General features: G+C 61.3%; 46 protein-coding genes and 4 tRNA genes. 21 read left to right on the forward strand and 29 right to left on the reverse strand.

Translation table 11 applies throughout. From position 1 onward, the window contains the following. Positions 1 to 4: 4 nt before the first annotated feature. The 4 genes from O8W32_04410 (at position 5) to O8W32_04425 (ending at position 3,877) form a co-directional block, all read left to right on the forward strand. Positions 5 to 820, forward strand: a complete 816-nt coding sequence (locus tag O8W32_04410; GenBank protein ID WII08422.1) for an inositol monophosphatase family protein — start codon at positions 5 to 7, stop codon at positions 818 to 820. A 468-nt stretch (positions 821 to 1,288) separates the two neighbouring features. Then, on the forward strand, positions 1,289 to 1,807 hold the full coding sequence (locus O8W32_04415; GenBank protein WII08423.1) for a PH domain-containing protein: 519 nt from the start codon (positions 1,289 to 1,291) through the stop codon (positions 1,805 to 1,807). Beyond that, positions 1,808 to 3,301 carry a PH domain-containing protein gene (locus O8W32_04420; GenBank protein ID WII08424.1) on the forward strand — a complete coding sequence of 498 codons (1,494 nt, stop codon included), beginning with the start codon at positions 1,808 to 1,810 and terminating at the stop codon, positions 3,299 to 3,301. It begins immediately after the preceding gene. A gap of 45 nt (positions 3,302 to 3,346) precedes the next feature. Next, entirely contained in the window at positions 3,347 to 3,877 is a 531-nt protein-coding gene (locus tag O8W32_04425; GenBank protein WII08425.1) for an adenine phosphoribosyltransferase, read from the forward strand. Between the two features lie 51 nt (positions 3,878 to 3,928). Here O8W32_04425 and O8W32_04430 read toward each other — a convergent pair. The 3 genes from O8W32_04430 to O8W32_04440 all read right to left on the reverse strand — a co-directional run bounded on the left by O8W32_04430 (position 3,929) and on the right by O8W32_04440 (position 5,661). Next, positions 3,929 to 4,003: transfer RNA gene (locus O8W32_04430), tRNA-Arg, on the reverse strand. A 39-nt stretch (positions 4,004 to 4,042) separates the two neighbouring features. Next, positions 4,043 to 4,699 (reverse strand): flavoprotein, encoded by a 657-nt coding sequence (locus O8W32_04435; protein WII08426.1) that lies wholly within the window; start codon positions 4,697 to 4,699, stop codon positions 4,043 to 4,045. A 5-nt stretch (positions 4,700 to 4,704) separates the two neighbouring features. Then, the gene (locus tag O8W32_04440; protein WII08427.1) at positions 4,705 to 5,661 is read right to left on the reverse strand and encodes a tetratricopeptide repeat protein; all 957 of its coding nucleotides are present in this window, start codon (positions 5,659 to 5,661) and stop codon (positions 4,705 to 4,707) included. A gap of 116 nt (positions 5,662 to 5,777) precedes the next feature. On the opposite strand from O8W32_04440, the gene hypE reads away from it, so the two are divergent. Further along, positions 5,778 to 6,824, forward strand: coding sequence for a hydrogenase expression/formation protein HypE (hypE, locus tag O8W32_04445; GenBank protein WII08428.1), 1,047 nt, complete (start codon positions 5,778 to 5,780; stop codon positions 6,822 to 6,824). 16 nt (positions 6,825 to 6,840) lie between these two features. Next, positions 6,841 to 8,031 (forward strand): DUF1015 domain-containing protein, encoded by a 1,191-nt coding sequence (locus tag O8W32_04450; protein WII08429.1) that lies wholly within the window; start codon positions 6,841 to 6,843, stop codon positions 8,029 to 8,031. Positions 8,032 to 8,107: 76 nt separating this feature from the next. On the opposite strand, the gene O8W32_04455 is transcribed toward O8W32_04450, so the two are convergent. Together O8W32_04455 and O8W32_04460 are read right to left on the reverse strand one after the other, a co-directional pair. Then, positions 8,108 to 8,488 carry a hypothetical protein gene (locus O8W32_04455; GenBank protein WII08430.1) on the reverse strand — a complete coding sequence of 127 codons (381 nt, stop codon included), beginning with the start codon at positions 8,486 to 8,488 and terminating at the stop codon, positions 8,108 to 8,110. A gap of 226 nt (positions 8,489 to 8,714) precedes the next feature. After that, positions 8,715 to 8,789: transfer RNA gene (locus O8W32_04460), tRNA-Thr, on the reverse strand. An 87-nt stretch (positions 8,790 to 8,876) separates the two neighbouring features. Here O8W32_04460 and rqcH point away from each other — a divergent pair. Both rqcH and O8W32_04470 read left to right on the forward strand, forming a co-directional pair. Further along, positions 8,877 to 10,850 carry a ribosome rescue protein RqcH gene (gene rqcH / locus O8W32_04465; GenBank protein ID WII08431.1) on the forward strand — a complete coding sequence of 658 codons (1,974 nt, stop codon included), beginning with the start codon at positions 8,877 to 8,879 and terminating at the stop codon, positions 10,848 to 10,850. A 168-nt stretch (positions 10,851 to 11,018) separates the two neighbouring features. Next, positions 11,019 to 12,524, forward strand: coding sequence for an AAA family ATPase (locus O8W32_04470; protein WII08432.1), 1,506 nt, complete (start codon positions 11,019 to 11,021; stop codon positions 12,522 to 12,524). Positions 12,525 to 12,588: 64 nt separating this feature from the next. On the opposite strand, the gene O8W32_04475 is transcribed toward O8W32_04470, so the two are convergent. The 6 genes from O8W32_04475 to O8W32_04500 form a co-directional block, all read right to left on the reverse strand. Continuing rightward, positions 12,589 to 12,665, reverse strand: a tRNA-Arg gene (locus O8W32_04475). A gap of 51 nt (positions 12,666 to 12,716) precedes the next feature. Then, positions 12,717 to 12,908 (reverse strand): 30S ribosomal protein S17e, encoded by a 192-nt coding sequence (locus tag O8W32_04480; GenBank protein WII08433.1) that lies wholly within the window; start codon positions 12,906 to 12,908, stop codon positions 12,717 to 12,719. Positions 12,909 to 12,992: 84 nt separating this feature from the next. After that, positions 12,993 to 13,664, reverse strand: a complete 672-nt coding sequence (gene thyX, locus O8W32_04485) for an FAD-dependent thymidylate synthase (GenBank protein ID WII08434.1) — start codon at positions 13,662 to 13,664, stop codon at positions 12,993 to 12,995. Next, positions 13,661 to 14,413, reverse strand: coding sequence for a TraB/GumN family protein (locus O8W32_04490; GenBank protein WII08435.1), 753 nt, complete (start codon positions 14,411 to 14,413; stop codon positions 13,661 to 13,663). The genes thyX and O8W32_04490 overlap by 4 nt, the downstream gene beginning before the upstream one ends. Next, positions 14,410 to 15,201: a hypothetical protein gene (locus O8W32_04495; protein ID WII08436.1), complete on the reverse strand. Its 792-nt coding sequence runs from the start codon at positions 15,199 to 15,201 to the stop codon at positions 14,410 to 14,412. The genes O8W32_04490 and O8W32_04495 overlap by 4 nt, the downstream gene beginning before the upstream one ends. Positions 15,202 to 15,300: 99 nt before the next feature. Beyond that, the gene (locus tag O8W32_04500; protein ID WII08437.1) at positions 15,301 to 15,741 is read right to left on the reverse strand and encodes a hypothetical protein; all 441 of its coding nucleotides are present in this window, start codon (positions 15,739 to 15,741) and stop codon (positions 15,301 to 15,303) included. A gap of 466 nt (positions 15,742 to 16,207) precedes the next feature. Between O8W32_04500 and O8W32_04505 the strand changes: the two genes are divergently transcribed. Genes O8W32_04505 through O8W32_04520 form a run of 4 tightly spaced genes read left to right on the forward strand, consistent with a single transcriptional unit; the run spans position 16,208 to position 22,056 of the window. Continuing rightward, the gene (locus tag O8W32_04505) at positions 16,208 to 17,887 is read left to right on the forward strand and encodes a hypothetical protein (protein WII08438.1); all 1,680 of its coding nucleotides are present in this window, start codon (positions 16,208 to 16,210) and stop codon (positions 17,885 to 17,887) included. A 27-nt stretch (positions 17,888 to 17,914) separates the two neighbouring features. Then, positions 17,915 to 18,331 carry a hypothetical protein gene (locus tag O8W32_04510; GenBank protein WII08439.1) on the forward strand — a complete coding sequence of 139 codons (417 nt, stop codon included), beginning with the start codon at positions 17,915 to 17,917 and terminating at the stop codon, positions 18,329 to 18,331. Beyond that, entirely contained in the window at positions 18,282 to 19,508 is a 1,227-nt protein-coding gene (locus O8W32_04515; protein WII08440.1) for a hypothetical protein, read from the forward strand. The genes O8W32_04510 and O8W32_04515 overlap by 50 nt, the downstream gene beginning before the upstream one ends. Beyond that, complete coding sequence (locus O8W32_04520) at positions 19,498 to 22,056, forward strand: SNF2-related protein (protein ID WII08441.1); 2,559 nt, start codon at positions 19,498 to 19,500, stop codon at positions 22,054 to 22,056. Before O8W32_04515 ends, O8W32_04520 begins: the two co-directional genes overlap by 11 nt. A gap of 2 nt (positions 22,057 to 22,058) precedes the next feature. Here O8W32_04520 and O8W32_04525 read toward each other — a convergent pair whose 3' ends face one another. After that, positions 22,059 to 23,417 (reverse strand): Sau3AI family type II restriction endonuclease, encoded by a 1,359-nt coding sequence (locus O8W32_04525; protein ID WII08442.1) that lies wholly within the window; start codon positions 23,415 to 23,417, stop codon positions 22,059 to 22,061. 54 nt (positions 23,418 to 23,471) lie between these two features. On the opposite strand from O8W32_04525, the gene O8W32_04530 reads away from it, so the two are divergent. After that, on the forward strand, positions 23,472 to 23,939 hold the full coding sequence (locus O8W32_04530) for a very short patch repair endonuclease (protein ID WII08443.1): 468 nt from the start codon (positions 23,472 to 23,474) through the stop codon (positions 23,937 to 23,939). On the opposite strand, the gene dcm is transcribed toward O8W32_04530, so the two are convergent. Beyond that, positions 23,872 to 25,116, reverse strand: a complete 1,245-nt coding sequence (gene dcm / locus O8W32_04535) for a DNA (cytosine-5-)-methyltransferase (GenBank protein WII08444.1) — start codon at positions 25,114 to 25,116, stop codon at positions 23,872 to 23,874. The genes O8W32_04530 and dcm overlap by 68 nt on opposite strands. Before the next feature lie 108 nt (positions 25,117 to 25,224). Here dcm and O8W32_04540 point away from each other — a divergent pair, with 108 nt between their 5' ends. Beyond that, on the forward strand, positions 25,225 to 25,971 hold the full coding sequence (locus tag O8W32_04540; protein ID WII08445.1) for an HAD-IB family phosphatase: 747 nt from the start codon (positions 25,225 to 25,227) through the stop codon (positions 25,969 to 25,971). Between the two features lie 58 nt (positions 25,972 to 26,029). Here O8W32_04540 and O8W32_04545 read toward each other — a convergent pair whose 3' ends face one another. Together O8W32_04545 and O8W32_04550 are read right to left on the reverse strand one after the other, a co-directional pair. Next, positions 26,030 to 26,695 carry an HVO_0476 family zinc finger protein gene (locus O8W32_04545; protein ID WII08446.1) on the reverse strand — a complete coding sequence of 222 codons (666 nt, stop codon included), beginning with the start codon at positions 26,693 to 26,695 and terminating at the stop codon, positions 26,030 to 26,032. A gap of 50 nt (positions 26,696 to 26,745) precedes the next feature. Continuing rightward, on the reverse strand, positions 26,746 to 27,363 hold the full coding sequence (locus tag O8W32_04550) for an MBL fold metallo-hydrolase (GenBank protein WII08447.1): 618 nt from the start codon (positions 27,361 to 27,363) through the stop codon (positions 26,746 to 26,748). A gap of 45 nt (positions 27,364 to 27,408) precedes the next feature. Between O8W32_04550 and O8W32_04555 the strand changes: the two genes are divergently transcribed. Both O8W32_04555 and O8W32_04560 read left to right on the forward strand, forming a co-directional pair. Continuing rightward, entirely contained in the window at positions 27,409 to 27,975 is a 567-nt protein-coding gene (locus O8W32_04555) for a methyltransferase (GenBank protein ID WII08448.1), read from the forward strand. Between the two features lie 67 nt (positions 27,976 to 28,042). After that, on the forward strand, positions 28,043 to 28,909 hold the full coding sequence (locus O8W32_04560) for an EamA family transporter (GenBank protein ID WII08449.1): 867 nt from the start codon (positions 28,043 to 28,045) through the stop codon (positions 28,907 to 28,909). Positions 28,910 to 29,119: 210 nt separating this feature from the next. On the opposite strand, the gene gatE is transcribed toward O8W32_04560, so the two are convergent. From gatE to O8W32_04580, 4 genes are all read right to left on the reverse strand, one after another. Beyond that, on the reverse strand, positions 29,120 to 31,018 hold the full coding sequence (gene gatE, locus O8W32_04565) for a Glu-tRNA(Gln) amidotransferase subunit GatE (protein WII08450.1): 1,899 nt from the start codon (positions 31,016 to 31,018) through the stop codon (positions 29,120 to 29,122). Continuing rightward, positions 31,015 to 32,307, reverse strand: coding sequence for a Glu-tRNA(Gln) amidotransferase subunit GatD (gatD, locus tag O8W32_04570; protein WII08451.1), 1,293 nt, complete (start codon positions 32,305 to 32,307; stop codon positions 31,015 to 31,017). The genes gatE and gatD overlap by 4 nt, the downstream gene beginning before the upstream one ends. 76 nt (positions 32,308 to 32,383) lie before the next feature. Continuing rightward, positions 32,384 to 34,057: an AAA family ATPase gene (locus tag O8W32_04575; protein WII08452.1), complete on the reverse strand. Its 1,674-nt coding sequence runs from the start codon at positions 34,055 to 34,057 to the stop codon at positions 32,384 to 32,386. Positions 34,058 to 34,214: 157 nt separating this feature from the next. Beyond that, a complete protein-coding gene (locus O8W32_04580) occupies positions 34,215 to 35,963 on the reverse strand; it encodes an AAA family ATPase (protein ID WII08453.1) in 1,749 nt (582 codons plus the stop codon). Positions 35,964 to 36,121: 158 nt separating this feature from the next. Between O8W32_04580 and hypB the strand changes: the two genes are divergently transcribed. The 4 genes from hypB to O8W32_04600 are packed head-to-tail and all read left to right on the forward strand — an operon-like array spanning position 36,122 to position 39,511. After that, positions 36,122 to 36,781 carry a hydrogenase nickel incorporation protein HypB gene (gene hypB / locus O8W32_04585; protein ID WII08454.1) on the forward strand — a complete coding sequence of 220 codons (660 nt, stop codon included), beginning with the start codon at positions 36,122 to 36,124 and terminating at the stop codon, positions 36,779 to 36,781. 2 nt (positions 36,782 to 36,783) lie between these two features. After that, a complete protein-coding gene (gene purD, locus O8W32_04590) occupies positions 36,784 to 38,112 on the forward strand; it encodes a phosphoribosylamine--glycine ligase (protein WII08455.1) in 1,329 nt (442 codons plus the stop codon). Then, complete coding sequence (locus O8W32_04595) at positions 38,109 to 38,924, forward strand: tRNA pseudouridine synthase A (GenBank protein ID WII08456.1); 816 nt, start codon at positions 38,109 to 38,111, stop codon at positions 38,922 to 38,924. Before purD ends, O8W32_04595 begins: the two co-directional genes overlap by 4 nt. Further along, positions 38,921 to 39,511 carry an RNA-binding protein gene (locus O8W32_04600; GenBank protein ID WII08457.1) on the forward strand — a complete coding sequence of 197 codons (591 nt, stop codon included), beginning with the start codon at positions 38,921 to 38,923 and terminating at the stop codon, positions 39,509 to 39,511. Before O8W32_04595 ends, O8W32_04600 begins: the two co-directional genes overlap by 4 nt. Positions 39,512 to 39,608: 97 nt before the next feature. Here O8W32_04600 and O8W32_04605 read toward each other — a convergent pair whose 3' ends face one another. The 3 genes from O8W32_04605 to pyrF all read right to left on the reverse strand — a co-directional run bounded on the left by O8W32_04605 (position 39,609) and on the right by pyrF (position 47,221). Continuing rightward, the gene (locus O8W32_04605; protein WII08458.1) at positions 39,609 to 40,385 is read right to left on the reverse strand and encodes a hypothetical protein; all 777 of its coding nucleotides are present in this window, start codon (positions 40,383 to 40,385) and stop codon (positions 39,609 to 39,611) included. After that, the gene (locus O8W32_04610) at positions 40,382 to 46,423 is read right to left on the reverse strand and encodes a hypothetical protein (protein WII08459.1); all 6,042 of its coding nucleotides are present in this window, start codon (positions 46,421 to 46,423) and stop codon (positions 40,382 to 40,384) included. Before O8W32_04610 ends, O8W32_04605 begins: the two co-directional genes overlap by 4 nt. A 147-nt stretch (positions 46,424 to 46,570) precedes the next feature. Beyond that, positions 46,571 to 47,221, reverse strand: a complete 651-nt coding sequence (pyrF, locus tag O8W32_04615) for an orotidine-5'-phosphate decarboxylase (GenBank protein WII08460.1) — start codon at positions 47,219 to 47,221, stop codon at positions 46,571 to 46,573. Between the two features lie 53 nt (positions 47,222 to 47,274). On the opposite strand from pyrF, the gene O8W32_04620 reads away from it, so the two are divergent. Continuing rightward, positions 47,275 to 48,339 (forward strand): radical SAM protein, encoded by a 1,065-nt coding sequence (locus O8W32_04620; GenBank protein ID WII08461.1) that lies wholly within the window; start codon positions 47,275 to 47,277, stop codon positions 48,337 to 48,339. A gap of 126 nt (positions 48,340 to 48,465) precedes the next feature. On the opposite strand, the gene O8W32_04625 is transcribed toward O8W32_04620, so the two are convergent. The 7 genes from O8W32_04625 to O8W32_04655 form a co-directional block, all read right to left on the reverse strand. After that, positions 48,466 to 48,909 carry a NusA-like transcription termination signal-binding factor gene (locus tag O8W32_04625; GenBank protein WII08462.1) on the reverse strand — a complete coding sequence of 148 codons (444 nt, stop codon included), beginning with the start codon at positions 48,907 to 48,909 and terminating at the stop codon, positions 48,466 to 48,468. A 4-nt stretch (positions 48,910 to 48,913) separates the two neighbouring features. Then, positions 48,914 to 49,195: a 50S ribosomal protein L30e gene (locus tag O8W32_04630; protein ID WII08463.1), complete on the reverse strand. Its 282-nt coding sequence runs from the start codon at positions 49,193 to 49,195 to the stop codon at positions 48,914 to 48,916. Next, the gene (rpoA2, locus tag O8W32_04635) at positions 49,192 to 50,652 is read right to left on the reverse strand and encodes a DNA-directed RNA polymerase subunit A'' (GenBank protein ID WII08464.1); all 1,461 of its coding nucleotides are present in this window, start codon (positions 50,650 to 50,652) and stop codon (positions 49,192 to 49,194) included. The genes O8W32_04630 and rpoA2 overlap by 4 nt, the downstream gene beginning before the upstream one ends. Positions 50,653 to 50,654: 2 nt before the next feature. Further along, positions 50,655 to 53,489 carry a DNA-directed RNA polymerase subunit A' gene (locus O8W32_04640; GenBank protein ID WII08465.1) on the reverse strand — a complete coding sequence of 945 codons (2,835 nt, stop codon included), beginning with the start codon at positions 53,487 to 53,489 and terminating at the stop codon, positions 50,655 to 50,657. After that, positions 53,486 to 57,145: a DNA-directed RNA polymerase subunit B gene (locus O8W32_04645; protein WII08466.1), complete on the reverse strand. Its 3,660-nt coding sequence runs from the start codon at positions 57,143 to 57,145 to the stop codon at positions 53,486 to 53,488. The genes O8W32_04640 and O8W32_04645 overlap by 4 nt, the downstream gene beginning before the upstream one ends. Positions 57,146 to 57,152: 7 nt before the next feature. Continuing rightward, on the reverse strand, positions 57,153 to 57,419 hold the full coding sequence (locus tag O8W32_04650) for a DNA-directed RNA polymerase subunit H (protein WII08467.1): 267 nt from the start codon (positions 57,417 to 57,419) through the stop codon (positions 57,153 to 57,155). 127 nt (positions 57,420 to 57,546) lie between these two features. Continuing rightward, positions 57,547 to 57,620, reverse strand: a tRNA-Lys gene (locus tag O8W32_04655). Positions 57,621 to 57,671: the final 51 nt, after the last annotated feature.

A 57,671-nucleotide genomic window follows, 5' to 3' on the forward strand; every position in this document is an offset into this window, starting at 1 on the left:
CCCCATGGAGAAGATGCTCCTGGATACGATCGACCTCGCGGTGAAGGCGGGGGAGATCGTCCTCTGCGACGAAGATTTCAAGGTCGGCAACAAGGGGACCAAGGAGAACTACGTCACCTCGACCGACATCAAGGTGCAGGATTATCTGAAAAAGGAGCTCACCGCGCTCATCCCGGGATCGTACTTCATGGGAGAGGAAGGGGACCTTCCCGAGAAGGACTCCGGGCTCATCGGGAGCGACAGGTGGGTGTGGATCGTCGATCCCATCGACGGCACCGCCAACTACGCCCGCGGCATGGACAACAGCGTCGTTTCCATCGCGCTGATGAGGCGCGGGGAGGTCGTCCTGGGAGTGGTCAGGCACCCTTACCTGGACCTGACCTTCTGGGCGTACAAGGGGCAGGGGGCGTTCCTCAACGGGAAGCCCATACACGTGTCGGACCGGAGCATTGAGCACGCCATGCTCGCCACCGCCTGGTCCGCATACGACAAGTCGAAGGCCCCGGCCTGCTTCCGCATCGCCGAGAAGCTGTACAGCGTCTGCGAGGACATCAGGAGGACCGGCACGGCCGCCTACGAGCTCTGCCTCCTGGCCAAGGGCGCGGTCGACATCTACTTCGAGATCAACCTCTCGCCGTGGGACTACGCTGCGGCCTCCAGGATCGTCGAGGAGGCCGGAGGGCATATCCGCTCCCTCGACGGAGGGGTCCATCTCTACGGTCCCGGCCCCGTCATCGCCGGGAACACCGCTGAGAACACCGATTACGTGCTGAAGGCCGTGGAGCAGGAGATCGGAGCGCCCGGGGGCAGGGGGTTCTGACCCCCGGACCCGCGATGATGTCCAGAGTTCAAATTTAATTGTTTTCGTAGTATTGTTGCTGAAATCGTAACAAAATCAAGGAATTGCGATAAAATGCATCCAATAACTGCGAAAAAAGAATGTTATATATACCTGATATGCAGATATATGCTACAGGAGGCGCGTACCAATAGGGAAACAAAATACGCTGGACATCCGCGATGCGATCGGGTTCTTTTCGGAGCAGACCGCCAAATGCGGCGCAGGGCCAGTCGGCGCGCCGGTTTGGAGCGCAATCTGAACGGGATCGCGCAGAAAGCGGCCAAACTCATTAGTAAACCGGAGCAAGGTTCCGAGATCCGAACGACGGACGGGCGTTATGACCGTCGCCTGCTGCTCGGAACCCCGAGTCCATTCCCGTTTCTTCGCAAATCATCATCTTGTAAGGGCATTTAATCCGATACAATTTTACGGATACCGCCCGATGAGATGCTGATGAAAGCATCCGAGCAGTTCCGCCTGAACGCGGACGGCCTGACGGCCGACGGATACCACGCCCTTGAGCCGGCGGCCAAGAAGGCCATGTACATATCCGACGCCATAATGGCGGCCGTCCTTCTGGCTATTTTCGCGTTCACCTATCCGCACATAGGAGATGATCTCGGTTGGCTGAGGATCGCATACACGGCCGCCACGATAGCGCTGCTGGTCCTGCTCGCGGTCTACCCGGGCATATACTACGTCCGCTACCGCTACCGCATCGACAGCGACAAGGTCGAGGTGCGCAGAGGGGTTATCGTCATCACCCACACCCTCATCCCCATCGAGAGGATCCACGAGGTCACCGTCACCGTCGGGCCGATCAACGGCCTCTTCGGCCTCGCCGATGTGGAGATCGTCACCGCCGGAGGCACCGAGTCCATTGAACACCTGGACAGCAGGACCGCCGAGAGCATCGCCGCCCGCCTGAACGAGGTCGTGGTCGGGATCCTGAAGGAAAGGGACTGAATGGAACAGAGGCAGTACAAGAACAGCGGCGTCGTCATCGCGAAGAAGTTCATCGTTTTCGAGATAGCGATAATAGCCGTCATCTGGGGCGCGGAGGGCCTGCTGTCCGATGAAGCGGACCTGGGCCCAGCCTGGCAGGCCCTGATGTGCATCCTGACCGCGCTGAACGCGTACAGCTGCTGGTACATCGTGGAGCACACGGTGTTCACCTTCGACGGGAACAAGCTGACCGTCAGCGGTAAGTTCGTCTCGAGGAACAAATCGGAGATCCAGTATTCCAGGATGGCCTCGGTGGGGATCACTCGCGGCATCCTGGACAGGCTGCTGGGCGTGTCCACCCTGACCTTCAACGTGAACTCAGGCGTGAACTCGTCCGCACCCGACGCCACCCTCTGCATCGAAAAGGAGGAGGCCGAAAGGCTGCGCACCTACCTGAACGGCGTGATCTTCGGAATGAGGCAGGAGGATGCGCCTCCTCAGGAGACTGCAGACGATGCCCGGATGCCTGATGCCGGGGTGCGCAGGGAATCGCTCGTGAAGGTCACCAACCGGGAGATCATCGTCCACAGCTTCCTGTCCCAGTCGTCCCCGCAGCTCCTGCTGGCACTTGCTCTGATCGTATGGGGCGCATGGTCCGCGCTGTCGGAGAGCGTCGGCGGAGGATACATTGCGCTCTACCTCTTCATGCTGGAGGAGGTCATCCCGATGATCTCCGTCTGCTGCCGCTACTACAACTACCGCATAGAGCGCGCCGGCGACACCGTGGTCGTGGAGTACGGCATGTTCACCCAGAAGACCGTCTCCTTCCGCGAGAACAAGGTGAACTCCGTCCGCATGAGGTCGCCCGCCCTCGCCCGCGCGCTGGGTCTCTGCACCCTGGAGGCTGAGGTCGTCGGCACCGCCAACGGGAACGGCGACGATACCGTTCCCCTGCTGTGCCCGATGAAGAGGAAGGAAGATGTCCGGGCGCTGCTGGAAAGGGCCCTGCCGGAATTCGCATCGCAGGCCGGCACCGTGCCCCAGCCGAAGGCCGGGAAGCACATCTGCATCCTCTACTGGTCGACCGCCGCCGCCCTGTTCGCGGCCGCGGCCGGCATCTCCTGGTACCTCCTCGATGACAGCGAATACAGCATGCTGGCACTTCCGGCAGCCGCTGTCCTGCTGCTCTCTGCGGCGGGCTCGGCAGCCTACGGCCTGTGCGCCGCCGGCCTCCGCGCCTTCGCTTCGGACGGGAGCATCTTCATCTTCGTCACCGGGGGCTTCGACCGGTCCGAGACCCGCTTCAATTACGACAAGGTCCAGTCCGTGGACATCCTGGCGGGGCCGATGGAGCGCCGCAACGGGGTGTGCAGGTGCTCCGTGAGCATGCTGTCCGCCCGCGGGTTCTCCACGGTCACCTCCGGGAGGTTCTCGGAGGATGATCTGAGGGCCGTGCCGGGCACTGTCATGGCCAGGATACGCGACGGAAGGTACGACTGGCGCCGGTACTCCTGAATTCCGCGGTCATTTTTATTACAGAGAAGCGGTTCTGGGACCCATATGGCAGATGACTTAGGCAAGTACATCACCTCGATCCCCGATTTCCCCAAGAAGGGGATCATCTTCAGAGATATCACCACCCTCATCTCGGACCCCGAGGGGTTCAGGAAGTCCGTCGACGGGCTCGCGCACATGGTCGACGGCATGAAGATCGACGTCGTGGTCGGCTCCGAGTCCAGAGGGTTCGTCTTCGGGGCCCCCGTTGCCTACAAGCTCGGCCTGGGCTTCGTCCTCGCCAGGAAGAAGGGCAAGCTCCCCCGCGAGACCATCTCGGAAGAGTACGGCCTCGAGTACGGCACCGCCACCCTCGAGATGCACAAGGACAGCATCAAGAAGGGCGACAGGGTGTTCATCGTAGACGACCTCGTAGCGACCGGCGGGACCACCAAGGCCATCATCAACATGGTCGAGAGGCTCGGCGGAAAGGTCGTCAAGATTGGGTTCGTCATGGAGCTTGCAGGCCTCGGCGCCAGGGAAGGGGCCCTCAAGGGCTACGATATGGACAGCCTGATCATCTACCCGGGCAACTGAAAAGACCGATGTGCCAGCGCCCCGGCCATAGCCGGAGCGCCCATCGGCGGAAGGGCCTGCCGGGATTCGAACCCGGGTTGTCAGCTCCGAAAGCTGATAGGATCATCCTGGCTACCACACAGGCCCGGATTTTGATATCCTGACGGCGTATTAATACCGTTGTTTTCAGTTCGAACAGTCCAGGCAGACGCCGTGCCCGGCGGCCACGAACAGCGGGGAGACCGACTTCAGCGAGGCCTTCAGTGCGTTCCTCCTCGGTTCCGGTATCCTCGCCTCCCCGAAATCGTTTATGGCATCGTCCCAGGAGACCTTCCTGACCTTCCCGGCAGTGTTCCCGGTGGAGAAGAACAGGTCGGAGCTGTAGAAGATGCGGGTGTGCTCCTCGAAGAACAGCAGCCCGTCGTTCATATGCACCTCCGAGGGGTAGGCGACGAACTGGATGCTGACGCCCTCGGCTTCCAGCGGCAGGCCGGGGGCGGCCGCGATGACATTCCCCTCGTAACCGTAGCCTTTCAGCTCCCTGGCGGTCATCGCGGAGCATACGGCGGACACCTCCGGGAACTTCTCGTGGAAGAGACCGAGCGCCCCGTCCTCGTCGGATTCGTTATGCGAGATGAGGATGTATTTGAGGCTCCTGCCGGCCAGGATCCTCTCGATCTCCGGCATGTTCCTCTCGGCTTCGGCGACGGTCCCGGTGCAGAAAACCAGCGGGACGCGGCCGGCCAGCAGGTACTGGTGGATGGAGATCCCCGCTCTCTCGATGTAATCGGTGAACTGCCAGAGGTCCCCGCATATGTTGCAGGCCATGGTATCGCGATTCATATTCATCACTCGGACGGGCGCCTGGGTCTTCCGTTCCCCGGCGGCTCCTTCACCTTCCCTTCGCTGCGGAGCCTCATCATCTTCCTGCCGGCCATCATGTATCCGCGGTCCTCCCCCGCCTTGTAGAGCTCAACGGCCTTATCGAAATCGGCCTCCACGCCCAGCCCCTTCTCGTAGCAGGTCCCGAGGTAGTACTTCGCCGGGATGAAGCCCCTGTCGGCGGCCTTGGTGAGCCATTCGACGGCCTTGGGATAGTCGACCTCCGTCCCGCGCCCGCGGTAGTACATCATGCCGAGCTCGAACTGGGCGTACTTGTACCCCTGGGCCGCGGACTTCGACAGCAGCTCGACAGCCTTGGCCGGATCGAGCTCCACGCCCGTGCCGTCCCTGTAGAGCACGCCGAGGTTGCATTGGGCCTCCTTGGACCCCTGTTCCGCCGCCTTGCGGTAGAGATCGGCCGCCGCGGCGAAGTCCCTGGCGACACCGCGGCCGTCCTCGTACAGCTTCCCCAGGTGGAACTGGGCCATCGCATATCCCTGGCCGGCGGCCTCCCGGTAGAGCTCCGCAGCCTTTTCCGGGTCCTGGGCAACGCCGGTCCCCTTCTCGTACGCCATCCCGAGGGCGTCCTGGGCGGAGGCCAGGCCCTGCCGGGCGGCCTTGGCGTACCACTCGGCGGCCTTCTCCGGGTCCCTGTCGACGCCCAGCCCGTTGGCGTAGTCCTGGGCCACGTAGAGCTGTGCCAGCGCGTCCCCCTTCTCGGCCGCCTTCAGGTGCAGGCGGTTGGCGGATGCAGTCCCCTCCGGGGTCCCGAGGGCGGAGAAACGCGTTGCCAGGGACCTCAACTCCTCCGCGCTCAGCGCGTCCGGGTCCTCCGGCCATGCGGGCGGGCCGTCCTTCTTGGCTGTCCTGGGCTCCGGCGCCTCGGCGCCGTCCTGCTTCCTCTTCTTCCCGAAACCGAACATTGGGATGCCTCGGAGGCATATGGCCCCGGCGTTAGAAGAAGGTTCGTAATGCGCCCTGCCGGCCTCCGCGGGTACGACCCATACATTAAAACCAGCCCGTGCCCATCGCCCGGATGATGTCAAAAGTTGTCATGAACGACGGTGCGGGAGGCGAACTCATGCAGGAGTTCATCTCCAAGCACATCACCTCGCATTTCCCCAAGATGGAGGCCGAGGTCCCCCTCGACTCCCTCGACGACTCGGCAGTGGTGGACGATATCGTCTTCACCATCGACGGGCATACGGTGAACCCGCTCTTCTTCCCCGGAGGGGACATCGGGAGGATCGCCGTGTCCGGCACCGTCAACGACATCTCGGTCATGGGCGCCAAGCCGGTCGGCCTGGCGAGCTCCGTGGTCCTCGAGGAGGGCCTGGACTCCGAGACCGTCGACAGGGTCATGCAGAGCATGGGCGACACCGCCCGCGAGGCCGGCGTCCCCATCGTCACCGGCGACACCAAGGTCATGGGCGCCGGCGAGCTCGATAAGATGGTCATCTCCACGGCCGCCGTCGGCAGGAGGTGGGACGCCCTCGACCATGACATGGAGGTCGCCAACTCCTACCGGAAGGTGGCCAGCCGCTGGTGCGCCGACTCCAACACCCGCCCGGGCGACGTCATCATCGTCTCCGGGTACATGGGCGACCACGGGGTCTCCCTGCTCTCCTTCCGCGAGGGCTACGGCTTCGACAGCACCGTGAAGTCCGATGTGCAGCCCCTCAACCGCATGATCGAGAAGGGCCTGAGGGTCGGCGGCATCGTCTCCATGAAGGACCCGACCCGCGGAGGACTCGCCAACACCCTCAACGAATGGGCCTCGAAATCCGGCGTGGAACTGCAGATAGACGAGGCCGCCATCCCCCTGAGGGACGGCGTGGTCTCGGCCTGCGAGCTCCTCGGGATCGACCCCCTGAGCATCGGCAACGAGGGGAAGTGCGTGATATCCGCCGTCCCCGAGATGGCAGAGGAGGTCCTGAAGGCCATCAGGGCCACCCCTGAAGGAAAGGACGCCGCCATCATCGGGAAGGCGGCGGAGGGCAAGAGCAGGGTCGTGCTGAACACCGAGGTCGGCGGCAGGAGGATCCTCGAGCCTCCGTCCGGGGACCCCGTCCCGAGGATCTGCTGAAAGGAGGCATGAAGAAATGGTCGATTTCCTGCCTTTCGAAGGCTACAGGCCCAATATCGGCGCCGGCGATTCCATCGCCGACTTCGTCTCGCCGCCGTACGACGTCATCGGCCCGGAGCAGCTGAAGGCGCTCCAGTCGAAGAAGCACAACGTCACCAACCTCACCCTGGAGCCGGACGCCGACGGCCGCTACCGCGGTTCGGCGCAGAGGCTCGAGTCGTTCATCGCCGAGGGCGCGCTCCGGCAGGACGGCCCCTCCTACTACCTCTACGACCAGACCTGGGACGAGAACGGCGTGAAGACCACCCGCAGGGGGCTCGTCGGCATCCTCAGGACCGAGGACTACTCCAAGGGGAACATCATCCCCCATGAAGAGACCTTCTCCAAGGTGAAGGCGGACAGGCTGAACCTCCTGCGCGACACCGAGGCCCACCTCGAGAGCATCTTCGGCATATACGAGGGGCTCGGGAAGGACCTGGACCGGAAGGTCGATGCCGCCGCCAGGCTCCGCTACAGGTACGTGGACCCCGACGGCGTGGAGCACCGCTACTCGCAGATCTCCGACCCCGCCGTCATCGAGGAAGTGAAGGAGAAGCTGAAGACCCAGAAGATGCTGATCGCCGACGGCCATCACCGCTACGAGACCGCTCTCAACTACGCCAAGGAGAACCCCGGCGACGAGGCCAAGCAGTACGTCCTCTGCACCATGGTGTCCCAGGACGACGGCGGGCTGGTCATCCGCCCCACCCACCGGCTGATCGACGCCGGGGACATCGGCGAGACCACGGCCGTCAAGAAGATCTCCAAGGCCATGAGGACGGAGGAGGCATCCTCGGTCTCCGACCTGAAGGAGAAGCTCCCGCAGCACCTCTTCGGCATGATCTTCCGCTCCGGGAAGTGCCTCCTTCTGGACAACATCTCCGAGGAGGACCCCATGATGGCGCTCGACACCTATGCGGCGCAGCAGAAGATCCTCTACGGCATCTACAAGAGCGACGAGGGGAAGTCCAAGATCTCCTATGACGCCGACATCGATTCCGTGGAGAAGTCGATGGCTGCCAAGGAGCACGACGCCGCCGTCGTCCTGAACCCGCCGAAGCTCCAGACCATCTGGGACCTCGCGGGCCGGGGCAAGAGGATGCCCAAGAAGACCACCTTCTTCTATCCCAAGATCTGGTCCGGCTGGGTCTTCTACAGGATGAAATGAGGGGGAGGGACCCCCTCGGGAAACGCAAACAGTTCCGGGGCCCTGCCGGACAGGGCCCCTTCTTTTCCTTCCGCCTTCAGACCTTGAAGAACTCCTTGACGTTGGGGCGGAACAGATAGTAGAGCACCACGATGCAGATCACCAGCTCGACAACGCTGATCCCCGATGAGATGGTGACGAGGGAGCCGACGATGCAGAGCAGGTAGATGATGACGCCGATGTACCAGAACACCGTGATCCCCTTGTAAAGGCCGACAGCGATCCCCAGGATGATCAGCCCTACGACGACGGCGATCGCCCCGGCGATTTCCAGGGCGCCTTCCGCATCATCGCGGGATATGTCCGCCTGGTCCAGTATGGCGTCGGTTATCGAGTCCGCCCCGGCGACAAGAAGAGCGCCCATCGCCATCACGATCAGGGCGCTGATCATCGTCAGGACCGAGACGATGGTTATCATCAATGGTCTTTGAACCATGATTGTCATAACTTATTATCAAATTTTTTAGTCAATCGTTGATGATTGTATGGTCTATATTCAGGGCGGAAGATGCGTGCGCATCGCAAAATGCCGACGGATAAAAGAGTCTCCCCAGGAGACTGGGTCATATGATGCGCGGATGACGGAACGGACAGGGCGGAAACGGGCGATAGCCAGTGCTTCCGAGAGATGTAATAATTAAAAGTGGAGCCGCTGGAGGGAATTGAACCCTCGGCCTACGCCTTACCAAGGCGTCGCTATACCCCTTAGCCACAGCGGCCTCTGCACTTCTGCCTTATCCCCCTTTCCTATTTAATGCTTGTTCGGGACGCTGTCCTAAATATCCCCCTAGGCATAGGGTGTGGCCATGAAGAAGGAGATGAGCTCGTTCGATGTCCGCTCGGTCGTCGGCGAGATGGCCGCGCTGGAGGGCGCCCACATGGACAAGATCTTCCAGTGGGGCGCGGGGAACGTCCTCTTCCGCATCAACACCAAGGACGGGAAGAAGGACCTTTTCTTCAAGGACAAGAAGTGGCTGTTCATCTCGCCCGACAGGCCCGACACACCGACCGTGCCGACATCGTTCGCCACCTTCCTGAGGAAGTACATCACGAACGCCAGGATCGGGAAGACCCGGCAGATCGGATTCGACAGGATCGCTGAGACCGAGCTCTTCAAGTCCGACGGCGAGTACCGGCTGGTCTTCGAGATGTTCGGCGGCGGGAACGTCCTCCTGCTCCAGGACGGGAAGATCGCGAACTGCCTGACCCAGAGGACCTTCAGGGACAGGGTCACCCGCCCCGGCGAGGAATATGCCATGCCGAGGGAGAGGTTCAACCCGCTGGAGTCCGCGCCCGAATCCTTCGCCGAGACGTTCCGCTCGTCGGACGCGGACACCGTGAGGACCCTTGCCACCGTCGCCAACCTCGGAGGGCAGTACGCCGAGGAGGTCGTGAAGAGGGCCGGCGTGGACAAGAAGGCGAAGGCCTCCGACGTCCCGGACGCCGACATCGCCAAGATGTACGCGGCCATGGAGGACATCGCGAATTCCGTCAAGACCTCCCCCAGCCCCACGGTCTTCAAGGAGAACGGGAAGATCGTCGACCTCGCGCCTATCGACCTCCGCATCTACGACGGCTGCGAGAAGGTCCCGGTCTCCAGCATCTCCGAGGCCATCGGGATGCTGATGGCCCAGAACTCCGAGGAGGAGACGGAGGAGGCCACCGATCCAGAGATCGAGAGGCTCAAGAAGAGGATAGCCAAGCAGAAGGAGACGGTGGACGCCTACCGGGTGGAGGCCGAGAGGCTCAAGGCCGAGGCCGATTCCCTCTATACCGAATACCAGAAGGTGGACGAGCTCCTGAACGTGCTCTCCGAGCAGTCCGCGAAACTGTCCTGGGACAGGCTCACGGAAGGCGCCCTGAAGATCCCCTGGGTCGCATGGATCGACCCGTCCAAGAACACGGTCGCCGTGAAGATCGGGATGCTGGAGCCCGAGCTTGATTACACCAAGGGCATCGACGGCAACGCCTCGGCCATCTATGCCAAGGGGAAGGAGCAGTCTGCCAAGGCGGATTCCGCCCAGAAGGCCCTGGAGGACTCCGAGGCGGAGCTGGCCAAGCTGCAGAAGGGATTCGACCGCAGGATCAGGGCCCAGGCGGAGAGGGCGAGGCCCAGCAAGCAGTTCTGGTTCGATTCGTTCAAGTGGTTCATAACATCGGGCGGCAGGCTGGCCGTCGCGGGCAGGGACACCCGCTCCAACGACCAGGTCGTCAAGAAGCACATGAAGGAGGAAGACGTCTACGCCCATGCCGACATCCACGGAGCGCCGTCCGTCATCGTCAAGGACGGCCTGAAGGCGTCCGAGGAGGAGCTCAAGGAGGCCTGCTGGTTCGCACTGGCGCAGTCGAAGGCATGGACCGCGGGATCGCCCGAGGGCGCCGCCTTCTGGGTATATCCGGACCAGGTCAGCAAGACCCCGAACGCGGGCGAGTTCGTGCCCAGGGGCGCGTTCATCATCCGCGGGAAGAGGAACTACGAGTACCACCTGCCGCTGGAGATGGGAGTGGGGGAGATCTTCTATCAGGGAGAGAGGAAGGTCATGTGCGCCCCGACTCCGGTCATGGAGAAGTCCTCCGAGAAGTACTTCGTCATCCGCCCCTCGAAGACGAAGGACCACCGCATGGCCGGGGAGATCGCCAAGGCGCTCGATGTCCCGGAGGAGGAGGTCTCGAGGATCCTGCCTCCCGGAAGCATCGAGACCGTCAGGAAGGTATGGCCGAAGGAGGCTGAGGAGAAGGAACCGGAAGGACGGGACGGAGGAGGCTCCGGGGACGAATGACCCGGATCCCGCAGAGAAACGTTGCGGCAGCCGACCGGACAGCATGATGCAAATCGCAATTTGAGTTTTAAGAAAACTGATGAAATATAGATTTTAAATTTTAATAAAACTGGGAAAATCCGACGAATCAGTTTTAATATTTCTGATTACATCAATAATGCTGGCTATATGGATAGAATCTTCAAAAGAAAGATCTATGATGACCTCCTGAAGTGGAAGACCGAGTCCCGCGGAAGAACTGCGATCTTGATAGAGGGGGCAAGGCGCGTAGGGAAGACCACCGTGGTGAAAGAATTCGCCAGGAACGAGTACAGATCGTTCATCTACATCGACTTCCTCCGCAAGCCCAGGGACATCATCAGGATCATCGAGGACAATTACGGCGATCTCGACAGGATGTTCCTCCTCCTGCAGCGCCTCACGGGAGTGACCCTCTACGACCGGAACAGCGCGGTGGTCTTCGACGAGGTGCAGAACTATGCTCCCGCCAGACAGCTGGTGAAGTACCTTGCGGAATACGGGAAGTACGACATCATAGAGACCGGCTCGCTGATCTCCATCTGGAAAACCGTCAGAGACATATCCATACCTTCCGAGGAAGAGATCATCGTGATGCACCCGATGGACTTCGAGGAGTACCTCTGGGCGAAGGGAGACACAGGCACCGTTCCGTTCCTCCGCGAGTCGTTCCGGAAACTAATCCCCCTCGGCCCCCTCCACAGGAAGATCATGCAGGAATACGCCGACTACATGCTCGTCGGCGGCATGCCTCAGTCGGTCGACGCGTTCCTCTCCGAAAGAAGCTTCGCCGCGGCGGAGAAGGCCAAGAGACTCATCCTCCGCATCTACACCCAGGACACCGCGAAGATGATCGGCGGGGACATGACCGACACGGCGATCTTCTCCAACATCCCGGGAGAGCTGTCCCGTCACGCCAAAACGTTCAGGCCGTCGGACGTCAGGAAGGGGTCCCTCGCGGAGCGCTACCTGGGCAACGTGAAATGGCTGGAGATGTCCAGGATGGTCAACGTATGCCGCTGCGCCACCGAGGCCGCGCCCGCCCTGCCGCTGTCGGAGAATTCAGGGTCCTTCAAAATCTACATGGCGGACACGGGGCTCCTTTTCACCGCGGCGTTCAGCGGGAACGTTGCCGACCCCGAGATCGTCTACAGGGGCCTTGAGAAGGGGGACCTGAACGTCAACAGGGGGATGTTCGCCGAGAACATGGTGGCCCAGGAGCTCGCCGCCCTGGGTTACAGGCTGACATTCTTCACGTTCTACGAGGAAGGGTCGTCGAATCTGCATGAGATAGACTTCCTGATCTCTGACGCCGAGAACCTGGTGCCCATAGAAGTGAAATCCGGCCTGTCGGGGAGGCATGTTTCCCTGGACCGCTTCATGGAAACATACCGCCCTCAGGGGGAGAGAGCATACGTCATACATTCGAAGGACCTGAGGGTCGACGGCGATGTGGTCTATCTGCCGATCTACATGACCATGTTCCTTGACCGGAGCAGCTTCGGAACTGTTCTGGCCGCCGGAGAGGAACGCCTGGACGGATATCAGGAACGGGCGATGCGGCTGTCGGAAACAGATCGGGAGGAACGAACGAATCCACCGGAAGGCCGAATGCCGCTGACTCAGGCCGGGAATCCGCCGAGGGATCCACGATAATGAAAGGCTCTGGAAAAAATCGTCCACCGGGAAGCGTCCAGGCGAAAAATGAACTGATGGTTGATGGCGGGCATATTGGGATTCGAACCCAAGTCTAGGGCTCCGCAAGCCCCTAGGATATCCAAGCTACCCCATATGCCCGTGGAAATGTGTGTGCGGATGTTCCTTGTTCGAAGGTAAGCGGTTTTGCCTTCATGCCTCGGGGTGAGACATGTAGCGGGTGATGTATCCGGCGATCTTGTTCCTCATGGGGACGGACTGGACGTCGGTCAGGGTCGCGACCATTTCCTTGTTCGCGTCGAAGTCCTTGCCGAAGGCCTGAGGGTACTTGTTGACAAGTTCGATGGATACTCTCTTGATGTAGGTGGGTCTGATTCTTCCCATATCTTTCACCGAGCGAAGCGTCCCATGGAAGTTCTGTATTTAAACCTTTACGGGACGTTTTCAGTGCTGATGCCGGGCCCGCAGTCAGTCGTCCTTCAGCTCCGTCCTGGGGTGCCCGCAGGATTTCTTCCCCTCGGGGCATCCGGTGGGCTGTATGCAGCCGGGGCCGGCGTTCCTGAAGATGATCGGCGACACCTGCTTGCAGAGCGCCAGCATCTGGTCAGCCATCTCCCGGATCTCCCACTGGGCGCGGTTGCAGCACCTGAGTGAGAAGAAATGCCTCAGCTCCCTGGCGTTCATGGTGACGGTGATGTTGGTGGTGCAGGCGTTGGGCAGAACGTAGCGGGCATCCTCCGCCGGGATCCCGAGGTCCTCCAGCTCGGCATAGGCTTCCCATATGCCCTTCATAGCGTCCTCGTACACCTTCCGGGCCTCCGGGTCCGCCTGAACGGTCTCCGGGACCACGTAGGTCGGGTCGCGGAGGGAGACGTACCTCTGCGACTGCTGCGAGAACGTGGCTATCCTGTGCCTGACCAGCTGGTGGGTGAGCGAGCGCGACACGCCCTCGACCGAGAAGGTGAAGACCGCGTGCTCGATGACCGAGTCGTGGCCCATGGAAACGACGTGCTTCAGCGTCTTCTCCGGCTGCACCTCGTCCTCCAGCACGGAGGCGGGCTTCTCGGAATAGCATGACCTGGCTGCCGCCGCGCAGATCCTGTCCGCGTCCGGCGTGTATGCGAGCAATTTGACTATCATTCCCCGTTCCCTTCCCAGAAACTCGATTTCACGGCGGCCAGCCTCTGCGGGTCCGTCAGGTCGGCCAGCCTGACCGTCCTGATGTCCCCGCCGATCAGCCTCACGAGGCCGTCCACGTGGCCGTCGCCGACCACGGCGACAGTGCGCTCATGGGTATCGGCAGCCCTCTTTATGACCTCTGCCATGTGCCTGTTCCTCTCGTCTATGAGCACGCGGACCAGGGTGGGGTACTTCCTGCGCATCCCCTCGATGTAGGCGGCCTGGTCCTTGGAATACTCCTCCTGGGTCTTCTCGACCTTCTTCCTCCCGAAGACCCGGTCGCCGATGCCGGAGAGCCGGTACCTCATCTTCTCCGCGGCCGGCATCTCCCGCCACATGCGCATCATGGCCTCCTGGGCGTCGACGTCGGCGCAGACGATCTCCGCGCCGGCCTCCCTGCCGGCGGCTATCGCCGCCGCCATGTCGGCGCCGGCGGAGACCCCGTTCTCGGCGGACATGCGCTCCTGGTACTTCGCGGAGCTGCGGTAGATCGGAGGGGCCTTCTTCAGGCGCTCCTCCCTGTCCGCGTCGGGGTCGATCCCGCGGGCCTCCAGGTCCCGGCGGAGGGCCTCCCTGTCCCCGGTGAGAGCATGGTAGCGCATCTCGTCGAGCTCCACGCACACCGCGTCCGGCCAGGAATGCTTCACCAGGAACATGACCGAGTCCCCGATGTTGAAGACGTGGCCGGTGCCGATGACCGTGAGGCTCATTTCCTGCTCTTTTCGGGCTCGCCGTCGACGAACCTGCCGCGGTAGCTCGGGCGGCCGTCGGAGTACTCGGCGCTGCCGGGCCCCTGCTGCTTCCCTTCGACGAAGACGCCCTCGAAGACGTTCCCGTCCTTGTCCACCAGGGAGCCGAGGCCGTTCGCCATGCCGTCGATGACGTCGCCGGTGTAGACGGAGCCGTCCGGCCAGGAGATCGTCCCCTCGCCGGTGGCCTTCCCGCGGACGATCGGGCCGCGGTAGGTGCCGTTGTCGGGGGTCTTCTGCACGCCGGAGAAGCCAGCGGCCTTCTTCTTGGGCTCCTTCTTCTCGACGTACACGATCTTCTCCTTCACGACCGGCTCGGGGACCACGTAGGGCTTCCCGCAGGAGAACTCCCCGGAGAAGACGGAGCCGTCCGCCTTCCTGAGGACCCCGCGGCCGTCGTAGCGCCCGTTCCCGAAGCCGCCCTGGTAGGAGGAGCCGTCGGGGTACGTGATGCTGCCCTGGCCGTCGTAGCGGCCTCCGAGGAAGCCGCCGGAGTACTTGGTGCCGTCGGCGAGGCTGAGGAATCCCTGCCCTTCGTACCTCCCGTTCACGAAGGTGCCCTGGTAAGATGAGCCGTCGGGGAATGTGAAGGTCCCCATGCCCTCGAGGCGGCCGAGCCTGAAGCCGCCGGAGTATTTCCTTCCGTCCTTCCAGACATACGAACCCTGTCCGTCGGGTATGTCCGCGGTGTCGAGGACCGTGCCGTCGTAGGCGCCGTCGGGGTATTCGATGTGTGCCATTTTCGCCATGTTGATTTTCCTGATGCCATCCGGGGATAAATAGGATGCCAGATGGCAGCGGCGGATTTTGCGACAGCCCCGAGGCGGTGACAGAAGGCGGAGAAGACGTCATCCCTGGGTCTGGGTCACCGGGCAGCTCTGTATCCACTCGCCGCTGTAGACGGCGCTGCCGTCGGGACCATAGAGGGTGCCCATCCCCTCCATCATCCCGGATACGAAACCTCCCTCGTACACGCGGCCGTCCGGCCATCTGAGGGTCCCGCGGCCCTGCATCGAGCCCCGGTAGAAGTCGCCCTCGTACTCAGTGCCGTCCTTCCAGCGCATGCGGCCGCGTCCGGTCATGTCGTCAGCGTCGAAGTCGCCCTCGTAGACCCACTTCCCGGGGACGCGGAAGGTCCCGCGGCCGTGCTTCATGCCGCTGTGCCAGCGCCCCACATATGAGTTCCCGTTGGACCAGCGGAACATGCCTAGGCCCTCCTCATCGCCGGAGGGGGAGACTTCGCCGATGTAGTAGCCGTTCTCGTAGTCTATGCGGACGTCGTCGGACATATGGCGAGAGGATGGACCGGCGGTTTATATCCGATTCGGAGAGGCCACATCGGGGGATACGGCCCTCCCCATGGACTCGGAAAGCAGGCCTGGCATCTTCGGTGCAGCAGACCCTTGGAACCGCCCCGGACCCGGACCGATCGGGCCTTAAGGCAAGGCCCCTGGGGCGGCAACAAGGCAATCCATAGATAGCCAGTCGAATCGCCAGTGAAATTATATTTCAATAACTATGTTATCATAAGGTCAATGTTCCCTGGATCATATATGATGGGCGGTGATGGCGACATCGATTCGATGACCGGGGCACCCGCATTCTTCACGACTTATGTGCAGACCGAGCAAAATGCAGGGAGCGCATGCCGCCGCAAACAGGAGGACAAGGAACCTGATCGACCCATCCTCGCTTGATATCGCCCCCTCCGAATATTCGGATTTCAGATCATTGTGCCTCGATATCTATGATTTCGTGGCGAATGAAGATCACGCCAATCTCTTCAAACTGAAATCCAATTTCCCCGAGAACAAGTTCACGATGTTCGGTAAGGCCCTTGATGCCCTGATTTCGGACTCATCCATTTCCAACGGGTTCTACGGATTCGTTGCAGGGCCGAGGCCGACGTTCATAGGGCCGGACGGCCGTCCGGAAGTTGACGGCCAGACTAAAGAAGGATGCGCAGAACGCATCGAACGCATCAAGGCCATCGATTCCGAAACCCACGGCATCCTCTCCCGCAAGGAGTTCTATAATCCTGCGTATGTGGTAGAGAAGACCATCACATCCATGGGGAAAGGGACCCAGAAGACCATTCTGGAAAAGTTCTTCATCGAGAATTGGGAACTCGACGACATCGTCGGCGTATACGGGTCCGGCGCATTGAGCACCATAGATGAATTCAGCAAAAGGTTCTCGAAAGACCCGTTGGATGCAGAGTTCTTTGATGAATGCAATGTGCCGTCCAACGTCATGATCTACCTGTGCAATCGGTCTCCGGCATACTACAGGCTGTTCCTGGTGAATTCCGATCCGGGATTCGGCGATGCCATGGAACGCATATTCCCGCTGATGCCGGGCACAGCATTGAAAGTGCGCCTCTTCCCTAATTCAGAAGAGAGTATCGACCTCAACAGCCGCGCCATGTCGTACCTCGAGGAGTATATGAAGGCCCATGAAGGGAATGGCAGGTGCTTCGTCTCGGCCCTCCTCGCATTGTTCGACAACGTGCCCATCAAGAAGACCCAGGTGAAATGGATCTTCGGTAGCATGTGCGAATGGTTCAGGATGCCTCACCCCGTGTTCGAAGAGTGGGGGCCTTTATTTGATGATTTCCTGGAGACGAAAAGCACAGTCAAGTTCCTCTCTTACGATAACATCGAGTCGGCATGTTCCGTTCTGAACGGCATCAAGGAGATGGGGTACGGAGCATCGGTTGAGAAGATCTACGTGAAATGCGGCCAGGAACTCCTATCCAGCGGCATCGGAAACCAGGAGGAATTGGAAGATTTCCTGCTCAAGTACACCGGATTCCGTGTCGATAACGGACGCATCCTTGCCGGAGGTTCACTGAAGGAAGCGATCGAGCATTTCATCAGGGACGTCAAGGTCTATAACCCGGAGCACCTCAGGAAATTGTATATCCGTCGCTGCGGAGGCCCGACTGAGCAGATTAAACCGATCATCGACTCCATAGACATCGGCAAGTTCGCTACCGGCAATGAACTGACTCAGGAAGAGGCCCGGAGCATAGAGGAAAAACTGTCTGAGTACGAGTGGATATCCAAAGACAATGCCAGGTCCATATTCGCGGACCTCCACGAACTCGAGGACAAATTCACCGAGATGAACATGCACAGGCTCGGTTTCACGAGCATGCAGGACGTATATTTCAGAGCCAAGTACTCCTCGTTCGGCGAGTGCGTCCTGAAGTGCGAGTTCGTCGGGGACGAGATATACGTGGACGAGCGCAAGTTCAGGCTGAAGATGGACTGCAGCGCGTTCAGGCTCGAAGTCGAGAATCTGGAAAGATACCTCCACTGGATCCCTGTCTCCAAGTACAGGTACATCAATCTGGACTCTCCGAAAAATGCCAGATTCGCTGAGATATTGGTCGGATACAAGGAAAAGATAACGGAACTATGCAAGCATTAGTTCACTACGCCTTATTCCCTGAAGAACATGAAGATCGGCATCCCGGAGATCGATGACGATGATTACGGCATTGAGTTCTACGATGCGATGCTCATCGCCTCTAGAGCTAACCATCAGAACCTGGCCAAACAGCGTTTCTACTTCATACCCTCCGATGTCACAGGGTTCGGAGCGACCGCTCCGGAGTTCATACGTTATATAATCTACAACAATAACGGGCAGGCAACAGTAAGCGAACTGCAGGACATCCTGGAGTCCGAATACGGGATAACGGCAAACATTAGCGTGGTGAGGACCCAGGCAAAGCTTTCGGCAAAGTTTTCGACCTGCATATTCTCAGAAGAAACCGACACCGCATACCTAGACAGCGAGATTTACATGGAAGCGATTAGAAATGACCGACGACGTCATCGTGAACAAACCGGGCGTGATGCAGACCGATAAGACCAAGACCGTGGTGATAGCGAGGAAATCAGAGACTTTCCCCGTCTACCGTGTCCCCCTCAAATACCTGTACTACAACAAAGAGAACGACCGCATCTCGACCGAGATTGTCCGCTACACCGAGGAGAACGGATGCGACATCGACAAGTTGTTCGACGAGGACCGCGAGAGATACAATCAGGTTCTGGAGGATATCATCGTCAAATCGAAACCGGATGCCATCGTCAAGACCCAGAAAAGCATCGCCACCCGCGGGCAGGACAACCCCGGCGTCACGCTCAGGGACGGGCGCGTCGTCGACGGCAACAGGAGGTTCAGCTGCCTCCGGAGGATCCAGAGGGACAGGAAACAAGAACAGTTCTTCGAGACGATAATCCTCGATTACGACTACAAGAATGATTACAAGTACATCAAATCGCTCGAACTCGAGCTCCAGATGGGCGTAGACGAGAAGGTCAAGTACGATCCCGTCGACAAACTGTTCGGCGTGTACAACTCAATCCGCATAAAGAAAGCGTTCACGGTCGAAGAATATGCTGCCCTGTTCGATGATTACTCCGTGTCGGATGTGAAGAAGGACCTTGCTTTGGCAGACCTGATGAACGAATACCTTGAGTTCCAGGGAACACCGGGCAAATACTACATCGCCAAGGATATGGACCTCCAGGGAACGCTGTTCGAGATCCCGGCCATCCTCGAGAAGGTGAACAAAAAGGACCCGGATCTGGTGGACGATGTGAAGACCCGCATATTCGCCAGCATCTGCGCCGGAGTCACTCCCAGGCTCAACCTCTTCATGAGGGACATCAAGGAGGTCATCGAAAAAGGAGACATCAAGAAATACCTCGATGACACCCAGGAAGCGGTCGACGAGACCATCCAGGCGCTCGATGAGAAGCCGATTGAAGATTACAACGATCTTGCCGACGGCATCAGGACACGCGACGACATCAAAGACAAACTGGTGACCCCTGTGGTGACCCAGAAGAAGGCTGTGGACTCCAGAAAGCTCAAGAAGGCCCCGCTGAAGAACTCGAATGAGGCCCTGATAGAGCTCAATGCCGTCCGCCTTGAATCCGTGTCCGAGATGAACGAGGATGACCGCAGGGAGCTCAAGAACGTGCTCGCCATGCTCGATGACAGGATCGCCGAGATAAGGAAGAGACTTGACGCTTAAATCCATAGACCTGAAGCCCCAGTACATCTCGCTCGAAGATGACGTGGCCGATCAGTTCTACATCCCCGTGATGAGCAACTGCACCCGCTTCGATAGGATATCCTGCTATTTCACCCTGGATGCTCTCGCGAAGTACTGCACGGGACTCTATTATCTCGGCAGGAACAACGGACGCTTCCGCCTCCTGATATCCCATGAGGTGTCCGAGGAGACGTTCAACGCTATCAGGGAAGGATACCGCCTGAGCCAATACCTGGACGGGATGGTGAAGGAGAGGATGCGCCAGGAGCTCAGCCTGGAGGATACGGTCAAACTGTCGAACCTGGCATACCTGATGGAGTGCGGCCTTGTGGAGATCAAGTTCGCCATGTGCTGCAACGGGCTCTTCCACGAGAAGTCCGGCTATGCTGAGGACTCCGAAGGCAACTGCCTATGCTTCAACGGATCGAACAACGAGACCAAGATGTCCTTCGACAGCAATTATGAGAAGTTCGAGGTGACAGCGTCATGGCTGTCCAGCGAGTTCGACAGAAGGAAGATCTCCGGCGAAAGGGAAGAGTTCGATTCGCTGTGGGGCGGAACGAACGTCCATGTGATAGTCTCCGATCCGCCGGAATCCTTCGACAGGTACTTGATGTCGGTGAACAAAGGGAAACTGTTCAGAGATGCACAGGAATACCTGAATGATTGTTTCTACCTCGATATCTCCGGAGGGACGATCCGCCTGTCGCTGCCCGAATCTGTCGAGAACCCGGGCAGGTTCAAGTTCAAACTGGCGGTCCAGGGCCTCGTAGACCGCATCGAGGGCAGGACCCTCGTGATGAAGCCCGAACTGCCGACCCGCTCGGTAAGGTCCATGATGGACAAGGTCGTCAGGGAGGCGGGCAAAGAAGACCGCGAGGTTTCCAAGAGCGACACGTTCATGAAGTATCTCTCAGAACACACTTCCATGGACCATCTGGCACTTCTCGGCATGTCGATAAAGCAGAGGGACCCGGGCCATCGGGAATACTTCGAGATGTTCAAGAAGGAGGTATCGAACATCACGGCTAGCGGCCTCCGCGACGAGCAGTTGTGGGACGCTTATTTCGCGTACAGGCTGAAGAAGAGCGCCAACTTCTCAGTGCCGGGATCAGGCAAGACCGCCACCGCGCTGGGCATGTTCGCTTTCCTCAACCGGACGGCAGGTGTCGATAAGCTGATCGTGATAGGCCCTCTGAACTCATTCGATTCGTGGATCACTGAGTTCAGGAGGGTGTTCGGAACGAACATCCCCCTCGATGCCGTGACGAGCACGGACCTGAGGAACATAGGCGGGACCATCCAGTACCATGTCAGGTTCGATCTCGGCAGGCATAACCTGGTCCTGATCAATTACGAGGCATTCGAGCATAACCTGGAACTCACCGAGGCGCTCCGGAACCGTATCGATGACCGTACGATGCTGGTATTCGATGAGGTGCACCGCATCAAGGCCATCGGAGGGAAGCGTGCGGAAGGGGCGGTCCCCATAGCGAGGAACTCGAAGTACACCATCGTCATGACCGGCACCCCTATACCCAACAATTATGCGGACGTTTACAATTTCCTGCACATCCTCTACGGAGACGATTACGACGATTACTTCGTGCTCGGGCCCAAAGAGCTCTCGGAACTGAAGGGAGCGGACGCCAAGGATTTCAACAAGAAACTGCAGCCGTTCTACTGCCGCACCACGAAGAACAAGCTGAACGTCCCGCCGGCCAATATGGACAATGTGCTGAGCCTCACAGCCTCTGCGAAGGAGAACGATCTCTTCAGAAAGCTCCATGAGTCCAAGATGAACCCCCTGGTGCTTATGGTCCGCATCCTCCAATTGGAATCCAACCCGATCATGCTCGGGGAGACTGCCCTCGAGGGGATCGAGGCCTCCTCGTTCTCCGATGACGGGGAGAAGCCCAGGCTGGAGGGCATGCGGGCCATAGAAGGCGCGGAGGACCTGATGACATCCAAGACGAAGGCCTGTGTCGACCTTGTGAGGTCACTCGCCTCATCGGGGAAAAGCGTCATCGTATGGTGCATCTTCGTCAGGTCCATCCGCACATTGGCACAGCTGCTGGAGGCCGAGGGGGCCTCTGTCTGCACCGTTTACGGCGATACCCCCGACCGGCAGACGGTCATCGACGGGTTCAAATCGGGCAGATATCAGGTTATGATCACCAACCCGCAGACCCTGGCCGAGTCCGTATCCCTCCATAATGTCTGCCACGATGCGGTGTATTTCGAATACAGCTACAATCTGGTCCACATGCTCCAGTCCAAGGACCGCATACATCGGCTCGGCCTTGCAGAGGGGCAGTACACCCAGTACCATTTCCTGGAGACGCTGTTCGAGGACGATGGGAAGATGGTATCCCTTGACGAGGCCATACACGACAGCCTCGACCATAAGGAGAAGGTCATGCTCGATGCCATCGAGAACGACAGCCTCGAGCAGTTCGCCACCACTCGCGAGGAGATAGAGGACCTCTTGGCATCTATAGGGTTCGACAGCGCCAAGTTCGAATGAGTTTAGGGCAGGTCCCGTCGGCCTCGGTCGATCGTGTTCTGCCCGCTGACGACCTTCGCGATGTAAGTGTTCCTGAGCCAGAAGCACTTCTTAGTTTCCTCTCCGCCCTGGGGCGTGGAGAGGGTGTCTTTTTTGTTCTGACCGTGGGGCCTCACATGGGCGATGGGGCTGTCCTTCGTCTTGGGAAGATGCATATAATCACCGGCGATGATCTTCTCCTTTGCCTCTTTCCAAACCCTCTCAGCCTCCTCCAGGTCCTCTTTCGGCATGTTCCAGAACAGCGCCCTTTTGAACACCAGCCCCGCATCGGCCTCCTGGAACACGATGAACAGGAACTTCTTCGTGAGGTCCTCATAGAAGTCCGATTCCTCCCACTCCTGCGATGCCACATCGGTGTACTTGAACACCCTGAAGGACATGCTCTCCTTGGGGACCCCGTCCTTCTTCAGACGGACGGTCTTCACGATGACCCCCGCCTTGGTCAGCTCGTCGATGCTGTCCCCAGTGACCTTGAGCATCCTTCTCACGAGGAAAGCATACCGCGATTTGCCCTCGGACCCGTCGATATCGAGGAGCTCGGAAATCTCATCCACGGTCATCTCGTAGAATCCCTCGAACCTCGCGATGACCTCCTGCTCGAATGTGCGTTCCCTGCTCCAATCGCCCAGCGAATCTTCCAACCGCGTCTCCCCCCAGTGATTGAACAAGAACGTCACGAACGACGCCTTCAGCGCGAATGCCCTGCGCTGTGCCTTCACCGGAGAGAAGGGCTGCTCTGTAAGGTCTTTTCCGTGCCCCTGCCCCTTCGGCGCGGCCTCGAGGTACATGGTCATGCCGCAGGAGATATCCTCGGCCCTGCCATTCCTGACCATGTCCGAGATCTTGTTCCAGTCCTCGTGCATGATCCTCAGGTCGCTGTCGGTGAACTCGATTATCTTGCATTTGAGGAACGTGTAATCCAGACGGTTCTTCCCTTTTTCATAGAGGTAGAACATCAGGAGCATCCTCGAATCCTTCTCCATGAAGGAACCTTCGAAACCGCTGTCCAGGAGCGTCTTGTAGTTGATCAGGTTGAGGACCAGCCTCTCTTTCGCTACCAGGCCATTTTTCGATATCCTCTTCATCGGGGTCGTCTTCAGCTCCAGCCTCGCCTCTTCGAAATCCGGCACAGGTTCGTTGTTGCTGTCGATCCCGAAATACTCCGTCTCGACCAACTGGCCCAGACCGCCCTTCCCGTGCTTGGAATCCTCTATCCCGGGGACCGCCTCCCTCAGAGTGTGGCTAATCAGCTTCTCAGCGTACCTGAGGATGGATTCCGGATCCCTGTAGTCATAATCGACACGTCTGCTGGGCTTGGGCATAGCACGATTATATCGTATTCCAACGTAAATACTGCTTGTCCGATGCTGAAACGTATGAGGCCGTCCGTTAGGGACAAACGCTCTCCTGTCCCGCTCAATGAGAACACCGTGAAATCCATGCAGGGCAACCGCAGGAAGGACACGGGACCGGAGATTGAGGTCCGGAAGATGCTCCGGGAAATGGGATATCCGGGATACCGCCTGCAATGGAAGGCCCCCGGCCACCCGGACATCGCTTACCCGGGAAGGAAGATAGCCATCCTTGTGAACGGATGCTTCTGGCACAGATGCCCCAAGTGCAATCTCCCCATGCCGGAGCACAATCGCGATTACTGGACGAAGAAGTTCGACTACAATGTCCGCCACGACCGCGAGACGCTCGAAGCGCTGCAGGCCGATGGATGGACCGTCGTCGTGATATGGGGATGCGAGGTGAAGAAGGAGCCGAACCTGATCAGGAAGAGGATTTCCGCCGCTTTTTCCGGCCATCGATCTCCAGGATCCTCTCCCCCATCCTGGTGATGAGCGGGACCACGAGCGCATTCCCCATGCAGAAATAACGCTGGCGGTCGGTCATCCCGGTATCGGTCCATCCGGCCGGGAAGCCGTTGATCTTCTCTGCTTCCTCAGGGGTTATCATCCTGTACCTCTGGGTCTTCTCATCGAGGACTACATGGCTGGAACGGTTCTTCGTTCCCTCCGAGGTCAGCATCGTCCTCGCTGCGCGGCCGAGTATGTCCGGATAGGGTATCGCGCCTTCCGTGTACAGGTAGTGTTTTCCGTTGGAATGCTCCCGGTCGATCTTTTTGGCACCTTTCATGTATTCCCATTTCTGGAGATCGTCCTCGGCGATGTAGTACTTATCCGGAACGTCCGAATCCAGGAGCTTCCCGAGCGGCAAGCGGCACTCCTCATACATCGGCACATAGTCCCTTGTGTACACATCGTGGCCCTGCATCACGCCCGCATGATAGAAGTGCCCGCTGAAGTTGTCCGATATATCAGTGAGATCCCCGTATTTCTCGCAGGAGACCGAGTAGACCTCCATGGAATTCTCAGGGACCTCCTTCTCCATCGGGAATTTGGTCGCGAAGAAACCGGTCTTGGTGAGTATTTTCTCCGGGCCCTCGTTCAACCGATCCTGAGCGAACGCATGGTCTTTTCTGCAGCCGAATATGAACGTCCTCCTCCTACGCTGCTGGAATCCGTAATCGGCGGCATTGATCACACGCCACTCCACATAATAGTCCTTGTCGGCCAGGCACCTGAGGATTATCGCGAAATCGCGCCCCCGCTGGTTGACAGGGGAGCGCAGAAGGCGGTCCACGTTCTCCAATAGCAGGTACTTGGGGCGGAGGGCCCCGACGATATGATCGATGTTCCACCATAGGACCCCCTTCTTCCCCTCGATACCGCGGGCCCTGGTGGACGCCACGGAATAATCCTGGCAGGGGAACCCGCCGACCAGAAGGTCGTGCTCGGGGACCTGGTCCTGGACCTCGTTGATGTCGACGTTTACATTGACAGACCCAGTGCCTGCGAAATGACGGTTATAGCAATCGAAGGCGAACTGGTTCTTCCTGCCGGGCTCCCACTGGTCCGCCCAGACCGTCCTGAAGCGATCGGACGCATCCTCGAGCCCCACCCGAAATCCGCCGACACCGGCGAAGAGCTCGACGACCCTGATCTCCTTTGCCATCGGAATCCCTAGATCGATTCGATCTTTTAAACCTTTGGATCGATGCCATTATCTCCCGCATGCATCTCCATCAGAACCCTATTTCTAATCGTCCGCATATGAGGTTCCATGCGTCCCAAGTTCGACCTCGTCTGCTTCGACATGGACGGCACCCTCACCCGCCTCCGCTCGTCCTGGGCCTGGATCCACCAGTGCCTCGGAGTGAGCAACGAGGAGGCCTACCGCGCCTTCGTCAACGGAGAGATCGACGAGCCCGAGTTCATGCGCCGGGACATAGCCAAATGGAAGTCCGCCAAGCCCGATTTCTGCCGGCGCGACATGATCAGGTGCTTCCAGAGCATGCCGGTGATAGATGGCATCCAGGAGACCGTCGCCTCCCTGCAGGAGAACGGCATGAGATGCGTCATCGTCAGCGGCGGGATAGATATCGCCGCCGAGATGCTCGCGAACGAGTACGGCTTCGACGGATGGATGGCGGATTCCGTCCTGTGGAACCCGGACGGCACCCTCGAAGGCAACGGGAAGGTGGTCGTGGACCTGAGGGATAAAGGAGTCTACGTGAAGCAGTTCATCGACCGCTTCGGCACCGACTCCGCCCACACCCTCAGCATCGGCAACAGTTTCACTGATATCGGCATGTTCAAGGTCTCGGCGGAATCGATCGCCTTCAACCCCACCGACGAGTACACCGTCAAGGCCGCCACGCACACCGTCCGCAGCGACACCATCTCCGACATCCTGGACGTCATCCTGCCTGACGACAGCGATGACCCAGACAGCAGAAAGACTGCAGGAGGGACTGCGGAGGGCAAATCCCATCCGACCTTTGGCAGTTTCGCGAAGAAGAAGGAATGAACGAGTTTTCTTTTGAATAAATGAAGTGAAAAGGAAGGGCACGGAGCCCTCCCTTCCCTCACTCCTCGCCGAGGTCCATCGCGCCGTCGTCGTAGTCGGCCTCGTTGAACGGCTGCCCCTCGATGTCGTCCAGGGCGGCGTCCCCGTGGAGCTTCTTGCCGTAGATCCTCACGATGTCCCTGGCCTCCGCCGAGCCGCGGCGGATGAGCTTGTTGCGGGTCTTGATCGCGTGGATGACGGCGTCCCAGGTGTCGAAATGCATGATCATCCCGACGGAGAACTCGTCTCCCGGGTCCGCATCGAGGTACAGCGGGATGGTGCGCCTGTTGTCGTTGACGGACACCTTCACGTGCAGGGTGCCGTATGCTTTGACCCAGAGGCCGGAGATCTCCGGGGCGGCGGCCTTCTTGACCCTCTTGCCGTCCGGCATGTCGATGAGGGTAATCTTCACGTGCCTCCCGTCATCGAGGTCGAACTCGTCCCCTACCTCGAGGATCTCGTTCTCGTACAGCACGGTGGAGGTCGTCTCGGTCCTGTCCTCGTCCGACAGCATCACCCTGACGCTGAAGGGCCTCGGCAGGCGGATGAAGCCGGAGAACACCCTCCCGCAGACGGAGCACCTGAACGTGCCCTCGACGCCGGCCTTCCCCAGCTTCCCTCTGAGGATCGCGTGCTCGGTCTCTTCCCCGCAGTCCGGGCATTCGAACATAATAGTATCAGGCATATCCTCCGCCATGTCCGTCCAATCTCCTCTCCTTGCAACAGGCGATGTCGTTAATAAAGTCTTTTTAGACCGTCGGTCCGGAAGGGAGCCTCGTGGCCCGGGACCACGATATCTGCCCACCTGACTATGCGCTCCATGGAGCGCATGGCGTCCTCCGGGGAGACGTTCAGGGCGGGCACCTTCCTCTTCTCGATGTTCGACCGCTTCGGGACCGCGTCGCCGGCTATTGCGTACTTCAGACCGTCTCCGGGAAGCGAGACGAACAGGCTGGCGGAGTCCCAGGTATGGCCGGGGGTCATGACCATCCGGACCCCCGGGAGGATCTCGGTGTCCTCCGTTATGAAATGAACATCCCGCCCGGGGACCCCCGGGCCCTGCACCATGAAGACCTCCGCGTCCGGGAAGAGGCCGATGCCCCCGATGTGGTCCGGGTGGTGGTGCGTCAGCACCACCGTGTCCACTTCATCCGCGGATATCCCGGCGGCCTCCAGGCCCGCTTCCAGCTCCCTGACGGTGAAGGAGCTCCCCGAGTCTACCAGCACCGACCTGCCGCCCGTGCGCACGAGCGTGCAGGTGGACCATGTGCGCTCCGGGATCACATCCCCCTCCGGGCCCCTCTCCAGATGCCCCTCCATGACGACCGCGACCGATGTGCCCTTCTCCGACATGCACCGTCCGCAGTGTTTTCTACCTTTTAATGCGTTCACCGGGGCATGGAGTACAGGGACGGCCTGGACATCGCGTCCGACCCGGAGGTGTATCCCCCCAGCGAGGACAGCGTCTTCCTGGCGGAGACGCTGGATGTCCGGCCGGGGGAGAAGGTCATCGAGATCGGGTGCGGTTCCGGGATCGTGTCCATCCAATGCGCCCTGAACGGCGCCGAGGTCTCCGCCTGCGACATCAACCCCCGGGCGGTGGAGCTCGCGCGCAGGAACGCGGAGGCGAACGGCGTCCGCATGGAGGTGTTCCTGTCTGATGTCTGGTCCGCCGTCCGCGGCAGGTTCGACACCGCCGTGTTCAACCTCCCGTACCTGCCGGTATCCGACGAGGGGGAGCTGGCGAAGGCATGGTCCGGCGGCCCGGACGGCCTCGGGCCGCTGCCGAGGCTGCTCGAGGGGGCGCCGGAACATCTCGTCCCGGGAGGAAGGGTCGTGGTCGTGGTGTCCTCGCTGATGGACATCGAAGCGCTGGAAAGACTGCTGGCACATCATGACGTGAAGGTCCTGGGGGAGCTGCCGCTGTTCTTCGAGAGGCTCAGGGTCCTGGAGATAAGGTTCTGAGGCTTGCCTTTCTGCTCTAATGGAGGTTCGTGCTCCTGCGTTTATTCGCGCACGGCCATGCATTCGCATGGAGGATTGGATCGCGTTCGCCTTCGGCTCGGCGGTGTTCGCCGCCCTGACCTCGATCTTCGCGAAGATCGGCATAAAGGACGTCAACTCCAACCTGGCGACGGCCCTGAGGACCGTCGTGGTCCTCACCATGGCCTGGCTGATGGTCCTCATCGTCGGCTCCTGGGACGGGATCGGAGACATCTCCGCGAAGACCCTGGTGTTCCTGGTGCTCTCCGGACTAGCCACCGGGGCCTCCTGGCTCTGTTACTTCCGCGCGGTGCAGATCGGCGACGTCAACAAGGTCGCCCCCATCGACAAGAGCTCGACCATCCTCACCATGATCCTCGCCTTCATCTTCCTGGGCGAGAGCTTCTCCTTCTGGGCCGGCATCGGCATGGCCGTGATGTTCGCCGGCACCATGCTGATGATAGAGAAGAAGGACGTCGACGCGTCGAAGGGCACCAGGGACTCCTGGCTCATCTGGGCCGTGCTGTCGGCGGTGTTCGCCGCCCTGACGTCCATCCTGGGGAAGGTCGGCATCGAGGGCGTCGAGTCCAACCTGGGGACCGCCATCCGCACCTGCGTGGTCCTCGCCATGGCCTGGCTCATCGTCTTCATGCAGGGGACCCAGAAGCAGATCGGCGGCATCTCCCGCCGGAGCGGGTCCTTCCTGGTCCTCTCGGGTCTGGCGACCGGTGCTTCCTGGCTGTGCTTCTACAAGGCCCTGCAGGACGGCCCGGCCTCGCTGGTCGTGCCCATCGACAAGCTCAGCATCCTGTTCACGGTGCTGTTCGCGGCCGCGTTCCTGCACGAGAAGATGTCTGCGAGGTCGTGGATCGGCCTCGCGATGCTCACTGCAGGAACGCTGATGCTCCTGATATGATGCGGGCATCTGCGGAAGATCGAAGGTCACGGATAGAGAAAAGGATGCAAAAGGGCCGGAGCTTGATTTGGATATGATGGAGCCCCGGCCCTTCGCATTCATTCATATGTCGCTGCACCATCATAAAGCTATGTCATTACCGGTTCGCCCCGGGCCTTTCCCCGGGGCCCGGGGGCCGTCACGCGTGAAGAGCGGGCCGGAGGCCCGCCTTCACTGACCCAGCACCCGGTCTATCTCGGCGGAGAGGAGGGCGTTCGCCCTCTTCCCGTCGATCTTCCCGCGGAGGGCCCCCATGACGGGGCCCATGAGCCCGCCGACGGCCCTCTTCCCGTTGGCCTTCACGTAGTCGGCGCGCTCGTCCACGATCTTGGCGATGACCGCCTGCGCCTCGCCTTCGTCGACTGCGGACAGCCCGAGCTTCGAGACGGCGGCGTCCAGGGGCGTCCCGGCCGCCATCTCCCTGAGGAGGGCGGGGACGGCCTCCTTGGCGAACTTCCCTTCCTTCAGGGCGCGGAACACGCCGTAGAGCATCTCATGCGTGAACGCGTCGGTGTCGATGCCCTCGTGCTCCAATTCCTGGAAGGTGTTCTGGAAGGTGGTGGCCGCCACGGCGGTCAGGCCGAAGCCGTCGGCGATCTCGGCGAAGAGGTCGTCCCTCCCGCCGCGCACGATCTGCGCCGCCTGCTGGGGGCTGATCCCGTACTTGGAGACCAGCCTCTTCTCCGCCACCTCCGGGAGCTCGGGAAGGTTCGCCCTGATGCGGGCGAGCCTCTCCGGGGCGATGGGGGTCGGGGGCACATCGGTCTCGGGGTACATCCTCGCGGCCCCCGGCAGGGGCCTGGAATAGCGGGTCGTCCCGTCCGGCAGGGGGTCCCTGGTCTCCTCGGGGACGCCGTCCAAGGCCGCATTGGCCCTGCCAACCGCTAGGGAGACGGCGCGCTCCGCCTTCTTCTGGGGCGCGGCGCAGATGACGAACGCGTCGTTCGCGCCCCTGCCGTCAGGATAGAGGAAGGCGGCGAGCTTCTCCACGTACGCCGGGTCGATGCCGTAGGCGCCGCCGACGAGCTCGTCGGAATGGAATATTCCCTTCACGCCCGCGGTCCTGGCGTAGCCGGCCATCTCCGCTCCCAGGCGGAGGGTGCCGTTATCGCCGTTCATGACGCCGGCGAACCCGGGCAGCCTGGCGGCCAGGACCTTCCCGCCCGACTTCAGGGCGCCGGAGATGACCTTGGAGGCGCAGCCGTCGAACACCTTCGTGACGTCGACGATCTCGCCGGAGGCGGGGGCCGTGCCCCTCTCCCTGAGGATGCCCCTGACCCTCACGAGCATCTTCTGCCTCTTCACCTCGTTCTCCACGAACAGCGGGAGCAGCCTGAGCTCCTGCACTCCCTTGATCTCGATGCGCGCGCCTTCGGGGATGGAGATGTTCAGGTCCTCCCTGATCGTCCCCAGCCCCCTCTTGACCCTCTTGGTCGCGCGCAGGAGCGAGCCGATCCTCGAGGCGACCTCCATGACCTCCTCAGGCGTCCTCATATCCGGGGCGGTCGCCACCTCTATCAGGGGGATCCCCAGCCTGTCGGTCCTCCAGGTGACGGTGTCGGCGTCCGCCTCGATCTTCCTGCAGGCGTCCTCCTCCAGGCAGACGGAGAGGATGCCGATCCTCCTGCCGACGGCCTCCACGGAGCCGTCCACGGCGACCAGGGAGGTCCTCTGGAACCCGGAGGTGTTGGACCCGTCGACGACGATCTTCCTCATAAACTCGACCTCGTCGATGACGCTCGCCCCGATGAGCTCGCTGAAGATCAGCGCGGTCTCCATGGCCTCGGCATTGACCTCGTGGGGAGGCTCCTCGTCGAGCTCCACCAGGCAGGTCTCGCAGGGGCAGGACTGGTAGACGTACCCGTAGCCCCTCCTGAACTGGGCGAGGGCGGCGCGGTCGATCTCCCCCATCTCGGAGGTGGTGGGCCTCAGGCGGCGGTAGATCCCGCCGAAGCCCTCTTCCGAGAGCTCGCTGCGGCAGTTGCAGAACAGCTTGTGGGTGTCCAGCTGCTGGTGGATCTCGATCCCGCACATCATCTCGGGCTTCCCCTCCTTTCCGTCGGCGTTCAAAGCAGCTCCCTCCTGTCGGACATCTCGCCGCAGAGCGGCGTCCTCATCATCTCCACGGCCGCATCGCGGCCCTCCGAGTTGGCCAGGACCCACATGAGCTTGGCGTAGGCGGTCTCCGGGAGCATGTCCCAGACGGTGACCGCGCCGGCGTTCAGCATGTCCCTGCCGGTGTTGTAGACGTTGAGGTTGGTCCTCCCGTTCAGGCACTGGGAGGTGACGACCACGACCGTCCCCCTGTCGGTGGCCTCTTTGATGAGCGGGACCATGTTGGAGTTCACGTGGCCGAGCCCGGAGCCCTCGATGACCACGCCCTTGGACTTCATGAACACGTCCCTGAAGAGCGCCGGGTCCATCCCCGGGTAGAACTGCAGGAGGACCACATCGGTGCAGAGGTCGGCGGACACGCTGCACTTCCCGTCCGATACGGGGCGCCCCTCGGTGTTGAACGTTATCTTCCCGTCCCTGTCGATGTGCGCCACAGGCGGGACGTTGATCGATTTGAAGGCATCTCTGCGGGAGGTGTGCATCTTGCGGACCCTGGTCCCGAGATGCACCGCGAACGAGTCGTCCCCGGGGGTGTCGTGCATGACCACGAAGACGCCCGCACGGTTGCCGCCGACGCAGAACCTGGCGGCGGCCATGAGGTTGGAGGACGCGTCCGAGGAGGGGCGGTCGGAGGACCGCTGGGCCCCGACGAACACCACCGGCTTGGGGACGTCCCCGAGCATGAAGGACACCGCGGCAGCGGTGTAGCCCATGGTGTCGGTCCCGTGGGGCACGATGACGGCATCGGCGCCGGCGTCGATCTCATCGGCGATGGCCTTGGCCAGCTCCTGCCAGTGCTTCGGGGTCATGTTCTCCGAGAAAATGGAGAACAGCACCTTCGCCTTCAGGTTGGCGATCTCCCTGATCTCCGGCACGGCGTTCACCATATCGGCGGTCGATAATGCGGGATGGACGGCCCCCGTGCGGTAGTCGACGTAGGAGGCTATGGTGCCTCCGGTCCCCAGGAGGACGATGGTCTTCAGGCCGGGGCGGTCCGCCTCAGCGGCCTCCGGCCTCTTCCTCTCGACCGGCCGGGAGACGACCTTCACGGAGGCCCCCTCATCCACCCTGATGCCGATGTTGTAACCTGATTTCACCTTGAGGATGACGATGTCATGCCCGCTGAACTCATGGTGGGGCATGAGAACGCCGCGGTAAGACTTCCCGGAGACGGTCAGGTCGAGCATGCAGCCCTCCTCCGCCCCGGCGTCCTCCAGCATCTTCGATAGGAACTCCGCGTACATCGGCGGGACTATCCCCTCGTTCCTTTTATAATGCGCGCAGGAGGGAGACTGCCGCGGTCCGGGCGTCCTGCCGCCCTTATGCCGGCCGCCTGTGCTCCGAGAGGCCGTCCGCATGCCCGGCGAGGACCTTCACGTCCTTCCCGGCGAAGGCGACACCGTATGTTAGGACCTCGCCCTTCAGTCCGGCGCAGTACCTTCTGGCGCTTATCTGGCCGAGCGCCTTCCGGGCGGCATCTTCCGCCTGCCCGATGCCGGCCGTGCGCTTGATCTCGATGATCACGCTCGGATGCTCCGGAGAGGAGCTGATGATGCGGATGTCGGAATATCCGTCCCCGGATTCGCGGTCGGCCTCCACCCTGAAGGTGTCTCCCAGGCTCATGAGCATGCCCGCCACCATCGTCTGGTAGGCGTGCTCCGAATCGAACACCCTGACGCTGAAGGACCTCTCCATCATCTCGCGGAGGCAGTCTTCCATCGCCGCACTGTCGTTGGCCAGGACTGCTTGGCAGAACCCGTAGACAGGGCCGTGTTCGATCTCCAGTTTACCGAGGGCGTTGAGGAACTTCTCCGCGTACACCGAACGCATCTCCTTGTTCGGTATCGACAGCCTGTATCCGCCGCTCGGGACCTTCTCGGCACGGAGGTACCCTGAAGCGGCCATGACCGAGTATATGCTGCTCCCCCCGTGATCCGGTGACAGGTCATCGAACGTCACGGACATGCTGAGATCTTCGGCCGCCATCCCGCCGGAGCCCAATTTCATGATGTCCTCATACGTTTTCCGGTCCGTCTTCGCGATGAGGGTATCGATGATCCCGTTCTTGCTGGTCCCGGCCCAGTAGCGGTCCGGGACGAACTTCCTGCTGACATAGTTCAGGACGCTCCAGGGGTTGTACACATCGGTATTGCCGAACCGGTACCCGTCGTACCACTCTTTCGCCTCGGCGAACCTGTCCGGCGCGCCGAAGTCCGCGCACATCTTCTTCACTTCTGCTTCGGTGAACCCGACCGTATCGTCGAACCCGGTCGACAGAATGTTGTCGACGTACAGGTTGTTCAGGCCGCTGAAGATGCTCTCCTTGGAGAGCTGCATCACCCCGGTAAGGACCGCTCTGTCGAGGTAGTCGTTGCCTTTGAGCGCGCTCGAGAGGAACCTGCGGAAGAAATCGGTGATCTCACGCAGTTCCGGATTCCCGTACGCATTGTTGATTGGCGCATCATACTCATCGATGAGGATGACCGCCTTCCTGCCGTAATGCGCTTCCAGCATCTCGGACAGCTGCTGGAGCGAGATCATGACGTCGGCCTTCCCCACATCCATGTCGCAGTACCTGCCGTAGAGCTTTATCTGATGAGAGCTGAGCTTATCTGAATCTTCCAGTTCCCGATATCTCCTGAAGGCCGCGCTCATATCGGTGCGCGCAACAGTTACCGTTTCCTCGGCAGTCGCTGCCTCGAAGTCCTTCATATCCAGGCGGATCACCGGGGATGCGTTCTTCATCGGGTCATCAGGCCTCAGGTCCGAGATCTTCAGCCCGTCGAACCAAGTGTTGCCCTTGTACTTCAGATTGAGATATGCATCGATCATGCTCAGGTTGAGCGATTTCCCGAAGCGCCTGGGTCTTGTGAAAAGGAGGGCCTTGACCCCTCTCATCCTCAGGATCCTGTCGATGAGCTCCGACTTATCGACGAAATATGCGCCGACATCGCGCACGTCCTTGAAATCGGAATTGCCGATCGCCGCTTCCATGGATTTCCAATCGATTGCGCTGTTTATATCGATGCTCTTCTTTTCCGTACCTCTGTCGGTTCCGTTGTGGCAGGCCATAGCAGAACGATGTGCCGGCAGACGGTATTTCAGCAGGAGATACGGCAGTCAGCGGGAACTCCGTATCTCCTGTTTCTCATCAGGCTTCGGGCGATCGGTTCTCGGGTGCAACAGTCTCCGATGCGATGGAGACGTCCTTCCCGGCGAATGCCGCACCGTAGGCGAGGACCTCGCCCTTCAGTCCGGCGCAGTACCTTTTGGCACGGATCTGCTCGAGGGCCGACTGTGCCAGGGACTCTGCATCGGCTCCGTCTTTAGCGCGCTTGATCTCGATGATCACGCTCGGATGCTCCGGAGAGGAGCTGATGATGCGTATATCGGAATACCCGTCCCCGGATTCGCGGTCGGCCTCCACCCTGAAGGTGTCTCCCAGGCTCATGAGCATGCCCGCCACCATCGTCTGGTAGGCGTGCTCCGAATCGAACACCCTGACGCTGAAGGACCTCTCCATCATGTCCCTGAGGCTGCTCTCCATCGCCGGGACGTCGTTCGAAAGGACCGCTTTGCAGAGATTCTCAACCGGGCGGCTTCCGACCCTGAGCCTATCGAGGGCGTTCATGAACTTCCTCTTGTACACCGAACGCATCTCCTTGTTCGGTATCGACAGCCTGTATCCGCCGCTCGGGACCTTCTCGGCGCGGAGATAGCCGGTGGCAGCCATGACCGAGTATATGCTGCTCCCCCCGTGATCCGAAGACATGTCATTGAACGTCACGGACATGCTGAGATCTTCGGCCGCCATCCCGCCGGAGCCGATCTCCATTATGTTCCTGTAGGTCTCGCTATCCGCCTTCCCGATGAGGGTGTCGATGATCCCGTTCCCGCTGGTCCCGGCCCAGTAGCGGTCCGGGACGAACCTCCTGCTGACATAGTTCAGGACACTCCAGGGGTTGTACACATCCGTGTTCCCGAAACGATATCCGTCGTACCATTCCTTCGCTTCCAGGAATTTCTCGGGAGCGCCGAAGTCCGCGCACATCTTCTTCACCTCTTCTTCGGTGAACCCGATCATGTCGTCGAACTCGGTCGACAGTATGTTATCGACGTACAGGTTGTTGATGCCACTGAAGATGCTCTCCTTGGAGAGCTGCATCACGCCCGTCAGGACGGCTCTGTCCAGGGAATCGTTGCCTTTGAGCGCGTTCGACAGAAGCCTGCGGAAGAAATCGATGATGCTGCGAAGCTCCGGATTCCCGAATGCATTGTTTATGGGAGCATCGTACTCATCGATGATGATCACCGCTTTCCTGCCGTAGTGGGCCTCAAGCATCTTCGACAGGCGCTTGAGCGAGAGTTCGACTTCATCCTCCTCAACTTCTCCTTCGGAATATCTGGTGTAGAGCTTCCTCAGCGCCGGGCTGAGCCTCTCTGAGTTGTCCAGTTCCGGGTGGTCCATGAAGACGTCGGCAATGACCGCACGAGTGCTGGCTATAGCTTTATCGCATGTGTCTACCCCGATGCAGCCCAGATCCAGGCGAATCACCGGGGATGCGTTCTTCAGCGGATCGTCAGGCCTCAGGTCTGAGATCTTCAGCCCGTCGAACCAGGTGTTGCCCTTATAATTCAGGTTCAGGTACGCGTCGATCATGCTCAGGTTGAGCGATTTCCCGAAGCGCCTGGGTCTTGTGAAGAGGAAGACCTTGGCGCTCTCCATCCTCAGAATCCTGTTGATGAGCTCCGACTTATCGACAAAATATCCGCCCTTGTCACGTACGTCCTTGAAATCTGAATTGCCGATCGCCGCATCCATGGAACTCCAATCGACTGCGTTGTTTATATCGATGCTCTTCCCCTGCTCTGTACCGATGCCTTTCCCGTCTTTGCTCATGGCGTGACAGCTTACATGCGTACGGTATTTCAACCGGGGGTGCGGCAGTCAGCGGGGACAGGCGGGGCGAACATCTCCGGAAGGGACGGGGGCATGCGGATGATGTTCCGCAGACCGCCCTCTCAACCTTTAATTGCCATGAGTGTAATCACGCGTGCATGCATATAATACAGGCCGGGATGGAGACCGATGTCCTGAAGAAGAACAGCGACCTCGCCCACGGCATATACCACCGCTTCAAGGAGAACGGGATCAGGTCGGTGGACTTCATGGGCTCCATCGGCTCCGGGAAGACCACCCTGATCTGCGAGATGGGGAAGCGTCTCGCGGCCGCCGGGAAGAGGGTGCTCGTGATCGCCGGCGATGTGACCGGCGACGACGACTTCAAGAGGTTCAGGGCCGCCGGGCTCGATGCGATCAACTGCAACACCGGCAAGGAATGCCACCTCGAGGCCCACGACATAAACAGGGTGCTGGACGGCGTCGACCTATCGAAGTACGACATCGTCATCATCGAGAACGTCGGCAACCTCGTCTGCCCCGCGGACTTCCCGCTGGGCACGGACTACCGCGCGGTGGTCATCTCGACCACCGAGGGCGACGACATGGTGAGGAAGCACCACCAGATCTTCCTCCATTCGGATATCGCCGTCCTGAACAAGATGGACATAGCTGACGCCGTCGGCGTCGACCCGCAGGTCATCATCGGGGACTACGCGAAGCTCACCGGCGGGGTCAAGAAGATAATCACTGCCTCGGCGAAGAAGGGCGAGGGCGTGGACGACGTCATCGCGGCGCTGGGGCTGCTGGAGGCATGACGATGGGAATCAAGATACTGACAGTCGGCGGAGGCGCCAGGGAGCATGCCGCCGTCGAAGCGCTCTGGCGTTCCGGAGCGGAGATCTACGCCGTGATGAAGAACACCAACCCCGGGATCGAGGCCAGGTCCAAGAAGGTCCTGAACACCGACGAGGACGATGTCGACAGCATCTGCGACTTCGCGCTCAACAACTTCGTCGAGTACGCCTTCGTCGGCCCCGAGGCCCCCCTCGGAGCGGGCGTCGTCGATGCCCTGGAGAACATGGGCATCAAATGCGCCTCGCCCACCAAGGCCGCGGCGAGGATCGAGACCTCCAAGACGTTCATGAGGAACCTCGTCGAGAAGTACGGCATCGACGGCAACCTCAGGTACGCGAGCTTCGACAGCGAGGAGGAGGCCGTGGAGTTCGTGAAGAAGGTCGATTACCCCGTGGCCATCAAGCCTGTCGGCCTCACCGGCGGGAAGGGCGTCAAGGTCCAGGGGGACCAGCTGGCCAACCTCGACGAGACCGTTGCGTACATCCGCGAGATCTTCGAGAACAACGTGGGCGGCGGGAAGGTCATAATCGAGGAGAAGGCCGAGGGCGAGGAGTTCACCCAGATGGTCTTCGTGAACGGGACCGACGTCATCCCCATGCCCCTGGTCCAGGACCACAAGAGGGCCTACGAGGGCGACAAAGGGCCGAACACCGGGGGCATGGGCTCCTACTCCGATGCCGACGGCCTCCTGCCGTTCGTCACGGCCGAGGAGAGGCAGAAGGCGATCGACATCGACCTCGCCATCGTCAGGGCCCTGGACAAGGAAGGGTGCCCCTACCGCGGCGTGATGTACGGACAGTTCATGCTCACCAAGGACGGACCCAAGATCATCGAGATCAACGCGAGGTTCGGCGACCCCGAGGCCATGAACGTCCTCACCTCCCTGGAGACCAGCTTCTCCGACATCATCAAGTGGGAGGCCGGCAAGGGCCCCAGGCCGGACGTGCGCTTCGCCCCGAAGGCGACGGTCGTCAAGTACGTGGTCCCCGAGGGCTACGGGGTCAGCCCGGTCGCCGGGCACACCATCGCCATCGACACGGACGCCATCAACAAGGTCGGCGCCGTCGTCTACTACGGCAGCGTGTACAAGAACGACGGGAAGCTCGTCACCGGGACCTCCAGGGCCGTCGGCATCGTCGGCGTGGGGGACACCATCGCCGAGGCCGAGGAGAACTGCGAAGCCGGCCTGAAGTACATAAAGTGCGAGGGCTCCTTCGTCCGCCACGACATCGGGACCCAGGCCCTCATACAGAAGCGCATAGACCACATGAAGGCCATCCGCGGCGCATGAGGCGCTACCTGGTCAAGGTCGCATACCTCGGGGAGGGCTTCAGCGGATCGCAGGCCCAGCCTCCGGAGACCGGCCTGAGGACGGTCGCCGGCGAGGTCCGCTCGAAGCTGCTCCTCACCGATCATGTGCCCGAGGACAGGATAGACCTCAGGTTCGCCAGCCGCACCGACGCCGGAGTCTCGGCGCTCGGCAACGCGATAGCCTTCTACACCGAGTTCAAGGACCCGGAGACCATGCTCCGGGCGCTCAACTCCGTCTCCGACGGGGTCTACTACCTGGCATACCGCGAGGTGGACGATGCCTTCAACCCGAGGATCGCCGACAAACGCTATTACAGGTACTCCTGCCCCGCCGACCGCATGGACCTCCCGGCGTTCAGGGAGGCGGCGGAGCTGTTCGAGGGGCATCACGATTTCAAGCGTTTCGCCAAGAACGAGACCGGGAAATCCACAGTGATGGCGATAGACTCGGTGAACGTCAGGCTCCGCGGGAACATCATCGAGACCGATTTCTGCGCGAACTACTTCCTTTGGAACCAGATACGCAGGATAATGGCCGCGGTGATGCAGGTGGGCCTCGGGATGTCCTCGCTGCAGGATGTCAAGGAGATCCTCGCCGGCAGGGACGGGACGTTCGGACTGGCCAAGCCCGAGGGGCTCACGCTGCTGGACGTCACCTTCCCGGGGGAGGGCTTCACTTTCCCCGAGGAATGCCCCTATTCCCGCCGCATCGGCCGCGACCTGTTCAGGGACGGGCTGCGCTCCGGGTTCCACAGGACGCTGATGGACAGGTACAGGGAGGAAACAGGATGAACGGACTGGAGAAGGAGACAGCGGAGGTCCAGGAGGCCCTTTCGGAGCTCGAGGCAGCGGAGGAGCGCGCGTTCAGCGGCTCCAGGGCGATCATCAGGAAGACCAAGACGGCGATCCATATGATCCATGTCGGCAGGAGGGACCCGGAGCTCATAGATTCCATCTCCGGGGACCTCGCCGCCCTGACGGAGAGCCTCATGGCCCACCCCCAGCTTATCTTCGGAGAACATGTGCAGTCGGCGATGGCCGAGTTCGCCGAGACGGCGATCTACGACAGCGCTCTGAGGGGAGCGGAGATCCCCGGGCATGAGCTGCTCGACGTCACCCCCGCCGCCTGGGCCCTGGGGCTGGGAGATGCCGTAGGAGAGCTCAGGAGGGACATGGTCCAGAACCTCGCCGACGGGAACACGGCCAAGGCCAGGGAGGTGTTCGCCTCCATGGAGATGCTCTGCGACGCGCTCATGTCGCTGGATGTGAAGGATTCCGTCGCCCCCGTGAGGAGGAAGCAGGACCTCGCGAGGCAGCTGGTGGAGCGCTCCCGTTCGGAGATCGCGACGGCGGCCGTCATGTCCGCGGCGCAGAGATGATGTCCCAGACATAATGGGTCCGGCGGCAGGGATCCTGCCGTATTTTCCAGAAATTCAGAATAATGCCGGGGAAATGCCCCCCGGGAAAAGGTTTGATTCAGCGCCTGGCCTTGGGCTTCCCGTAGTTCTTGACGGGCTTCCTGTAGATCCAGATGAAGACGATGATCAGGATGATCACTATGAGGGCCATCAGGTACGACTGCCAGTTGCTGTCGTCCTGATTGTAGTAGAACGTCTTCTCGCCGGAGACGACTGTGGAGCCGTCGGCCGAAGCGACATAGTAGGTGTGCTTGCCGGAGCTCAGATCGGAGTCGTAGTAGCCGTAGGTGAGAGTCTGGGACTTGCCGGGCGCGATGCTCAGCGATGTGCTGCTGTCCTCGATCATCGTCCCGTCCACATAGAAGTAGACGTTGGTGCTGATGCTGACAGAGCCGGTGTTCTCCAGGGTCATCGAGAGAGTGATGGGCTCGTGGACCCCGATCCTGACCGAGTCGGTATAGGTGAGGGTATCATCACCTAGTTTCTCGGTCCAGGTCACGGTAAGGGTGTACTTGCCGGTCGTGGTGGGCGCAGTGACCTTCAGGGTCGCCGACCCGCCGTTGGACAGATCTCCCGAGCTGGGGCTGACCGCGCTGCTCTGGGTGGTCCCGGAGGAGTTGGTCAGCTTGGCCTCGTACGATATGGCGGACGGGTCGCCGGCAGACTCCGTGAAGGAGATCGTGAACTCCAGTTCGCCGCCGGTCTTGGTGTCTGTGTCGTCGGCCGCCGTGACCGAATGGTTGGCGACGCTCTCGGCATCGGAATCCGGGCCGCTGAGGACGGCCGCGAATGCCAGGGCGGCCATGACGGCCGCCAATACTGCGATCAACTTCACTTTCTGCGTGAGAACATCCCCCTCTTGCTTCCGCTGTAGACCATCATGAAGATGATGATCACAGCGATGACCGTCAGAGCCCAGAAGGTGCTGCTGATACCGGCCTCGCTGTTGTCTGCATCGCCGCCGCTGACGCTGCCGTCAGTGGTGCTGATGCTTCCGGTCTGGTAGGTCAGGGTCGTCTCGGCGATGTCTCCGGTGACGGTCACACTGGCCGCGTTGGTTGCATCGCCCAGGGTGTTGACCAGGGTGATGTAGACAGGAGTGACGGAGTCTCCGGCCACGACGACGCTCGCCGTGTCGCCGGAGGCCAGCACCTTGCTGATGCCGCCGTACTCGATCACCATCTGCCACCCGTCAGGCAGGCTTGCCGACGGTGTGAGGCTCACGGTCTTAAGGCCCATGCAGGTGTTGGTCACCGTGACCGCGTACCTGTACGAAGCGCCGGTGTACTGCGACGGCAGGGCGCTGTCGCCGGAGGTGACGATCGTCACCTCGCCGGTGTCGCCGGTGCGTGTGAAGGTGTAGTCGGAGGTATTGCCGTTCCTGTACTTCTCCAGGCAGATCGCTCCGACAGGCAGGGTGTCGGCCAGGGTCCCGTCGGAACTGTAGACCGCCACCTTCAGGCTGTCGGTGAACGCACCGACGGAGTCGGCGCTGTAGATGCCCTTGACCTCGGTCTCCGTGCTTCCGTTGGCGGGAACGAGGATGAAGTACGCCTTGTTCAGGGTGAGGCTGCCGCTTCCGATCAGATAGTACACAACATCGTTGTCGGAGTTGTTGTAGATCTTGATCTTGACAGTGGCTTCTCCGTCTGCGAACTGCGCAGATGTCACATCGGCAGGGACGGTCCCGGTGTAATCGGTGTTGAACACCTTCGAGTCCGAAGCGTACACGGGGTTGTAGGTGATGCTGCTGTCATCGTCCGCATCGACAGTGGTCTTGGACACCGAGCTGACCTCGGTGAGCGTCGAAACGGCCTCGATGACGGTATCGCCGGAGTTCCCTGCGTAGACCGAGAAGGCCGCATCGTCGCTCTTGGCGATGCCTGCGAACGCGAAGTACAGGGTGTACGAATCTCCGGCCTCGTCCTTGGGCAGCTCGACAGTGTACCTGCCGTCGGACGGGGACACGAATGCCAGGACAGCGAAGTTCTTCGCGGCCAGGGTACCGGATCCGCTCGCGTAGAACCCTGCGGCGACGACTCCGTCGGCATCGGTGCCGAGGGACCCGGTGACTGTCACCGTGTCGTATGTCGTTGTGAGGTCGGCGGTCGTTCCGGAAGCGGAGGAGGAACCATCAACTGCGGCGGTCGCGGCCTTGCTGTTCAGCACGGCCTTGATAGTGTAAATCTCGTCGTATGACTGCTTGGCGAAGTAGTACCAGACGGTGGTGACGCCGTCGGTTGTGCTCTCCGATCCGGTCCAGTAATTGTCGGACAGGGTGTAATCGGAGTAGCCGGGCAGGAACGAGAGGTGGGCGGACAGCGAATCCACCGTGACGGTCGCTCCCTGGGCGTACGTGACCTTCACCGGGACGATATCGACGGCTTCTCCGTCAAGGACTGCCTTGCCGGAGTAGCTGCTGCCATCGTACTCGTAAACGATGTACACGGTCGTGGAGGTGAAGTACTGCTGAGCATTGCTCTGATCGCTGTCATCACTGATGCTGATGGTGTACTGCCCGGGCATCAGCTCCGGGATGGCCCCGGAAGTGTCGTAGGACACGGTGTAGGTCCCGTCGCTGTTGGATACCAGCGTGTAGACGTTGGCAGATGTCCTGGTGGACTTCAGCTCGTACTGGACGGCGCTGCTGAGGGAGATCAGGTTGCCGTCGGAATCGTACAGCGATATAGTTCCGCCGTTAGCGGCCACAGCGTTCACGGTCTGGCTCCCCGTAGAGGACGAGGAGGTGCTGACCGAGAATGTCAGAGACTGGCTGGAGTTGGACGAGACCTCGGAGAAGGTGTGCGAGTAGTCCTCCGTCATTGTGAACATGCCTGTGTTGCGCAGATCGTCCTTGAGCACCTTCACGGTGGCATCGGATCCCTGGGGGACCCAGATAACAGCCCTTCCGGTGGAGGAGGAGCTGGTCCCGCAGTTGGTGAGGACGGTGAAGGAGTAATCGGTGCTGTCGACAGTGACGGTCGCCGAGACCCCCACGTAGGGCAGGTAGTTGTATGACGAGGTGGAGGTCCTGTTGGTGTTGGCGCTGACCGAGAGGGTGACGCTGTAGGCAGAGACCAGGCTGATGTCGCAGGTCGCATCGCCGGAGACGGCCAGAGTGCCGTAATAGACCTCGCTGCCGCCGTAGGCGTAGACAGTGTAATCTCCGTCGGGCAGGTAGGCGGTGTAGGCGCCGGTGCCTGAAACAGAGGCATAGGTGAACACAGCGCCGTCGCTCTTGATGAAGACGACGGTCGCGTTGATCTTCTGGCCGTCGGCCTCGGAGACAGTACCGGTGACGGTGCGGGCATCGTACTCGGTGAGCGCAGGGCTCGACGAGGACGCGCTGAAGACTGCGTAGGCGATCTTGCCGGCGGACAGCTGGTACGCAGTGTACGTGTTGCCGGTGACCGTCATGGGCAGGTAGGCCGTGGAGCCGTCGGTGCGGCCGGAGAACCCGACCGCCGACACGACGGCATCGCCGGAGAACCCGGAGACCGTGACCGACTCCGCCGGGTAGGCGGCGATGGTCATGGTCCTGTCGGACCCGCTCGAGGACATGGTGGTGTTGGATGAGGAGGAGCCGTAGAGGCCGTCGGAGGCGACCGATCCGGCGTAGGTGCCGGCGGTCACGTAAATGACGGCCTTGCCGTCCGCTCCGGTGGTCCCGGTGTAGGAGATGCCCGAAGTGGTCTCGGTCAGGGTGACCTCGGTGCCGGAGGCGTATCCCTGGGTCAGTCCGTTGGTGACTGTAACGGTGACCTTGCCGCCGGTGAGCGCGATCCTAAGATCGGAGCCGTCGCCGATGATGACGGTGGCGGTTCCGACGGTGGTCCCGTTCTCGGAAGTGACGGTCACAGTGTACTTGTCGGGCAGGATGCCTGAGGTCAGGCCTCTCAGGTCGAGCGTCCCGCTGCTGACAGGCACGCTGTATGTCTTGCCGCTGGCAGTGCCCTCGAGGAGGGCGGTGCCGCTGATAGATGACTCTGTGCCGCCGACAGTGATGACTGCGGAGGACGGAGTGACGGCAGTGACGGTCAGGTTCAGGCTCGTCGAAGTGCTGGAGTCGATGACCGTAGTGGACAGCGCGACGCCGTCCCTTCCGCCGGTCGATCCGGCGTACAGGACGAGGTAGGAGTCGGAGCCGGCCGGGACATGCACGGTAAAGGTGCCGTCGGAGGCGGTGTAGGCTGTGCTTCCCCTGACATATGTCCCGAGGTTGCTGTCGTAGGTGTAGACGGAGGCCCTGATGCCCTCGACGGCGCTGCCGGAGGCGGTCACGGTGCCCGTATAGGTCTCGGTCGTGGAGCTCGCATCGTCGGCGGTGTACTCCAGGAGCATGACACTGGACAGGTAGTTGATGACCCCGCCGTCGGTCTTCTGCTTGGCGATGGCCTCGTAGGCATCCATCTCAGTCCATCCGGAGGAGGAACTGGTGGCGCTGTCGTCCGCATTGTACATGACGTGCCAGTAGGCGATCTTGAATCCGTCGATGCCGGTCAGGGGCTTGACGGTCACGTCGCTGCCGGCGGCCGCAAGCGCGGAGAGCAGGGCGTACGAGTTGCTGTACCCGGTCGCGTCGATGCCGATGAGGGCGTTCCAGAGGAACGTCTCGTACATGGCCGAGGTGTAGCTCGTGTAGCCATAGTAGGCGTTGTAGCTGTAGAAGTAGGTCGGGGCATTGTAGTTCCCGGCGGAGTACTGGCCGAAGTAGGCCATGGTGGAGAAGGAGGAGCTGTCGCCGTAGTAGAGGGGCAGCATGCTCCCGTCGAGCTCGATGTACTGGATCCCGGTCCTGCCCGACGCTGCGCATACGTCATGATAGAGCGCCTGGATCTGGGCCTCGGTGAGGTTGGCCGTGAGGTAGTGGGAAGCGGCGTAGTACACCGCGTTCTCGGAGGTCAGCGAGTTCAGCTTGATGCCGGAGTGGTCTGAGGAGCTGTTGGCGATGGCCTCGCGGGCGGCCGAGGGGTCGTCCACGAGATTCTCGAAGATCTCCGCCTTCGTATCGTCGCCGAAGACGCTCTTGATGACGCTGTCGAACCAGGCGGCGTCGTGGTTGAGGATCATCCTGATGGTCATCACGGCGACCGTGTTGGCCGATGAGCTGCCCAGGTAGATCTGGGACATCGGCACGGTCCCGCCGCCGTTGGAATCGGTGACGCTCTTGAAGCCGGCCTCGGCCGCGTAATCGGAGTTGGAGATCCAGGTCACGATGCCTCCGTCGACGTCCTGGGTCGAGTAATAGGACCAGAGGGCGGACGACTCGGAATCGTCGGAGGTCTGTATGTCGTAGCTGAGCCCGCCGAAATAGCCGGCCTTCTCGTCGTTGGAGGGCGTGGCCGCATCCGCTGCCAGGACGGCATTGGGGACGGCGACCAGGAACACCGCGATGAGGACGGTGGCCAGCGGGAAGAACTTCAGGGACTTCCTGGCGCCGGCCTTGAAGCCGTTGCCACGGAGGGACCTGAAGTATGATTTCAGGTCCACCGCCCTGATGACCTTCACCGAGAGGATGCCGCACCCTGCCGCGAAGGCGGGGCCGGCGAGGACGGCATAGCTGCTGTCGAACCATCCGACGAAGAACATCGAGAAGATGTACAGCAGGGAGAAGCCGTACAGCCTGGAGGAGGCGTGGGCCCTGTACCTGTAGAGCATCCAGCATCCGAGGATGAACGGGAACCAGAGGGTGAGCCAGCCGTAGTACGATGCCATGTCGGAGATCGAGGTCCTGGTCGCATTGTCGGCAAGGTCCTCCATGAGGGTGCCGCTGTAGACGCTGTTGCCGTGGAATATCGCGTGCGAGAGGTCCCCGTCGAGGAACATGATGACGACGGCGACCGCGACGATGACGACGGCGAAGACGGGGATGGTGGCCACCCAGGGCTTCTTGGCAACGCAGGCGAAGGCAGTGGCGTATATTGCCGTGAGCACACCGAGCACGACCGCTCCGGAGGCAACGGCATCCCACTGGCCGACCGCACCGTACCAGACTGCGGCGCAGATGATGCCGGCCGCGAGGATGATATCGGCGATGGCGACGGCGGGCCACATGTCCCTGCCGGAGATGCGCTGGACGATCAGCGATATGCCCAGGATGACGGCGATGACGACGAAGATCATCCAGAATCCCGTCCAGGAGAGGACGGTGATCCCGAACATGACGGCCGCCAGGACCGTCGGAACGAGGACCTTCCTGTCCTTCAGCACGCCCTTGGGTCCGCTGGGCTGGCCTTCATCGGCGGCCTTGAGGGCGCACAGGATGAAGTAGACCATCAGGGACGCGAAGAAGCAGATGAACGCGAACCCGGAGCCGCTCGAGAAGGGAGTGGTCATTATGATGAGGCCGAAGAACGCATAGAAGAGCGCCGAGACGACACCTACCACACGGTCCTCGCGGTACATCTTCTTGCCGATGCCGTAGATCACGATGCAGGTGAGGGCACCGAGTATGGGCGCCGCCCAGGCGATGGTCCCGGCTGCCGCGGTGCGGTCCGAGATGCCGAAAGCCGTCACGATCTGCGCTATGCCCGCCATGATGTAATCGTAGGCCGGCCCGTAGGCGCTCACAGACCCGAACGGATAGTTCAGGGAGGCGACGCTGGACGGGTCGTAGGTGCCCGCCATGATCTCCATGACGATGCGGAGGTTGCTGCTCGCGCTGCTGCCGCCGGACAGGGCGTAATTGTCGCCGGCGGAGATCCCGTACGCGTAGACGAACCTTACCAGGAAGGCCGCCAGAACGATCACGAACAGGGAAAGCGGGAGCCAGTGCTCTTTGAGCCAACCTATGCCGCCTTCGCTCTTGACAGCGGGTGCGGCAGGGGCTTCGCCCTCTTCGGGCGAGGCTTTTCCTTTTCCAAATATGCGCATTTTCGAATCTCCAATTATAAATCGGAATGCGCAAACATGCAGGACTTGTTATTTATACGTTCAGGGCGCGTAATTATAATAAATACAATAGGAAAGGCCGGACCCGGAACGGAATCGGCGCCTGCCGCGCCGCATTTCCCGTCTGGGTCATAGCGCCGAGCGCACGTCGGCGGCGAAGGCGCGGGCGGCGGCCGCTGGGTCCTCCGAACCGTAGATGGCCCTGCCGACTATGACATAATCGGCCCCGGCTTTGATCGCTTCGGCGGCCGAGCCCCCCTGAGCACCGACACCGGGGGAGAGGATCTCCATGCCCGGGCCCGCGATCCTCCTGATGGCGGCGATGCGGTCCGGACGGGTGGCGGGGGCGATGAAACCCTTCACGCAGCACTTCACGCCCATCTGTGCCAGCTGCTCTGCGACCGGGGCGGTGAACTCCTTCCCTCCGGGATGGCTCATCTCGGTGACAGCGTAAACATAGCCGCGTCCCTCGGCGGTCCTGACCGCCTCGGACAGGGAGTCGGAGCCGGTGAAGGCATGGACGATGACCCCGGAGGCCCCCCTCTTAAGTGCCAGATCAACGATCAGATGCACCGTGTTCGGGATGTCGGCGACCTTGAAATCGCAGATGACGTCCGAACGCTCCGAGAGCTCGGTTATCATCTCCGGCCCGGCGGAGAGTACCAGGGGCCAGTTTATCTTGATCGCGTCCACTGTCCCGGAGACGGAATCGGCCACGGAAAGCGCCTTCTCACGGTCGGTCTCGTCAAGTGCCAGTATGACACGGCTGCTCTTCTTCATCTGACATTCCATCCCCAGAACATTATTAAAACTTCGCAAGCGTTTGCCGCGCCATGGCCTTTGTGAGGTTCGATTCGGGCTCGGCCGCCAACGGCCCCCTTGCCGAGGGATGCGAATACTGCACCAGAGGATCCAAGATGGTCCTGTTCGTCACCGGCAGGTGCCGCGCCGGGTGCTTCTACTGCCCGATATCAGAGAACCGCAGGACCTCCGGGTCCGTGTACGCCAACGAAGGGCCGGTCTCCAACGACGACCAGGTCATCGAGGAGGCTGAGGCGATGGACGCGGAAGGCACCGGGATCACCGGCGGGGACCCGTCCGAGGACATGGAACGGACCCTCCATTACATCCGCCTCCTGAAGGAGCACTTCGGCCCCGGCCATCACATCCACATGTACACGGCCGAGATATCCCTGGAGAAAGCGCGGATGCTGGAGGAGGCGGGCCTCGACGAGATCCGCTACCACCCGATAGAGGCGCGCTGGAGGAACATGGAGTCCACCGAGCTTGCCGAAGTCGTGTCCGGGACCGGGATGGACGTGGGCATAGAGATCCCCGCATTGCCTGGGCGCGTGGACGACATGGCGGCCATGCTGAAGTACGCATTCTCGGCAGGCGTGAAGTTCGCCAACCTCAACGAGCTGGAGTTCAGCGAGACCAACTGGGACATGATGGAGAAGCACGGCTACGAGGTCAGGGACGAAGTGTCATCTGCAGTTAAAGGCTCGGAAGAGGCCGCGCTCGCGGTCATGAAGGCCCTGCCGGACCTCCCCATCCATTTCTGCAGCTCCCGCTTCAAGGACGGCGTCCAGCTGAGGAACCGCCTCAAGCGCAGGGCGGCCAATACGGCCAGGCCCTACGATGTGGTCACCGAGGACGGGACCCTGATCAAGGGCATAATCTACGCCGATGACCTCGATGCCGCCGCCGGCCTGCTGAAGGATGATTTCGATGTGCCGGACGAGCTCATCTTCGTGGACCGGGAGCGGAACCGCATCGAGACGGCCCCCTGGGTCTTGGAGGAGATCTGCGGGGACCTCCCGTACAGGTGCTACGAGACGGAGGAATACCCGACCAGGGACAGGCTCGAGGTCGAGCGCACTCCGCTCAACCGATGATGCCCTCATGGCCGGCCGAGGGCCTGCCTATGGACCAGACTTGATGCTGAGAGAGAAAAGAGGCGGGGCAGGGCCCCGCTGAAAGGTTTTGCTTCTCCACCTTGGTGAAGACCGGGGGCGCCGGCCTCACTCTACGCTCAGGCTCTGGATATCGTGATGCCTGTTGACGATATCCCTGGCTATGCGCAGGTTCCTGCCGGCCTTTCCGATCGCGCGGCCCTTGAGTTCGGGATCCACGGTCACGGTAGCGTGATTGATGTCGCCGCGTTTCTCGATGACGACCTTCTGAGGCTTGTAGACATGGAAGACGTTCATGACGAACTGGGCGGGGTCGTCTGAGTACTCCACCACCTGGATGTTCTTCCCTGTGATCTCCTTCAGCTTGATGACGTGCTCCCCTTTCTTGCCCACGGCTATGTTGCCCTGGCCCTTCTCCACTACGAAGACGAGCTTGTCGGGCGTGTCCATGCAGTCGACCGCGTTGGTGTGGGTCAGCTGCTGGAACAGCGCGATGTAGCGGAGGGTGTCGTCGGTCAGGACGATCTCCTGCTTCGAGTTCTCGGCGGACATTTTCTCACAGCGTTAAGATGTTGGAAGTGCCCTTGTCGATGACGGCAAGCGCTGATACGGAGAACGGCTTTCCGCAGAGGGCCCCGAGCTCCATGTTGTTCCCGTCGTAGACGTGGGTCTTGACGGAGGTCTTCTTCAGCGAGTCGGAGGGGCAGTTCTTGGAGATGATGATCATCTGGGCCTTGCCGGACTTGACCGCTTTCTCAGTCTGGTCCACTCCGAACTCGACCTTTCCGGTCGCGATGGCTGCTTTCAGTGCTTTGGATATGTCTACTTCTTCGCTCATTCATTTTCCCCCTTTTTCTTCTTGGGTGTGTAGATTAGCTTGACTGCGCCGGTTCCTAGGGTCACCGGCTGACCCACTATGATGTTTTCGGTGACTCCCTCGAGATGGTCCACCTCGCCGACGGTCGCCGCGTGCAGCAGATGCGCCGCGGTGATCTCGAACGCCGCCCTGGCAAGGACGGAGGACTTCTTTCCGGAGACACCGTGCCTTCCGATGGCCCTCACGGTGCCGTCGTTGGTCATGACGTCGGCCACGAGCATGACGTGCCTGACGTCGACGTCCAGACCTGCGTGCTCCATGGTGGTCATCGCCTCATGGATGATCGAGTTCCTGGCGGCCTCGATGCCGAGGACGTCGGCGACCTCCAGGACGGAGTTCGTCATGACGTTCTCGGCCTCGACGGACTCCAGCTGGAGGACCTCCTCGAGGTTGCTCCCCTCGGTGACGATCTCCCACTTGCCGGTGGCCTTGTTCATCTGGAGGATTGCCCTCTGGATGCCCTCGACCCCCTTCAGCTTGGCGTTCCTGACGGCGTCGTACATCTGCTGGAGCTTCTTGAAGGAAGGCTCGTCGGAACCGATGACGATGTCGTAGTCCTGCCTGGTGACCATCCCGCGGACGGCCTTGATCTTGTTCAGCTTCTCGACGATGTCGTCGATGGTGAGCCCGCGCTCCTCCATCTTCCTGGCGTCCGGGACGACGATCAGCTTCTGGTTGGTGATGTCGGTCTCGATGCTGGCCACGTCGATGAGGGAGGTGATCTCGATCTCGGACGCCACGTGCTTGGCCACGCCCTCGTCCTCGGCGGCCAGGCCCTTCAGGGGTATGGTCATGGACGGGGTGGACGGCTCGCGCCTGGCGTCGACGATCTCGATGATCCTCGGCAGACCCTCGGTGACGTTCACGTTCGCGACACCCGCGAAGTGGAAGGTACGGAGGTTCATCTGGGTGGCGGGCTCTCCGAGGGAGTGCGCCGCCATGACTCCTGCGGACTCGTTCTGGTCCATCAGGTGCGAGGTGTACATCCTGTTGGCGACGGTGATCAGCTTCTCGCAGGTCTCCTCGGGGAGGTCCGCGCCGCTGACCCTCTTGGCGATGTCGCAGACGATCTTCATGGGGAGCTTGATCCCCAGCCTGTCGGCGATCGCGAAGAGGCGTTTCTCCATGTCGGTGTACTCGTGCGGCCTGTAGATCTCCTCAGGGGGCTCGCGGACGGCCTCGGGCTGCGCCGCCTCGGGCCTCGCCTTCTTGGAGGGCGAAGATGCCCTGGCGGGGCGCTTGCCGATCTTCATGATGATGTCCTCGGCCTCGGCCTCCTCGATCCCCAGCTCCGCGAGGGCGGGCGCCCCGGCGGATGCAATGCTCCCGAGGGTGGTGTACCTGGTCAGGATGAGGGCGGCGGCCTCCTCGCTGACGCCTCTCTTGACAAGCGCCGCAATCGTGTCCTTCTTCGCCATCTTCACTCGCCTCCGTCGTAGTCGTCGTCTCCGCCCTCGTAGTCCTCGGTGGACTCTCCGTCCTCCGACTCCATGTCGTCGGAGTCGATGGTCTCGAGGTCCTTCTCGCGGGCGCCGTAGTTGCCTCCGGAGCCCTCCTTGGCGTCGACGTTGAGGAACTGGTCGGCGTTGTCGCCGAGGACCTCCGCCAGGAGGTCGTTGAGGTCGATCGCCTTCCCGCGCACGGCGCGGGAGGGGTCGATGCCGTCCTCTCCGTACCTGAACTGCACGATGGTGCCGACGGTGTTCCTGACGGTGCCGTCGGCGGTCAGTTTGAGGTCCTCCAGCGCGGAGATGAGCCTCCTCTGCATGTAACCGGACCTGCTGGTACGGACGGCGGTATCGACCAGTCCTTCCCTTCCTCCCATGGCGTGGAAGAAGAACTCGGTCGGGGACAGTCCGCTCTTGTAGGAGTCGGCGCAGAATCCCCTGGCGTAGGCCCCGAGGTCCCCTTTGTGGAAGTGGGGGAGGGTCCTGTTCCAGTATCCTCTGGAGATCCTCTCACCGCGGACGGACTGCTGACCGACGCACCCGGCCATCTGCGAGAGGTTCAGCATGGAACCCCTGGCACCTGTCTTGGCCATGATGACGGCGGGGTTGCTCCATCCGAGGAAGTTACCGGCGATGTTACCCGCATTGTCACGGGCCTGGGCCAGGGTCCCCTGGATGTTGACCTCCAGGGTGTCCCTGAGCGACCTGCCGGGCATCTCCTTGAGGGTGCCCTCCCTGTAGGACTCGACGAGGCTGTCCACCTTGGCGATGTCCTCCTGGGTGGAGGCGTTGATCTGGTCGATGGCGTCCTGCGGGATGTCCTCGTCGCCGATACCGGTCGAGAACCCGTGGTCCATGATGGACCCGAGGCACAGCCTGGTGACCTCGTTGAGGAACCTGGCGGCGCGGTCTGCCCCGTAGTCGCGGGCGATGCGCTCGAGGATCTTCCCTTTGGAGTTCCCGATGCCTTTCTCGTCGATGGTTCCCATGAGGAGCTGCCCGTTGCGGATCTTGACGTACCCGTCGGTGGGGCAGTTCTCCTTCAGGCAGGCTCCCTGGCACTGGCAGACGGACGCCTTGTAGGTGATGTTGAAGTCCGGGGGCAGCACGAGGCTGAACAGCTGCTTGCCGGTCCAGTAGGGCTCGCCGCCCTCGTCCACGCCGGCGGGCTCGGGGACCTTGATGTCCGGGAGCTTCATGAGGATGTTCATGGCCTCATAGCGGTGGAAGTGGGGCCCTCCGTTCTTGCCGTGGGTGAGGAAGTAAGCGCCGGTGATGTGGTCGTGGATGGCGCCGATGATGGGCCCTCCGTACCTGGGCGAGAGGATGTTCTCCTGCACCTGCATGAGGATCCTCGCTTCGGCGCGGGCCTCCTCGGACTGCAGGACGTGCAGGTTCATCTCATCGCCGTCGAAGTCAGCGTTGTACGGGGCGCAGTCGCAGAGGTTGAACCTGAAGGTCCTGCCGGGCATGACCCTCACGCGGTGGGCCATGATGGACATCCTGTGGAGCGACGGCTGCCTGTTGAACAGGACGACGTCGCCGTTCATGAGCTGCCTCTCGACGGTGTAGTCTATGTCGAGGCCCTCGGCGACCTCCTCGGCGTTGTGGTCGGTGACCTTGATCCTCCTGCCGTCGCCCCTGATGACGTAGTTGACGCCCGGGATGTATCCCTGGGACTCGTCGGGGGTCGGGCCCCTCTTGACGTACTCCCTCATGACGTCGATGTTGTGGACGTTGACGATGACCGGGACGGTCAGCTCCCTGGCCGCGATGACCGGGACTCCGACCTCGTTGATGGACAGGTTGGGGTCGGGGGAGATGACGGTACGCGAGGAGAAGTTCACACGCTTACCGGACAGGTTGGACCTGAACCTCCCCTCCTTGCCCTTCAGCCTCTGGGCGAGGGTCTTGAGGGGCCTGCCGGACCTGTGCCTGGCGGGAGGTATCCCGGAGGTCTGGTTGTCGAAGTAGGTGGTGACGTGGTACTGCAGGAGCTCCCAGAGGTCCTCGACGATCAGCTGCGGGGCGCCCGCGTCGCGGTTCTCCCTCAGCCTCTGGTTGATCCTCAGGACGTCGACCAGCTTGTGGGTCAGGTCATCCTCGGACCTGTCGCCGGAATCGAGGGTGATGGAGGGCCTGACGGTCACGGGGGGCACGGCGAGGGCGGTGAGGACCATCCACTCGGGCCTGCAGGTGGCCGGGTCCATTCCCAGGGCCCTCAGGTCGTCGTCGGGGATGCGCTCGAGCCTCTCGCGGACCTCTTTGGCGGTCAGCTTGTGGTTGTCGGAGACCTCCCTGAAGGTGGTGGGCTTGTCGAGCTTGATCTTGATCTGCTCGGCGCCGCAGTAGGGGCAGACCCCTTTGGAGGACGCGTCCTTGGCGACCTCTTTGGAGTACAGCTTCTGGTCGATGGTGTCGCCGCCCATGTCGAGGATGTCGTCCATCCTCTTCTGGCGGGCCTTTATCTCCTCGGGAGGCAGCATCAGCCTGCCGCAGGAGCGGCAGGTGGACTCCAGCATGAGCTTTATGTCCTTGATGAAACCGACGTGGATGACCGGCATGGCCAGGTCGATGTGGCCGAAGTGCCCGGGGCACTCGTCGAGCTTGAGCCCGCAGGTCTTGCAGCGGAGCCCGGGCTCGATGATGCCCATGTGGGGGTCCATGAGGCCGCCCGCGATGGGCCATCCCTCGTCATCGTAGGTGTCGGCGGTGATGATCTTCACCGCGGACATCCTCCTGATCTCGTCGGGCGAGACGCAGGAGAACTTGATCGAGCCGATCTTCTTTGTGATGTTCGAGATCATGAGAGATCCTCCAGCTGAAGCCTCATGGCCACACCCAGCGACAGCAGCTCGTCCATGAGGAGCTTGAACGCGTAGGATGTCTGCACGAGGTAGATGCTTGTGGTGTTTCCGCAGACCGGGCAGCGGAGCTGGCCGAACCTGTTCATCACGGCGATGTGGCCGCACTTGGGGTTGCCGCAGACGTACTGCTGGGTACCGTCGGACTCGTCGAGCAGGCGGTCCTTGATGACCATGGCGGCGCCGTGGCCGATGAGGCAGTCGCGCTCCATCTCTCCGAACCTGAGGCCTCCCTGCCTGGAACGTCCCTCGGTAGGCTGCCTGGTGAGTATCTGCACGGGCCCTCTGGACCTGACGTGGAGCTTGCCGCTGACCATGTGGTGCAGCTTCTCGTAGAAGATGACGCCGGTGTAGACCTCGGTCTGGATCATGCGCCCGGTCCTGCCGTCGTACATGATCTCTTTTCCGCTCCTGTTGAAGCCGTTCCTGACGAGGCCGTCGCGGATGGACTCCTCGTTCTCGCCGGAGAACGCGGTACCGTCGATGGTGCGGCCCTCCATGGAGCCGACCTTGCCTGCGATCATCTCGAGCACGTGCCCGACGGTCATACGGGACGGGATACCGTGGGGGTTGACGACCAGGTCGGGGGTGATTCCGTCGGTGGTGAACGGCATGTCGCACTGGTCGACGAGCCTGCCGACGACTCCCTTCTGCCCGAACCTGGAGCAGAACTTGTCGCCGAGCTCGGGGATCCTCTGGTCCCTGACCTTGACGCGGACGAGCCTCGATCCGTTCTCGCTCTCGGTGAGGATGACGGAGTCGACGTATCCCTGCTCCCCGGGCCTGACGGTCACCGAGGTCTCGCGCCTCTTCTTGGTCGACATGAAGTCGGTCTCCTCCTCGAGGAACTTCGGGGGCGAGGTCTTGCCGATCAGGACATCGCTGCCGGAGACGAAGCACTCGGGGGAGATGAGCCCGTCCTCGCCGAGGTTCTGATAGGCCTCGTCGGCGCGGACTCCCTCGATGTCGGGCGAGGGGATCTCGAAGTGGTCCTCCTGCCCTCCGGGGTACCTGCGCTCCTCGGCGCGGTAGGACCTCATGAAGGTGGTCCTGCCGAGGCCGCGCTGCACCGAGGACTTGTTCATGACGATGGCATCCTCGATGTTGTAGCCGTGGTAGGAGAGGACGGCGATGCAGAAGTTCTGCCCTGCCGGCCTGTACTTGTATCCGATGTAGTCCATCGCCTGGGTCTGCACCATGGGGACCTGCGGGTAGTGCATCAGGTGGCCGCGGGTGTCGGGCCTGATCCTGTAGTTGGAGGTGGCCACTCCCAGGGCCTGCTTGGCCATGGCGGCGCCCATGGTGATACGGGGCGCGGAGTTGTGCTCGGGGTAGGGGACGATCCCTGCGGCGACTCCGATGATGATCATCGGGTCGACCTCCATGTGGGTGTAGTCGCACTTGCCGTCGGGGCCGATGATGTTGCTGGGGACCCTGAAGGTCTTGTGGCACCAGCGGCAGGTGAGCTCGCACTCCCTGTCGGCCTTGCCGACGTTCATCCAGTCGACATCGGTCTCCGAGAGGGCATGGCCGCACTCGGGGCACCTGGCGGGCAGGTCGTACGGCGAGACGAGGACGAGGGAGTCCTCTTCCTCCTCGGCGTCGAGCCACTCGAGGATGCCGTCGCGGAACAGGTCGTCCCAGGAGATCTTCCCGTCGCGGATGCCCTCGATGTGCTTCCTGGTGAGGACGGTCCTGCCGTCCTTGAGGACGAGCAGGGGCCTCCTGAGCCTTCCGTCGTCGGAGTTGATGATGACCTCGCCCATCTCGTCGTCGTAGCGGATGTTGATGTCCTGGGATATCAGGCCGTACCTCCTGCGCTCCCTGATCTCGGAGACGAGCTTCTCGGGGTCGGGGTAGGTACCGACGAGGTTCCCGTTGACGAAGACGCGGGTGCTCTCGTCGTTGACGGAGGCGAGCCCGAACTCCCTGAGCATCCTGATGACGTCCTCCTCCGGGTAGGACTCGGAGACGTTGATGATCAGGGCGGCGTTCTTCACCAGGCCGCAGTTCTGTCCCTCGGGGGTCTCGGAGGGGCAGAGCCTCCCCCACTGGGTGGGGTGCAGGTCACGGGCCTCGAAGTGGGGCTGGGACCTGGTCAGGGAGGAGGTGATCCTCCTGAGGTGGGACACGGACGACATGTTGGAGGTCCTGTCGAGCAGCTGGGAGACACCGGCGCGCCCGCCGACCCAGTTGCCGGTCGCGAGGGCGTGGAGCAGCTTGTGGGTGAACAGGTCGGGCCTGATGCTGGAGGCGACGGAGAAGTCGGACTTCTTCCTGCCGACGTTCCTCTCCATCTGGTACTTGAGGTCCTTCATGAGGCTGGAGAAGCTGGTCCTGAAGAGGTCCTCCATGAGGTCGCCGGACAGCTTGAGCCTCTTGTTGGCGTAGTGGTCCTTGTCGTCGGCCTTCCTGAGCCCGAGCGAGAGCTCGAGGACGGACTTCGCGATCCTGCCGAGGTAGATGGCCTTCTTCATGCGGTCTTCCTTGGAGTCGCCGAGGTGGGGCAGCAGGGACCTGTCGAGGATGGACTCGACCTTCTTGATCCTGTATTCCTTGGCCTGGCCGGCGGCGAAGTTCCTCTCGAGGTAGAGCAGGGCGTCCTCGGTGGTGTGGTATCCGGGCAGGATCTTGTCCTGGGGCCCGGGCGGGGACTGGGTCACCGGCAGGTTGGTCTTCGAGTTGATGTCGAAGGACCCCTCGATGTTGGCGTAGACGATGTTCGCCATGCCGTCATCGGAGACGATGGTGTCGTAGATGTCGGAATCCTTCTCCATGCCGAGCGCCTTCATCAGGGCGATCAGGGGGATCTCTCCGTTGACGACGGGGACGGAGACCATGAGGGTGCCGTCCTTCTTCTTCTCCACCTGGGTCAGTGCGCGGTAGCCCTCGCGCTGGGAGAAGACCTTGGCGGTCTCGACGGCGGCGCCGTAGCGCTCGTTGTACTCGACCATGACGCGGTTGGGGGCGAGGTCCTCGAGGGTGATGAGCACCCTCTCGGTCCCTCCGATGATGAAGTACCCTCCGGGCTCCCTGGGGTCCTCCTTCTCCTTGATGAGCTCCTGCAGGTACTCCTCCTCGGTCAGCTTGCGCTCGAGGCGCTCCTCGATGCTGGCGCGGCAGAGGTTGCATCCTTTGGACTTCACCATCATGGGGAGGTCCCCGATGTGGACCCAGCCGTCGTTCTCGAGGTCCTGCCTGATGCCGTCCTCGTAGACCTCGAAGCGGACGTACACCGGGGACATGTAGTTCAGGTTCCTGAGCCTGGCCTCCATGGGCGAGATGTCGTGCTTGTATCCGTTCGCCTCGTTGATCTGCGGGCGGTCGATCCTGATGGTGGGCTTGGACTGGGGGTCGATGGCGCCCTCGTCGTTCCTCGCCCTCCCGATGACGATCTCGATGTCCCTTCCGCCGGTCTTCTCGGGGTCGAGCTTGATGATGCCCCTGACGGCGTCGTCCGTCGGCACCCTGATGTCGTCGACGATCCTCTGCATCCTGCTGTTGGGATTGTCGATCGTCGCCAGGAAGTCGTTGAAGGACTCGATGTGGTGGTTTACGATGTTCTTGTCCCTGAAATAAAGATTTACTAGGTCCCTCATTCGATTCTCACCCTTTGGTTACGAGCCTGTAGACGGTGAACTCCTGCGCCGTCTCCGACTTCCTGATGATCTTGACGATCCTTCCCTCGTCTATCGGCCCGTGGATCTGCTCGAGCACCCGGATGACCGCGTCCGTGGTCTTGATCTTGGGAAGCTGGTCGCGGGTGACGCCCAGCTTCTTCAGGACCTCCTCGGCCTCCTCTTCTGAGAGTAGATGGTGCTCGGGCACGAGATTGTGCCTGAGAATGTTGAAGGAGTCAGTTTCTGCTGCCATTTTTACACCTTTTATCGATAAAAGCCTCGGAAAACTCTGCCCGGTACGCAGGAGCCGTGTTTCCCAGAAATCAGTAGAATCATCCTCATACTTGATCCGCCGTCGATCGCTCATGAAGAACACAAAGCGGGCTTGGAGGGATTCGAACCCCCGACCACCTGATTAAAAGTCAGATGCTCTACCTAGCTGAGCTACAAGCCCAATTGTTATCCTATCGAAAGCACCCCAAAAGATAGTCATATTTAAATTATA

The sequence above is a fragment of the Methanomassiliicoccales archaeon LGM-DZ1 genome (genome assembly GCA_030168595.1).
Taxonomy (GTDB): Archaea; Thermoplasmatota; Thermoplasmata; order Methanomassiliicoccales; family Methanomethylophilaceae; genus Methanomethylophilus.

What these genes read in the sequence shown, in the direction of transcription:
- hypB (WII08454.1), top strand. Translation starts at nt 36,122, where the DNA reads ATGCATATAATACAGGCCGGGATGGAGACCGATGTCCTGAAGAAGAAC.
- O8W32_04525 (WII08442.1), bottom strand. Translation starts at nt 23,417, where the DNA reads ATGCCCAAGCCCAGCAGACGTGTCGATTATGACTACAGGGATCCGGAA.
- hypE (WII08428.1), top strand. Translation starts at nt 5,778, where the DNA reads ATGTCAAAAGTTGTCATGAACGACGGTGCGGGAGGCGAACTCATGCAG.
- pyrF (WII08460.1), bottom strand. Translation starts at nt 47,221, where the DNA reads ATGAAGAAGAGCAGCCGTGTCATACTGGCACTTGACGAGACCGACCGT.
- O8W32_04470 (WII08432.1), top strand. Translation starts at nt 11,019, where the DNA reads ATGGATAGAATCTTCAAAAGAAAGATCTATGATGACCTCCTGAAGTGG.
- O8W32_04600 (WII08457.1), top strand. Translation starts at nt 38,921, where the DNA reads ATGAACGGACTGGAGAAGGAGACAGCGGAGGTCCAGGAGGCCCTTTCG.
- O8W32_04410 (WII08422.1), top strand. Translation starts at nt 5, where the DNA reads ATGGAGAAGATGCTCCTGGATACGATCGACCTCGCGGTGAAGGCGGGG.
- gatD (WII08451.1), bottom strand. Translation starts at nt 32,307, where the DNA reads ATGTACGCGGAGTTCCTATCGAAGATGCTGGAGGACGCCGGGGCGGAG.
- thyX (WII08434.1), bottom strand. Translation starts at nt 13,664, where the DNA reads ATGATAGTCAAATTGCTCGCATACACGCCGGACGCGGACAGGATCTGC.
- O8W32_04575 (WII08452.1), bottom strand. Translation starts at nt 34,057, where the DNA reads ATGGAAGCGGCGATCGGCAATTCCGATTTCAAGGACGTGCGCGATGTC.
- O8W32_04620 (WII08461.1), top strand. Translation starts at nt 47,275, where the DNA reads ATGGCCTTTGTGAGGTTCGATTCGGGCTCGGCCGCCAACGGCCCCCTT.
- O8W32_04530 (WII08443.1), top strand. Translation starts at nt 23,472, where the DNA reads ATGAGGCCGTCCGTTAGGGACAAACGCTCTCCTGTCCCGCTCAATGAG.
- O8W32_04435 (WII08426.1), bottom strand. Translation starts at nt 4,699, where the DNA reads ATGAATCGCGATACCATGGCCTGCAACATATGCGGGGACCTCTGGCAG.
- O8W32_04555 (WII08448.1), top strand. Translation starts at nt 27,409, where the DNA reads ATGGAGTACAGGGACGGCCTGGACATCGCGTCCGACCCGGAGGTGTAT.
- O8W32_04415 (WII08423.1), top strand. Translation starts at nt 1,289, where the DNA reads ATGCTGATGAAAGCATCCGAGCAGTTCCGCCTGAACGCGGACGGCCTG.
- O8W32_04455 (WII08430.1), bottom strand. Translation starts at nt 8,488, where the DNA reads ATGATAACCATCGTCTCGGTCCTGACGATGATCAGCGCCCTGATCGTG.
- O8W32_04420 (WII08424.1), top strand. Translation starts at nt 1,808, where the DNA reads ATGGAACAGAGGCAGTACAAGAACAGCGGCGTCGTCATCGCGAAGAAG.
- O8W32_04650 (WII08467.1), bottom strand. Translation starts at nt 57,419, where the DNA reads ATGGCAGCAGAAACTGACTCCTTCAACATTCTCAGGCACAATCTCGTG.
- O8W32_04630 (WII08463.1), bottom strand. Translation starts at nt 49,195, where the DNA reads ATGAGCGAAGAAGTAGACATATCCAAAGCACTGAAAGCAGCCATCGCG.
- purD (WII08455.1), top strand. Translation starts at nt 36,784, where the DNA reads ATGGGAATCAAGATACTGACAGTCGGCGGAGGCGCCAGGGAGCATGCC.
- O8W32_04515 (WII08440.1), top strand. Translation starts at nt 18,282, where the DNA reads ATGACCGACGACGTCATCGTGAACAAACCGGGCGTGATGCAGACCGAT.
- O8W32_04440 (WII08427.1), bottom strand. Translation starts at nt 5,661, where the DNA reads ATGTTCGGTTTCGGGAAGAAGAGGAAGCAGGACGGCGCCGAGGCGCCG.
- O8W32_04545 (WII08446.1), bottom strand. Translation starts at nt 26,695, where the DNA reads ATGCCTGATACTATTATGTTCGAATGCCCGGACTGCGGGGAAGAGACC.
- O8W32_04550 (WII08447.1), bottom strand. Translation starts at nt 27,363, where the DNA reads ATGTCGGAGAAGGGCACATCGGTCGCGGTCGTCATGGAGGGGCATCTG.
- O8W32_04610 (WII08459.1), bottom strand. Translation starts at nt 46,423, where the DNA reads ATGCGCATATTTGGAAAAGGAAAAGCCTCGCCCGAAGAGGGCGAAGCC.
- O8W32_04625 (WII08462.1), bottom strand. Translation starts at nt 48,909, where the DNA reads ATGTCCGCCGAGAACTCGAAGCAGGAGATCGTCCTGACCGACGACACC.
- O8W32_04560 (WII08449.1), top strand. Translation starts at nt 28,043, where the DNA reads ATGGAGGATTGGATCGCGTTCGCCTTCGGCTCGGCGGTGTTCGCCGCC.
- O8W32_04645 (WII08466.1), bottom strand. Translation starts at nt 57,145, where the DNA reads ATGAGGGACCTAGTAAATCTTTATTTCAGGGACAAGAACATCGTAAAC.
- rpoA2 (WII08464.1), bottom strand. Translation starts at nt 50,652, where the DNA reads ATGGCGAAGAAGGACACGATTGCGGCGCTTGTCAAGAGAGGCGTCAGC.
- O8W32_04510 (WII08439.1), top strand. Translation starts at nt 17,915, where the DNA reads ATGAAGATCGGCATCCCGGAGATCGATGACGATGATTACGGCATTGAG.
- O8W32_04580 (WII08453.1), bottom strand. Translation starts at nt 35,963, where the DNA reads ATGAGCAAAGACGGGAAAGGCATCGGTACAGAGCAGGGGAAGAGCATC.
- O8W32_04480 (WII08433.1), bottom strand. Translation starts at nt 12,908, where the DNA reads ATGGGAAGAATCAGACCCACCTACATCAAGAGAGTATCCATCGAACTT.
- dcm (WII08444.1), bottom strand. Translation starts at nt 25,116, where the DNA reads ATGGCAAAGGAGATCAGGGTCGTCGAGCTCTTCGCCGGTGTCGGCGGA.
- O8W32_04595 (WII08456.1), top strand. Translation starts at nt 38,109, where the DNA reads ATGAGGCGCTACCTGGTCAAGGTCGCATACCTCGGGGAGGGCTTCAGC.
- O8W32_04490 (WII08435.1), bottom strand. Translation starts at nt 14,413, where the DNA reads ATGAGCCTCACGGTCATCGGCACCGGCCACGTCTTCAACATCGGGGAC.
- O8W32_04450 (WII08429.1), top strand. Translation starts at nt 6,841, where the DNA reads ATGGTCGATTTCCTGCCTTTCGAAGGCTACAGGCCCAATATCGGCGCC.
- O8W32_04500 (WII08437.1), bottom strand. Translation starts at nt 15,741, where the DNA reads ATGTCCGACGACGTCCGCATAGACTACGAGAACGGCTACTACATCGGC.
- O8W32_04495 (WII08436.1), bottom strand. Translation starts at nt 15,201, where the DNA reads ATGGCGAAAATGGCACACATCGAATACCCCGACGGCGCCTACGACGGC.
- O8W32_04425 (WII08425.1), top strand. Translation starts at nt 3,347, where the DNA reads ATGGCAGATGACTTAGGCAAGTACATCACCTCGATCCCCGATTTCCCC.
- rqcH (WII08431.1), top strand. Translation starts at nt 8,877, where the DNA reads ATGAAGAAGGAGATGAGCTCGTTCGATGTCCGCTCGGTCGTCGGCGAG.
- O8W32_04540 (WII08445.1), top strand. Translation starts at nt 25,225, where the DNA reads ATGCGTCCCAAGTTCGACCTCGTCTGCTTCGACATGGACGGCACCCTC.
- O8W32_04640 (WII08465.1), bottom strand. Translation starts at nt 53,489, where the DNA reads ATGATCTCGAACATCACAAAGAAGATCGGCTCGATCAAGTTCTCCTGC.